At 63.5% G+C, this 57,671-nt stretch carries 50 protein-coding genes (1 of these 50 running past the window's edge); 29 read left to right on the forward strand and 21 right to left on the reverse strand.

Annotated elements, in window-relative coordinates; translation table 11 throughout:
• The coding region (locus ACSHWJ_RS14605) for a methane monooxygenase/ammonia monooxygenase subunit C (protein ID WP_333688925.1) at positions 1-161 on the reverse strand (161 nt) is incomplete at its 3' end.
• Between the two features lie 222 nt (positions 162-383).
• Here ACSHWJ_RS14605 and glgX point away from each other — a divergent pair.
• Positions 384-2,474 carry a glycogen debranching protein GlgX gene (glgX, locus tag ACSHWJ_RS14610; RefSeq protein ID WP_432539976.1) on the forward strand — a complete coding sequence of 697 codons (2,091 nt, stop codon included), beginning with the start codon at positions 384-386 and terminating at the stop codon, positions 2,472-2,474.
• Here glgX and ACSHWJ_RS14615 read toward each other — a convergent pair whose 3' ends face one another.
• Complete coding sequence (locus tag ACSHWJ_RS14615; protein WP_010959661.1) at positions 2,475-3,287, reverse strand: quinoprotein dehydrogenase-associated SoxYZ-like carrier; 813 nt, start codon at positions 3,285-3,287, stop codon at positions 2,475-2,477.
• 40 nt (positions 3,288-3,327) lie between these two features.
• Complete coding sequence (locus ACSHWJ_RS14620) at positions 3,328-4,260, reverse strand: quinoprotein relay system zinc metallohydrolase 2 (protein WP_256996375.1); 933 nt, start codon at positions 4,258-4,260, stop codon at positions 3,328-3,330.
• A gap of 366 nt (positions 4,261-4,626) precedes the next feature.
• On the opposite strand from ACSHWJ_RS14620, the gene ACSHWJ_RS14625 reads away from it, so the two are divergent.
• A complete protein-coding gene (locus tag ACSHWJ_RS14625) occupies positions 4,627-6,486 on the forward strand; it encodes a methanol/ethanol family PQQ-dependent dehydrogenase (RefSeq protein WP_010959663.1) in 1,860 nt (619 codons plus the stop codon).
• Positions 6,487-6,657: 171 nt separating this feature from the next.
• A complete protein-coding gene (locus ACSHWJ_RS14630; RefSeq protein WP_010959664.1) occupies positions 6,658-7,512 on the forward strand; it encodes a substrate-binding domain-containing protein in 855 nt (284 codons plus the stop codon).
• A 55-nt stretch (positions 7,513-7,567) separates the two neighbouring features.
• Here ACSHWJ_RS14630 and lysS read toward each other — a convergent pair whose 3' ends face one another.
• The 6 genes from lysS to ACSHWJ_RS14660 form a co-directional block, all read right to left on the reverse strand.
• On the reverse strand, positions 7,568-9,058 hold the full coding sequence (gene lysS / locus ACSHWJ_RS14635; RefSeq protein ID WP_010959665.1) for a lysine--tRNA ligase: 1,491 nt from the start codon (positions 9,056-9,058) through the stop codon (positions 7,568-7,570).
• A gap of 4 nt (positions 9,059-9,062) precedes the next feature.
• Positions 9,063-10,161 (reverse strand): peptide chain release factor 2 gene (prfB, locus tag ACSHWJ_RS14640; protein ID WP_154656702.1). Its coding sequence is split into 2 segments (ribosomal slippage): positions 9,063-10,085 and positions 10,087-10,161, totalling 1,098 coding nucleotides; the frame shifts between segments, so codons are not numbered across the junction.
• An 88-nt stretch (positions 10,162-10,249) separates the two neighbouring features.
• Entirely contained in the window at positions 10,250-10,762 is a 513-nt protein-coding gene (locus tag ACSHWJ_RS14645) for a Csu type fimbrial protein (protein ID WP_010959667.1), read from the reverse strand.
• Complete coding sequence (locus tag ACSHWJ_RS14650; protein WP_435928748.1) at positions 10,759-13,182, reverse strand: fimbria/pilus outer membrane usher protein; 2,424 nt, start codon at positions 13,180-13,182, stop codon at positions 10,759-10,761. Before ACSHWJ_RS14650 ends, ACSHWJ_RS14645 begins: the two co-directional genes overlap by 4 nt.
• Entirely contained in the window at positions 13,166-13,897 is a 732-nt protein-coding gene (locus ACSHWJ_RS14655; RefSeq protein ID WP_017365283.1) for a fimbrial biogenesis chaperone, read from the reverse strand. The genes ACSHWJ_RS14650 and ACSHWJ_RS14655 overlap by 17 nt, the downstream gene beginning before the upstream one ends.
• A 28-nt stretch (positions 13,898-13,925) precedes the next feature.
• The gene (locus ACSHWJ_RS14660; protein ID WP_017365282.1) at positions 13,926-14,471 is read right to left on the reverse strand and encodes a Csu type fimbrial protein; all 546 of its coding nucleotides are present in this window, start codon (positions 14,469-14,471) and stop codon (positions 13,926-13,928) included.
• Between the two features lie 353 nt (positions 14,472-14,824).
• Between ACSHWJ_RS14660 and ACSHWJ_RS14665 the strand changes: the two genes are divergently transcribed.
• Positions 14,825-15,097, forward strand: a complete 273-nt coding sequence (locus tag ACSHWJ_RS14665; protein ID WP_017365281.1) for a hypothetical protein — start codon at positions 14,825-14,827, stop codon at positions 15,095-15,097.
• A gap of 61 nt (positions 15,098-15,158) precedes the next feature.
• On the forward strand, positions 15,159-15,875 hold the full coding sequence (locus tag ACSHWJ_RS14670; protein ID WP_218797135.1) for a HugZ family protein: 717 nt from the start codon (positions 15,159-15,161) through the stop codon (positions 15,873-15,875).
• A 6-nt stretch (positions 15,876-15,881) separates the two neighbouring features.
• On the opposite strand, the gene ACSHWJ_RS14675 is transcribed toward ACSHWJ_RS14670, so the two are convergent.
• Both ACSHWJ_RS14675 and ACSHWJ_RS14680 read right to left on the reverse strand, forming a co-directional pair.
• A complete protein-coding gene (locus ACSHWJ_RS14675; RefSeq protein ID WP_017365279.1) occupies positions 15,882-16,589 on the reverse strand; it encodes a retropepsin-like aspartic protease family protein in 708 nt (235 codons plus the stop codon).
• A gap of 150 nt (positions 16,590-16,739) precedes the next feature.
• The gene (locus tag ACSHWJ_RS14680) at positions 16,740-17,012 is read right to left on the reverse strand and encodes a DUF3862 domain-containing protein (protein ID WP_010959673.1); all 273 of its coding nucleotides are present in this window, start codon (positions 17,010-17,012) and stop codon (positions 16,740-16,742) included.
• Positions 17,013-17,169: 157 nt separating this feature from the next.
• On the opposite strand from ACSHWJ_RS14680, the gene ACSHWJ_RS14685 reads away from it, so the two are divergent.
• From ACSHWJ_RS14685 to hflC, 3 genes are read left to right on the forward strand one after another with little or no spacing between them, the layout of a single operon-like run.
• Positions 17,170-17,868, forward strand: a complete 699-nt coding sequence (locus ACSHWJ_RS14685; RefSeq protein ID WP_218797137.1) for an SIMPL domain-containing protein — start codon at positions 17,170-17,172, stop codon at positions 17,866-17,868.
• Between the two features lie 42 nt (positions 17,869-17,910).
• Entirely contained in the window at positions 17,911-18,900 is a 990-nt protein-coding gene (hflK, locus tag ACSHWJ_RS14690; RefSeq protein WP_218797139.1) for an FtsH protease activity modulator HflK, read from the forward strand.
• The gene (gene hflC, locus ACSHWJ_RS14695) at positions 18,897-19,859 is read left to right on the forward strand and encodes a protease modulator HflC (RefSeq protein ID WP_218797141.1); all 963 of its coding nucleotides are present in this window, start codon (positions 18,897-18,899) and stop codon (positions 19,857-19,859) included. Before hflK ends, hflC begins: the two co-directional genes overlap by 4 nt.
• An 89-nt stretch (positions 19,860-19,948) precedes the next feature.
• Here the strand turns inward: hflC and ACSHWJ_RS14700 are convergent, their stop codons facing one another.
• Entirely contained in the window at positions 19,949-20,341 is a 393-nt protein-coding gene (locus ACSHWJ_RS14700; protein WP_218797143.1) for a hypothetical protein, read from the reverse strand.
• Between the two features lie 140 nt (positions 20,342-20,481).
• Here ACSHWJ_RS14700 and ACSHWJ_RS14705 point away from each other — a divergent pair, with 140 nt between their 5' ends.
• The 4 genes from ACSHWJ_RS14705 to ACSHWJ_RS14720 are packed head-to-tail and all read left to right on the forward strand — an operon-like array spanning position 20,482 to position 24,689.
• Positions 20,482-21,078, forward strand: coding sequence for a TetR/AcrR family transcriptional regulator (locus ACSHWJ_RS14705; RefSeq protein ID WP_017365274.1), 597 nt, complete (start codon positions 20,482-20,484; stop codon positions 21,076-21,078).
• 60 nt (positions 21,079-21,138) lie between these two features.
• On the forward strand, positions 21,139-22,518 hold the full coding sequence (locus ACSHWJ_RS14710; protein WP_306440740.1) for a selenium-binding protein SBP56-related protein: 1,380 nt from the start codon (positions 21,139-21,141) through the stop codon (positions 22,516-22,518).
• Positions 22,519-22,543: 25 nt separating this feature from the next.
• Positions 22,544-24,424: a cytochrome c peroxidase gene (locus ACSHWJ_RS14715; protein WP_218797145.1), complete on the forward strand. Its 1,881-nt coding sequence runs from the start codon at positions 22,544-22,546 to the stop codon at positions 24,422-24,424.
• 58 nt (positions 24,425-24,482) lie between these two features.
• Complete coding sequence (locus tag ACSHWJ_RS14720; RefSeq protein WP_218797147.1) at positions 24,483-24,689, forward strand: hypothetical protein; 207 nt, start codon at positions 24,483-24,485, stop codon at positions 24,687-24,689.
• Positions 24,690-24,812: 123 nt separating this feature from the next.
• Here ACSHWJ_RS14720 and ACSHWJ_RS14725 read toward each other — a convergent pair whose 3' ends face one another.
• Both ACSHWJ_RS14725 and ACSHWJ_RS14730 read right to left on the reverse strand, forming a co-directional pair.
• Positions 24,813-26,042, reverse strand: a complete 1,230-nt coding sequence (locus ACSHWJ_RS14725; protein ID WP_218797148.1) for an AmpG family muropeptide MFS transporter — start codon at positions 26,040-26,042, stop codon at positions 24,813-24,815.
• Entirely contained in the window at positions 26,026-26,799 is a 774-nt protein-coding gene (locus ACSHWJ_RS14730; protein ID WP_010959682.1) for an exodeoxyribonuclease III, read from the reverse strand. The genes ACSHWJ_RS14725 and ACSHWJ_RS14730 overlap by 17 nt, the downstream gene beginning before the upstream one ends.
• A gap of 114 nt (positions 26,800-26,913) precedes the next feature.
• On the opposite strand from ACSHWJ_RS14730, the gene rpmE reads away from it, so the two are divergent.
• Positions 26,914-27,117 (forward strand): 50S ribosomal protein L31, encoded by a 204-nt coding sequence (rpmE, locus tag ACSHWJ_RS14735; RefSeq protein WP_010959683.1) that lies wholly within the window; start codon positions 26,914-26,916, stop codon positions 27,115-27,117.
• Positions 27,118-27,152: 35 nt separating this feature from the next.
• Here rpmE and ACSHWJ_RS14740 read toward each other — a convergent pair whose 3' ends face one another.
• Positions 27,153-27,764, reverse strand: coding sequence for a hypothetical protein (locus tag ACSHWJ_RS14740; protein ID WP_026045942.1), 612 nt, complete (start codon positions 27,762-27,764; stop codon positions 27,153-27,155).
• Positions 27,765-27,779: 15 nt separating this feature from the next.
• A complete protein-coding gene (locus ACSHWJ_RS14745) occupies positions 27,780-30,227 on the reverse strand; it encodes a penicillin-binding protein 1A (protein WP_432539974.1) in 2,448 nt (815 codons plus the stop codon).
• Between the two features lie 321 nt (positions 30,228-30,548).
• Here ACSHWJ_RS14745 and ACSHWJ_RS14750 point away from each other — a divergent pair, with 321 nt between their 5' ends.
• The 9 genes from ACSHWJ_RS14750 to ACSHWJ_RS14790 all read left to right on the forward strand — a co-directional run bounded on the left by ACSHWJ_RS14750 (position 30,549) and on the right by ACSHWJ_RS14790 (position 38,899).
• Positions 30,549-31,610 carry a pilus assembly protein PilM gene (locus tag ACSHWJ_RS14750; protein WP_017365267.1) on the forward strand — a complete coding sequence of 354 codons (1,062 nt, stop codon included), beginning with the start codon at positions 30,549-30,551 and terminating at the stop codon, positions 31,608-31,610.
• On the forward strand, positions 31,610-32,215 hold the full coding sequence (locus ACSHWJ_RS14755; RefSeq protein WP_017365266.1) for a PilN domain-containing protein: 606 nt from the start codon (positions 31,610-31,612) through the stop codon (positions 32,213-32,215). The genes ACSHWJ_RS14750 and ACSHWJ_RS14755 overlap by 1 nt, the downstream gene beginning before the upstream one ends.
• Complete coding sequence (locus tag ACSHWJ_RS14760) at positions 32,212-32,850, forward strand: type 4a pilus biogenesis protein PilO (RefSeq protein ID WP_432539973.1); 639 nt, start codon at positions 32,212-32,214, stop codon at positions 32,848-32,850. Before ACSHWJ_RS14755 ends, ACSHWJ_RS14760 begins: the two co-directional genes overlap by 4 nt.
• Positions 32,850-33,392, forward strand: a complete 543-nt coding sequence (locus tag ACSHWJ_RS14765; protein WP_010959689.1) for a pilus assembly protein PilP — start codon at positions 32,850-32,852, stop codon at positions 33,390-33,392. The genes ACSHWJ_RS14760 and ACSHWJ_RS14765 overlap by 1 nt, the downstream gene beginning before the upstream one ends.
• 115 nt (positions 33,393-33,507) lie before the next feature.
• On the forward strand, positions 33,508-35,568 hold the full coding sequence (gene pilQ / locus ACSHWJ_RS14770) for a type IV pilus secretin PilQ (protein ID WP_249385481.1): 2,061 nt from the start codon (positions 33,508-33,510) through the stop codon (positions 35,566-35,568).
• Between the two features lie 61 nt (positions 35,569-35,629).
• Entirely contained in the window at positions 35,630-36,169 is a 540-nt protein-coding gene (gene aroK / locus ACSHWJ_RS14775; protein ID WP_010959691.1) for a shikimate kinase AroK, read from the forward strand.
• Positions 36,166-37,245 carry a 3-dehydroquinate synthase gene (gene aroB, locus ACSHWJ_RS14780; protein ID WP_017365263.1) on the forward strand — a complete coding sequence of 360 codons (1,080 nt, stop codon included), beginning with the start codon at positions 36,166-36,168 and terminating at the stop codon, positions 37,243-37,245. Before aroK ends, aroB begins: the two co-directional genes overlap by 4 nt.
• A gap of 27 nt (positions 37,246-37,272) precedes the next feature.
• Positions 37,273-38,325, forward strand: coding sequence for a uroporphyrinogen decarboxylase (gene hemE / locus ACSHWJ_RS14785; RefSeq protein WP_010959693.1), 1,053 nt, complete (start codon positions 37,273-37,275; stop codon positions 38,323-38,325).
• Positions 38,326-38,329: 4 nt separating this feature from the next.
• On the forward strand, positions 38,330-38,899 hold the full coding sequence (locus tag ACSHWJ_RS14790; RefSeq protein WP_010959694.1) for an NUDIX domain-containing protein: 570 nt from the start codon (positions 38,330-38,332) through the stop codon (positions 38,897-38,899).
• Here the strand turns inward: ACSHWJ_RS14790 and ACSHWJ_RS14795 are convergent.
• Both ACSHWJ_RS14795 and ACSHWJ_RS14800 read right to left on the reverse strand, forming a co-directional pair.
• Complete coding sequence (locus ACSHWJ_RS14795) at positions 38,875-39,240, reverse strand: DUF488 domain-containing protein (protein WP_218800845.1); 366 nt, start codon at positions 39,238-39,240, stop codon at positions 38,875-38,877. The genes ACSHWJ_RS14790 and ACSHWJ_RS14795 overlap by 25 nt on opposite strands.
• Entirely contained in the window at positions 39,237-42,932 is a 3,696-nt protein-coding gene (locus tag ACSHWJ_RS14800; RefSeq protein ID WP_432539972.1) for a pyridine nucleotide-disulfide oxidoreductase, read from the reverse strand. The genes ACSHWJ_RS14795 and ACSHWJ_RS14800 overlap by 4 nt, the downstream gene beginning before the upstream one ends.
• Before the next feature lie 183 nt (positions 42,933-43,115).
• Between ACSHWJ_RS14800 and ACSHWJ_RS14805 the strand changes: the two genes are divergently transcribed.
• Together ACSHWJ_RS14805 and ACSHWJ_RS14810 are read left to right on the forward strand one after the other, a co-directional pair.
• The gene (locus ACSHWJ_RS14805) at positions 43,116-43,451 is read left to right on the forward strand and encodes a hypothetical protein (RefSeq protein ID WP_432539971.1); all 336 of its coding nucleotides are present in this window, start codon (positions 43,116-43,118) and stop codon (positions 43,449-43,451) included.
• Positions 43,448-45,214 (forward strand): putative bifunctional diguanylate cyclase/phosphodiesterase, encoded by a 1,767-nt coding sequence (locus tag ACSHWJ_RS14810; protein ID WP_432539970.1) that lies wholly within the window; start codon positions 43,448-43,450, stop codon positions 45,212-45,214. Before ACSHWJ_RS14805 ends, ACSHWJ_RS14810 begins: the two co-directional genes overlap by 4 nt.
• A gap of 115 nt (positions 45,215-45,329) precedes the next feature.
• Here ACSHWJ_RS14810 and ACSHWJ_RS14815 read toward each other — a convergent pair whose 3' ends face one another.
• Positions 45,330-48,239 carry a PKD domain-containing protein gene (locus ACSHWJ_RS14815; RefSeq protein ID WP_432539969.1) on the reverse strand — a complete coding sequence of 970 codons (2,910 nt, stop codon included), beginning with the start codon at positions 48,237-48,239 and terminating at the stop codon, positions 45,330-45,332.
• Positions 48,240-48,480: 241 nt separating this feature from the next.
• On the opposite strand from ACSHWJ_RS14815, the gene rmuC reads away from it, so the two are divergent.
• Positions 48,481-49,893 (forward strand): DNA recombination protein RmuC, encoded by a 1,413-nt coding sequence (rmuC, locus tag ACSHWJ_RS14820; RefSeq protein ID WP_432539967.1) that lies wholly within the window; start codon positions 48,481-48,483, stop codon positions 49,891-49,893.
• Between the two features lie 4 nt (positions 49,894-49,897).
• Here the strand turns inward: rmuC and ACSHWJ_RS14825 are convergent, their stop codons facing one another.
• The gene (locus tag ACSHWJ_RS14825) at positions 49,898-51,808 is read right to left on the reverse strand and encodes a DCC1-like thiol-disulfide oxidoreductase family protein (protein WP_432539966.1); all 1,911 of its coding nucleotides are present in this window, start codon (positions 51,806-51,808) and stop codon (positions 49,898-49,900) included.
• Between the two features lie 681 nt (positions 51,809-52,489).
• Here ACSHWJ_RS14825 and ACSHWJ_RS14830 point away from each other — a divergent pair.
• On the forward strand, positions 52,490-54,100 hold the full coding sequence (locus ACSHWJ_RS14830; protein ID WP_432539965.1) for a MutS-related protein: 1,611 nt from the start codon (positions 52,490-52,492) through the stop codon (positions 54,098-54,100).
• Positions 54,100-54,870, forward strand: a complete 771-nt coding sequence (gloB, locus tag ACSHWJ_RS14835; RefSeq protein WP_218797156.1) for a hydroxyacylglutathione hydrolase — start codon at positions 54,100-54,102, stop codon at positions 54,868-54,870. Before ACSHWJ_RS14830 ends, gloB begins: the two co-directional genes overlap by 1 nt.
• On the opposite strand, the gene ACSHWJ_RS14840 is transcribed toward gloB, so the two are convergent.
• Positions 54,867-56,264, reverse strand: a complete 1,398-nt coding sequence (locus tag ACSHWJ_RS14840; RefSeq protein WP_432539964.1) for an amino acid permease — start codon at positions 56,262-56,264, stop codon at positions 54,867-54,869. The two genes, gloB and ACSHWJ_RS14840, sit on opposite strands and share 4 nt — an antisense overlap.
• A 177-nt stretch (positions 56,265-56,441) precedes the next feature.
• On the opposite strand from ACSHWJ_RS14840, the gene ACSHWJ_RS14845 reads away from it, so the two are divergent.
• Both ACSHWJ_RS14845 and ACSHWJ_RS14850 read left to right on the forward strand, forming a co-directional pair.
• Entirely contained in the window at positions 56,442-56,690 is a 249-nt protein-coding gene (locus ACSHWJ_RS14845) for a hypothetical protein (protein ID WP_017365254.1), read from the forward strand.
• A 107-nt stretch (positions 56,691-56,797) separates the two neighbouring features.
• Positions 56,798-57,671 carry the 5' portion of a cytochrome-c peroxidase gene (locus ACSHWJ_RS14850; RefSeq protein ID WP_017365253.1) on the forward strand. 158 nt of this gene lie beyond the right edge of the window, so only the first 874 of its 1,032 coding nucleotides appear in the window; the start codon lies at positions 56,798-56,800; its stop codon lies off the right edge, out of view.

Consider the following 57,671-nt stretch of genomic DNA (forward strand, 5'->3'; position numbering starts at 1 on the left):
GGCGCGAACGAGTCCAGTCCGGCGGACCAGCCATAGACACCTTCGTACCACCGCACCCACAGGTAGAACACGGTGTAGATACCGATAGCGAAAACCAGCCACTTCTTGTCCAGCAGCGGCCGGTCGATGGCGGCGATGCCGCCTGCGGTCGTTGTAGCCATCTGATTTCTCCTGAGTTGGTGTTGGATTGATGCCACGGGCTCCTGCGTCGGGTGGCCGTGGCAAAAACTAAGACCCGTGTCGCCCGAAAAAATTCCCGATTGCCGTTCTGGGGAAACGGCCCGTCGGCTGGAGCCGGCATGCGGAAGGTTGATGATACACTTCCAGCTCGCCGCGTATTCCTTGGTGTTTTGAGAATCGGTCCGGGTCGAGGTCCGGCTGCGATGACGGTGCCAGCAAAATTCGATTATTCAACGGGATTGCCCTTGCCCTTGGGTGTTCATTTCCAGGGGACGGATGCCAATTTCGCCCTGTTCAGCCGGCATGGTTCCCGGGTCCGCCTGTTATTGTTTGCCGACCCCAGCCACACCCGGCCTCACCAAGTCATCGATCTCGATCCCCATCACCACCGTACCGGTGACATCTGGCACGTGGCGGTACACGGCGCACACCGCGGGCTGGCTTACGCCTTTCAGGTCGACGGGCCGCATGAGCCGCATCTGGGACATCGTTTCGATCCCCAGGCGGTACTGCTCGACCCCTATGCCACGGCTCTGGTGACACCGGAGCATTGGGAGTTTTCGGGGGCTGCGGTCGGCGGGCCGGAGGGAGTGGTCGCAAAGGCGCTGGTCACGGCAGACCATTTCGACTGGGGGCATGACCGTCCGCTCAAGCATCACTGGTCGGAGCTGGTCATCTATGAGGCCCATGTGCGGGGGCTGAGCATTCATCCTTCGTCGGCAGTGCGGCATCCCGGCACCTACCTCGGCGTCATCGACAAGATTCCCTACTTCAAACGGCTCGGAATCACCGCCCTCGAACTGATGCCGCTGCAGGCGTTCAATCCTTACGAAGTGACCCGCTACAACCCCGTCACCGGCGAGCGGCTCCGGAACTACTGGGGCTACAACACCATCGCCTTCCAGGCGCCGCATGCCGGTTATGGAACCGGCGCCTACCCCGGCTGCCAGGTGGAAGAGTTCAAGCGCATGGTCAAGGCTCTGCACGAGGCCGACATCGAGGTTCTCCTCGATGTCGTGTTCAACCACACCGCGGAAGGCGATGAGACCGGCCCCATCCTGAACTTCCGCGGTCTGGACAACAGCATTTACTACCTGCTGGAAGAAGACCGCCGGCATTACCGCAACTATTCGGGCTGCGGTAACACCGTCAACTGCAATCACCCGGTAGTGCGCAGCTACATTCTGGACTGCCTGCGGTACTGGGTGGTCGAGATGCACGTGGATGGGTTCCGGTTCGATCTGGCCTCGATCCTGGGGCGCGACCGCAACGGCCATCTGGTGCCCAATCCACCGCTGCTGGAGCTGATCGCCGAGGATCCCATCCTGCGCGACGTCAAGCTCATCGCCGAGGCCTGGGATGCCGGCGGCGCCTATCTGGTCGGGCGTTTCCCGGGCGAGCGTTGGTGCGAATGGAACGGCGTGTACCGGGACGACGTGCGCCGCTACTGGCGCGGCGATCCGGGTATGGCGGGGGCCTTTGCCAGCCGCCTGTGCGGTAGTGCCGACATTTACGAGCATTCCGGCAAGGCGCCTGTGAACAGCATCAACTTCGTGACTTGCCACGACGGCTTCACGCTCAACGATCTGGTCAGCTATGCATGCAAACACAATTCCGCCAACGGGGAGGACAACCGCGACGGTTCGGACCACAACTTCAGCGCCAATTATGGCTGTGAGGGGCCGACCGGCGATCACGGGATCAACGCCGTCCGCCGCCGCCAGATGAAGAACTTGATGGCCTCGCTGCTGCTGTCAAGGGGAGTGCCCATGATCCTGGGCGGCGACGAGTTCTGCCGGACCCAGCGGGGGAACAATAACGCCTACTGTCAGGACAACGAGATCTCCTGGTTCGACTGGCGTTTGCTGGACGAGAACCGCTCGTTCTTCGAGTTCGTCCGCAAGATGATCGCATTCCGGGCCCGCCATCCGGTGCTGTCGCGGGAGCAGTTCTACCGGCCGGAAGATATTCTCTGGTTCAGCCCGGCCGGTGGCCAGCCGGACTGGCAGGCGGACGCTGCGCTGGGTTGCTGCATTCGGGCGGTGGGGGGCGAGGAGCAACCGCTGTGTCTGCTGTTCAATCCGACGGCGGAGGGGCTCTGCTTCCGGCTGCCGGATACGCTTCGCGGCGGGGTGTGGATCAAGGCCGTCGATACCGCCGTGGAATCGCCTTGTGACATCTGCGAACTCGAAGGGGGGAGTCCGCTGCCGGATCAGCGGCGGCTGTTCCTCCCCGACCGCAGCCTGGTGGTGCTGGTGGAAGGGGCCGCGACGGCTGCCGCGGCCCGTGCCTGATCAGTCGGTGACGGTCTGGCTGGCGGTAAAGGTTTTCCCCAGGTTGTCGCGGATTTCCGCTTTGAGTTCCCCCGCTTTGTCTGGCACGAAATAGAAACGGAAATTGGGATCGGCGCTGATGGCGATGTCTGTCCGGGCGGTCAGGACCGGCGTCCCGTCGAAGCTCACCTTGACTTCCTCGACGTAGTGCGCGGGCTTGATCAGGCGCGAGATCTGGTCCATCTGCAGCCCGGTGATGTTCGGGTGGCTGACGAGGAGCTGGACGGCGTTGGGCTGTCCCAGCACCGCCTTGTCGCCGTCCATGCGGAATTTCATCTTTCCCAGTCGCGCCATTGCGGCGTCGAGGTCGGCGCCCAGGGGGGCGGAACAGCCGCCGCTGGCCTTGACGAAAGCCTTGCTCATATAAAGCTTGCCGTCACTGGTTTCGGCGATGGCGCGGACATGGGTATAGGAGTTGACGCGGACGCGCATCGCCAGATCGGCTTTGCCGCTCGCCGGGGTCAGGTCGAAGGAAGCGGCGAAAGGCACGGGGTTGTTGTCGATGATCAGGGTGATGCGCCGGATATATTTCTCCGCTGTCTGCGGAATCTTGCCGGTGATCTGGATGGGGACCAGGGCGGGGTCCTCGGCACGGTAGGGCGCCGTCAGCTCGATGACGCCGTTGCCTTCTTCGATTGGCCGGTCGCCGAAATATTGGGCCCGCAGCGCGCCGGTCCACGCGCCTTCGTCTTGCGGGTCCGTCGCCTGCACGAGGGTGGAGAGAGCGATTCCTGTTACCAAGAGCCAAATACGCGGGAGGATGCCAGTTTGCATGTGTCTATCTCCGGGAGGGTGTGATTATTAGAGAATACTGTTAATCGTCTTCCCATTCCAGCGCGGCGAACGCCGTTGAGACGTTTCTCTTGTTGAATTCGTCGAACAGTCGCCACTCGTCCCGCATCGACGTTCCCACGGTTTCCATGGCCTGCTCCATCGTCCGGTGCTGTCGGATCGCGGCGCGGACCTCGGTTGCAAGACCGTTGAGATAGCGTTCCTCGGCGGCGGCGGCCTGGGGCCAGTCGGCGACGGCCGGGCCGTGGCCGGGAACGGCCAGGCGGGCCGGGACGGCTTTCAGACGGTCGATTTCCTTCAGCCAGCCGGTCAGGCTCCCGTCCACCACCGGCAGATGTCCCATGAACAGGAGGTCGGCCGCCCACAGTGTCGCGGTCTTGGCGTCGTAGACGCTCAGATCGTTGTCGGTATGGGCGGGGCCGTGGGCGGTGAGGCGGAGCGTCCGGTTGCCGAGGTCGAGTTCCATGCTTTCCTCGACCGGCTGGTCCGGTGGCACGAAGTCCTCGGCGGTTAGGGTGTAGCCCAGGTCCCGGGCGGCCTTGTCGATATAGTACGGCGCCCGCAAGGCCATGGCCTGGGCCAGCTTGTGATGGCCGATGAAAGAAACCCCCGGTGACTTGAAGGCGCGGTTGCCATAGATATGGTCCGGGTGGACGTGGGTGTTGATGACGTAACACACCGGCAGCGGCGTGTGGACCGCGATTGCGGCCTTGAGTGCCCGGCCCTGCTCGGGGCTCCCGCCGCTGTCGATCACGGCGACGCAGCGTTCTCCCACGATGAAGCCGATGTTGGCGATTTCCCCCCGGTTGTGCGTATCGGGCAGCTCGTGCCGGCCCTGATGAACGAAAATGCCCGGCGCGATTTCGCGCAGCTCGAGGTCTGACTGGGCGGCGGCCAGACCCCACCACAGGCCGCACAGGGCCCATCCAACGGTTCGGATGAAACGGGGGGGCACGGGGTGTCCTCGGCAGGAGTGAACGATACCTGGGAATGACGTCCGGGCATTGTCTCTTTCGGCGCCGTGATCTTCAACCGTCCCTTGTCTGGTAGGGCGTGGCGAATTGACGCGCATGACCCGGCTCGCCGGGGTTCAAACCCGCGAAAGACGCGGCTTCCAAGGCCGTTTTCCCGCCCCGTCTCGCGGTTGACTTTTATGGCGAAATCCTTCACCTTACGCGTCCAGACGGGCTGGACGGGGCATTTTCATGCCTTTCACCGGGAGAAATTCCGGCTATACCGGCCGCCGTCCTCCCTAGAGTTTTCGGAAATCTTTTCACTAACAAGATGTATTCTGCGGACGCAGATACCAGGAGGAAACAAGATGAAAAAACCCGTGAAAAGCTGGCTCATCGCAAGTTCCATAGCATCGTTGCTGGCAGTACCCGGGGTCTCTTTCGCGAACGCTGAAGTGGAAGCACTCACCAAGGATCCGAAGAACTTTGCGACTTGGGGTGGCAACTACGCGGGCACGCGTTACAGCACGCTGGACCAGATCAATTTCAAGAACGCCAAGCATCTGCAGCCGGTCTGGACGTTCTCCACGGGCATGCTGCGCGGCCATGAAGGCGGTCCGCTCGTCGTCAACGACGTGATCTACATTCATACCGGGTATCCCCACAAGGTCTACGCCCTCGATCAGGCGACTCAGTCCGTGATCTGGGAATATGTCTATGCTCCCGACAAGGGCACCGATCAGTCACAGGTCATTTCCGTGATGTGCTGCGACGTGGTCAACCGCGGTCTGGCCTACGGTGACGGCAAGATCTTCCTGGCCCAGGGCGACGCTACGCTGGTGGCCCTCGACGCCAAGACCGGCAAGATCGTCTGGAAAGTCAAGAACGGCGATCCGAAGACCGGCATGACCGCCACCAACGCCCCCCTGGTCGTCAAGGACAAGGTCCTGACCGGTATCTCCGGTGGTGAATTCGGCGTGCGCGGCTTCCTGGCTGCTTATAACATCAAGGACGGTTCGCTGGTATGGAAGAAGTACAGCATGGGTCCGGATGACGAGGTCGGCCTGGATCCCGAGCACACCATGACCTGGACCGATGGCAAAATGGCGCCGGTCGGCAAGGATTCCTCGCTGAAGACCTGGCAGGGCGACCAGTGGAAAATCGGCGGCGGTACCACCTGGGGCTGGTACAGCTACGACCCGGATCTGAATCTGGTTTACTACGGTTCGGGCAACCCCAGCACCTGGAACCCGGTGCAGCGTCCTGGCGACAACAAATGGTCGATGACCATCTGGGCTCGTGACGTCGATACCGGTGAAGCCAAGTGGGTCTACCAGATGACCCCGCATGACGAATGGGACTATGACGGCATCAACGAAATGATGCTGATCGACCAGGAAATGACCGCGAAGGACGGATCCAAGCACTCCAAGCTGCTGACCCACTTCGACCGTAACGGCTTTGGCTACACCCTGGACCGCGTCACCGGCGAGCTGCTGGTGGCCGAGAAGTTCGACAAGGCCGTCAACTGGGCGACTCACGTCGACATGAAGACGGGCCGTCCGCAGGTCAATCCGAAGTACTCCACCCAGCATGGCGGCCAGGACGTCGACACCAAGGGCATCTGCCCCTCGGCCATGGGCGCCAAGAACGAGCCCCCGGTCACTTACTCGCCGCGGACCAAGCTCATCTACATCCCGGGTAACCACACCTGCATGAACTATGAGCCGTTCGAGGTCGAATACACCGCAGGCCAGCCGTATGTCGGCGCCACGCTGAACATCTTCCCGGCCAGGGCCAACGTGAAAACCGGCGAGAAGGAATCGAGCAACCACATGGGGTCCTTCACCGCCTGGGATCCGACCACCGGTACCATCGCCTGGCAGTTCGACGAACCCTTCTCGCTGTGGAGCGGCATGGTTTCGACCGCCGGCGACATCGTGATTTACGGTACGCTGGAAGGCTACCTGAAGGTGCGCGATGCCAAGACCGGTGAGGAACTGTACCGGTTCAAGACGCCGTCGGGCATCATCGGCAACGTCAGCACCTGGACCTACAACGGCAAGCAGTACATCGGCGTGCTGTCCGGCATCGGTGGCTGGGCTGGCGTGGGCATGGCGGCCGGTCTGGAAGGTGATACCGAAGGTCTGGGTGCGGTGGGTGCCTACAAGGGTCTGAGCAGCCATACCAAGCTGGGTGGTGTGTTCACCGTGTTCGCTCTGCCGTAAGAACTGGTCGGCTTCCAGTTCCATGAGCTGAGCACCGGCGCAGGCCGGTGGATGAATGCCCCGGATCGGTCGCCCGGTCCGGGGCATTTTCGTTCGTGCCGGACGCAGGTGACATGATCGCCTGAAGGACCGTCCGGTCACGGGCGCTTATTTTCGGATCACAGCAAGAATATGATGAAGAAAACAGGTCTGATTTCGGCCGGGATCGCCTGGCTGCTCACTGCCGGCACCGCTCAGGCGGCCAGCGATGCCTTCAAGGTCTGCGCCGACCCCAACAATCCGCCGTATTCCGATCAAAAGGGCGGCGGTTTCGAGAACAAGATCGCCGAGCTGTTCGCCGGGGAGCTGGACAAGAAACTCGTCTACACCTGGTTTCCCCAGCGCATGGGCTTCATCCGCAACACCTTGAAGGCCAAGGAACCCGAATCCGAGGACTACAAGTGTGACGTGGTGATGGGTCTGCCGACGGGCTTTGATCAGGCGGCCACCACCAAGCCTTACTACCGCTCGACCTATGCCCTGGTCTACGTGAAGAAAAAGGGGTGGGACGATGTCCATTCCGCCGCGGCGCTGGACACTCTGCCGCCGGAGCGCAAGGCGAAGCTCCGGATCGCCATGTTCGACGGCTCGCCGGCGACGACCTGGATGCTGAAGCACAATCTGGTGGAACAGGGTGTTCCCTACCAGTCGATGACCGCGGACGCAGCGGTCAACACCACTCAGACGGTGGAAAAGGAACTGCTCGCCGGCAACATAGACATGGCCATCGTGTGGGGCCCGATGGCGGGTTATCTGGTCTATCACAACAAGCCGGGAACCTTCGCGTTGATCCCCATGCAGTCCGAGGAAGGGGTACGATTCGACTACGCCATGTCGATGGGCGTGCGGATTCCCGACAAGGCACGGAAAGAGCAACTGGAGGCGCTCATCGACAAAAAGGCCCCAGAGATCGAGGCTCTGCTGAGGAAATATCACGTCCCGCTGCTGGACAAGGACGGAAAGCTCTTGACGCCGGCGGAGGAGTGACGGGGCCGTTGCGGGGCTGCGTGGACCTGCAACGGCTCGGTCAATGCTCCACTGGTCAGCTTTCGGGCCGCATGTGCGGGAACAGGATGACGTCGCGGATCGAGGGAGAGTCGGTGAAGAACATCACCAGGCGGTCGATGCCGATGCCCTCGCCCGCGGTGGGCGGTAGGCCGTATTCGAGCGCGCGGATGTAGTCGGCATCGTAGTGCATGGCCTCCTCGTCGCCCGCGGCCTTGTCTTCCACCTGCTTTCTGAACCGTTCCGCCTGGTCTTCCGGGTCGTTGAGCTCGGAAAAGCCGTTCGCCAGTTCGCGCCCGCCCACGAAAAACTCGAAGCGGTCTGTGATGAAGGGGTTTTCGTCGTTGCGCCGCGCCAGCGGCGAGACTTCGGCCGGATAGGCGGTGATGAAGGTTGGTTCATCCAGCCGGTCTTCCACGGTCTTTTCGAAGATTTCGGTCTGGATCTTGCCGAGTCCGTCGCCGGCGGCAACCGGAATGCCCAGCCCGGCCGCGATGGCCGCGGCGCTTTCGCGCTCGGCCAAGTCTTCGGCCCGGATGTCCGGGTTGTAGTGGATGATCGATTCCAGCACCGTCATGCGCCGGAACGGCCGGCCCAGATCGTAATCCTTGCCCTGATGGGTGACGACGGTGCCGCCCAGCAGGTTCTGCGCGATTCCCCGCATCAGCGTTTCGGTCAGATCCATCAGGTCGCGGTAATCGGCATAGGCCTGATAGAACTCGATCATCGTGAATTCGGGATTGTGCCGAGTGGACAAGCCCTCGTTGCGGAAGCTGCGGTTGATCTCGAATACTTTTTCGAAGCCGCCCACCACCAGCCGCTTCAGGTAGAGCTCGGGAGCGATGCGCAGATACAGATCCAGCCCCAGCGCATTATGATGGGTGACGAACGGTTTGGCCCGGGCGCCGCCGGGGATCACCTGCATCATCGGCGTCTCTGCCTCGATGAAGCCACGCTCGCTCAAGAAGTCGCGGATGTAGCGCACGATGGCGCTGCGGAGCTGGAATACCCGGCGCGACTCCTCGTTCATGAGGAGGTCGAGGTAGCGCTGGCGGTAGCGGGTCTCGGCGTCGGTCAGGCCGTGGAATTTCTCGGGCAGCGGACGCAGTGATTTGGTGAGCAGGCGGATGTTCGATGCCTTCACCGACAGCTCGCCGGTCTTGGTGCGGAACACCGTGCCTTCCACGCCGATCACATCGCCGATGTCCCAACTCTTGAACTCCTCGTATACGCCTTCGGCCAGTCCATCGCGCTGCAGGAAAATCTGGATACGGCCGGACATGTCCTGGATATGGGCAAAGCTGGCTTTGCCCATGATACGCTTGCCCATCAGCCGCCCGGCCAGCTTGACCGATACGGCGGTTTCTTCCAGTGCCTCGGCCGTTTCGTCCCCGTAGCGTGCCCGTAGTTCGGCGGCGAGGGCGTCGCGGCGGAAGTCATTTGGGAAAGCGACCCCTGTTTGCCGCAGCTTGCCGAGCTTTTCGCGGCGCAGCGCGACCAGTTTGTTTTCGTCTTGCAGTTCACTCATGTCGTTACAGGCCGCTCTTCAGGCTGGCTTCGATGAACATGTCCAGGTCGCCGTCGAGCACCGCCTGGGGGTTGCCGGTTTCCACGTTGGTGCGCAGATCTTTGATGCGCGACTGGTCCAGCACATAGGAGCGGATCTGGCTGCCCCAGCCGATGTCGGATTTGGAGTCTTCCAGCTTCTGCTTCTCGGTATTGCGCTTCTGCATTTCCAATTCATAAAGTTTGGCGCGCAGCTGCTTCATACACCAGTCGCGGTTGGCATGCTGGGAACGCTGATTCTGGCATTGCACCACGATGCCGGTGGGGAGATGGGTGATTCGCACCGCCGATTCGGTTCGGTTGACGTGCTGTCCGCCGGCGCCGCTGGCCCGGTAGACGTCGGTGCGGAGGTCGGCCGGGTTGATGTCGATGTCGATGTTGTCGTCGATCTCCGGTGAGACGAACACCGAGGAAAACGAGGTATGGCGGCGGTTGCCGGAGTCGAAAGGCGACTTCCGCACCAGTCGGTGGACGCCGGTTTCGGTACGCAGCCAGCCGTAGGCGTATTCGCCTTCGAAGCGGATGGTCGCGCTCTTGATGCCGGCGACTTCGCCCGGCGACTCTTCCACCAGTTCGGTCTTGAAGCCTTTGCGTTCTCCCCAGCGCAGGTACATGCGCTCCAGCATCTGCGCCCAATCCTGGGCCTCGGTGCCGCCGGAGCCGGCCTGGATGTCCAGGAACGCATTGTTCGGGTCCATCTCACCGGAGAACATGCGACGGAACTCCATTTCGGCGATGACGCTTTCATAGTGCGCCAGATCCGCGGCGACCGATTCGACGCTGTCCTCGTCGTCTTCCTCGACCGCGAGTTGGAGCAGCTCTGCCGCGTCGTCGATGCCGGCCGCGATCTCGTTCAGCCGATTGACCACACCTTCCAGTTGGGTCCGTTCTTTGCCGAGCGCCTGGGCACGTTCCGGGTTGTCCCAGATTCTTGGGTCTTCCAGTTCGCGCAGGACTTCGGTCAGGCGTTCCTGTTTGGTGTCGAAGTCAAAGATACCCCCTAAGAGCATCCTGGCGGCTCTTCAGGTCTTTGATCTGATTGTAGAGGGGATTGAGTTCGCGCATGGCGGTAATCCGTTGAAAAACCCCATATCCTACTACAACGGTTAAAGCGTCGCAGTAGTCCGAGCGTCCGGCTTGTGCTCCCGACGTTTCAATACGTCAGTGTGATGGTGACGGTGTCGGTGTAAGTGCCGGCGTAAACGTCCTGGAGTGGCGGGATCAGACCGTAAATATTGTGGATCACCTGTTGTACCGGGGTGGTGGGGTTCAGCAGCAAAGTGCCCCGCAGAGGGAATGTGCCGCCGCTTCCATCGCCCCAGATCGTCACCCTGGCGGCGTCCAGATACAGGTTGTAGCCGAGCGATCCCCTCCCGCCGCTCATTCTACGGGGATTGTAACTGCCGCTGGAGCCGCGGCTCAGCGCTATCGTGTATTGAACCTGCTGGGTCTGTTTTGCGTTCTTGAGGTGGCAGGTGATGCCGACGGTGCCCACGCCACTGCTGTTCGGATTGGAATCGGTGGGATCGTAAACCGCATGGGGGACGCTGATGTTGCCGATGTCGCATTGGTAGGGGTCTGCGTCCGAGATTTTGGGACAGGCCAGCAGGGAGAAAGTCATGGCCGCTGCCCGCCATTGGCGGCTTGCCCGAATATCGTGTTTCATCGGTGGACTCCCGCGCAAACGAATTTTCCCAGGTCCGGCAGTATCTCTGCGGATTCCGGATAATCGGCCACGATCGTGCATCGCTTTCCGTTCCATTCGACTTTCATCTCGTTCCGGGGAGACAGCCCCGTCAGGTAGACCTCGCCGTCCATGCCGACGGGAAATACGTCCGCGACCCCCTCCACCGTGACCGTTGCCCCGGCGGGGATCGGTTGGCCGTCCTCCAGCAGGATGGTCAATGTCGCCCCGCGCGAGCGCCGGATGGGGAAGTCGACCACTACGCCACTGCGGAAATAAGGCGTCACCGGCAGGGCGAGAGTCCCGACCTGCGCATCCATCGGCAGATCTTCGCCCTCGACCTGCACGTTGTTGACGTCGTAGGCACGAAGGCGCGGCAGCACCACATACCCTTCCTCGTCGGTCTGGCCGATCAGCTGATTGTCCGCGTAGACCCTGACATCCTTATAGTCGCCTACTTTCGCGATGGCAAAGCCGTCCTGGATTTGCCGCGACAGGAACGGATGGCCTTCGATGAGGCCGATGCCGCCCGAGCCGAAGGCGCGTTCGGCGAAGTCTCCCTGGAGGTGTGCGACTTCGGCGCTGAACAGTCCGAAGGTGGTCTGGGCGGTGAGTTGCGCGGCCTGGCAGTCGTTGGTGCCGGCGTCCAGCCGATAGCCCCAGCCGGGACCCCAGCCGGGAGTATGGGTATACTGGGCATCGAATTCCAATTGGGTAGGGCCGCCTTGCGTGCGGGTCGCCCGCGCGTTGGCTGTCGCATAGGTCCGCTCGCCCAAAGGCAGGGTGAAGATCGCCGCGACCTGGGCGCCCTCGAAGTCCGATCTGGTGTAGACCGCCGCGAGGCTCAGGGTCAGTCCTCCCCAGAGGTTCTGGGTGTAGTTCGCGACATAAGTGTCGATATGGGGCCGATCGAAGTAATTGGCTGAGCCGTAGCGGAGGGAAACGCTCGATCCGCTGGTGAGGGTGAAGCCACAGAAGGCATCGCTCAGCTGCTTGGGCGCGAACTTGCCCTGCTCGATGCCGAGCTGGGTGAAGGACTGGCTGGCGAAATAGGAGCTGGCGCCGTAGCTGAGGGTCTCTCCCTGATGCAAGAAGCCCAGGCCGCCGAGTCCTCCCCAGCCCCGGCCGGCGCTGATGCCCACCGCTGCATCGACCACGCCGTAGGTGCCGATCAGGAACGAGCCGCCGGTGGCCACGGCGACCTGATCGCGGACCACCTGTCCGTGCAGTTCTCCGGTCAGCCACGAATTCAAGCCGCGCCGATAGGTGGCGCTGCCGAACGGCGCGCCATAGCTCATGCTGTCCGTGCCGTAATAACGGCGCAGGAAACCCGCTTCGTAGGAGAAATCGACCAGCCCTTCCCTCAGCATGGAGCTGCCGACGTAGAAGGGTTGTGTGATCACCTGTTCTCGCCCGAGCAGATCCCGCGCCACGACGCGGATTTCGCCGCTGCCGTTGGCGGCGGGCAGGTCGCGTATTTGAAACGGGCCGGCGGGCAGGTTCTGCTGATCCACCAGCGCGCCGTTCAGGAAAATGTCGAGGCTGGACGCCTCGGTCAGACTGCCCGTGACGGCCGGCTGCGGATACCGGTAGAAGCGGGGCTGGAGACCGAAATTGGTGGCGTACTGGATGCCTGCGAAACGGGCCTGGTAGCCGCGCTGCCAGGGACGCACGATGTTGTCGCCCAGTTGCAGGCTGGCCATGTTCGCCGGATCGTCCATGATCCACGTGGTGTAGAGGCGGGTGAACTGGGTTTCCGACCCGCCTTGGCCGCTGTTGTGGCGGGCGAGGAACGCGGAGGTGGCCAGGCCGTACCGGTTCGATATTCCCAGTTCCAGCGCGCCGCCCTGGAAATCGCCTTGGCGCGAATGCATGATGTTGAAATCGTAGTTGAGGAAGCCGGCGAAACTGGCCCGTTCGGCTTTCGGTTGAGCCAGGCGGGTGCCGGCCTCGACCACCGTACCGGCCAGCAGAGAGGGTTCGACCCGGAGCACCAGGGTCTGTCGGGTATCGTCGATGCGGGCTTCGATGATGCCGGGATTCGCCAGCGCCCGGTAATCCCGGCCGTCGTGGGCCAGCGTATTGGCAGCGGGCAACTCCATTCGCCAGCTTTCGATCGCCTCTTCGGGTACGTACAGACTTCCGTCCTGTCCGCGCAGCACCAGCGTTCCTTCCGACACCGTTTCGCCATTCAGCTCCACGGCGAGCAGATGCTCTTCCCGGTCCTCGGGAGGCTGGGCAGTCCCGGCAGGGGAGGGCGGCCGCACCACGGCGGTGACTGAAAGGCTGTCGGACGCGGCGTACTGGAGTTCCGCCTCTTCCCGCGAGCGACCCGCGATAGGCATCAGGAGGAGGAGGGCAGCGACGAGCGCCGGGTTGGAGCATTCAAGGCCCCTCCACATCCACGTCGCCCTCGATGACGCCGGCGTTGGTGGAGGCCCGGACATGGGCGGTTCCGGATTCGCTCCCCAGCACCTCCCCAGGGAATACCCAGCTCTGCCGGCCTCCGGGGAATATCGAAACCGGACCTTGTCCCTGGGGTTTGCCAGCGGTGGCGCGGATGCTCAGTTCGTCGACGGACAGCAATGCCGAGCCTTCGTTCCGCGCGGTGATTTCCAGTCCGCCGTCGGGGCGTTTGGTCCCGCTCCATGCGATCCGTGGACTGGCAGGGGTTGCCGGTTGTACGAGTAGCGGCAGGCTCAGCCGCAGGGCGATCTGGACCCCGGTGAAGCCGGCCTGGGGCGGGGGCGGCACTTCCTGGACGAACAGCCGGTAGGCCAGCTCGCGGCGGGGATCCACGGGCCGGCGTAGTCCTACGCGAAGTACCTGGGATCCGCCCGGCGGAACCGTGGTAATGGGCGGTGTGACGATCAGATCCTTGGTCGGGGCATAGCGGTCCTCTTTGCCCTCGCGGGTCCAGGCGACGATGGAATTCTGGATGACGAGCTTGTCTCCGCCCTCATTCTTCAGCGTCACGGCCGCCGTCGGCTTGGCGGCGGTCAGCTCGATGCGGGTCGGGGAAACGTCGAACTGACCCGCGCCGAGGCGGAAGGGCAACAGGAGAAGGGCGGCCAGGATCGGGAGGTGCCGGCCGGCCGCCCAAGCAAATAAACTCATAACGACTGCAAGGCATCCTTGCGGGAGCTTAGAAGTTCACGGTCACGGTGACGGTATCGGTGTAGCTGCCGGCGGGGACGTCCTGCCCGGCGGGAATCACGCCGTAGACCGTGAGGTTCTGCCATCCGTTGTTACTTGCCGTGTAGCTGTACTGGTTGGAACTGTCGCAGCCCCACACGGTGGTATAGCCGTTGTTTTGATAAAGATTGTACGTAAGCAGGTCCGCTCCATTGGCCATCTTGCGTACCGGGGTACCGCTGCAGGTCGCGCCAGAAGCAGTGCCGGCTCCCATGTAAATGGTGGACGTCGAACCTTTCGTGCACTTCACCCGAATCTGACCGCTGTTGGTCGCAGTGTCCGTCGTGCTGGTGGGATCATAGGTGGTGAAATTCACGTTGCTGGTTGACTCGATCTTGCAGGTGTTGGCGACGGTGGCGCTTATGCCGAGGGATGCCGTTTCCGTTCCTGCTGCCATTGCGGTTCCCGCGTCGGCCACGAGAACGATAGCGGCGGTCAGGCCGACAAAACCGGCGGTACGGCGGGAGATCCGGTGTTTCGAGACTAAGGTGTTCATGACTTGACTCCTTGGTTTTTCGTGGGGGGATGCAATCGGGGACTCCGACCGTTCAAGGACGCTTTCGTCCCCTCGAGCACGAATGAGCCATCTCCTTATCTGCTTTTCAGACGATGCCGAAAAAACTCACAGCTCATTGCTTTTGATAAAATTAAATAATTCTCTGACATGCGTCAACTTTAATTAAAGTTTATATATTTCAATGTCTTGTCATCCGTGCTTCCGTATTCCGTCTCCGGGGGCAGCGGGGTGAGTGCGACGGCCGAGAACCAGGCAGCCGGCGGCGCTTTGGGAAGCCGGGCCGCGGTGTTATCTTTGGAACGTTGGGCGAGACCACCGAGGGTGGAGCTGGTATGGCTGAAGTGACAGTGACTCGACGCGACGATTCGGTCTTTGAAGTGGTGGTGAAGGGCGCGACCACGACTTCGCATGCCGTGACGGTCGATCCGTCCTATGCGGCCCGGATCGCAGGGGCGGCGGTGCCCGTGGAGATGCTGGTGCGGCGGTCCTTCGATTTCCTGCTGGAACGGGAACCGAACACCGCCATCCTGCGGCGCTTCGATCTTTCCGTGATCGGGCGTTACTTCCCCGAATATGAGCGTGTGATAAAGGGTATGTTGCCGTAATGGCTGTCGGAAATTCCCTTTCCCAGGGCGGAAGGGATCAGGTCGAGGAAGGATTTGGATCATGGTGGAATCGGACGAAATCGGAACGGAAGCGCGCGCGTTGCTGAATCAGGCCTATGACGGCGTGCTTTCCACGCATTCGGCGGACGTGCCGGGCTATCCCTTCGGCTCCGTGATGCCGTACTGCCTGGACCGGGAGGGGGTGCCCGTCATCTACATCGCCAACATCGCCCAGCACACCCGGAACATCCAGGCGAACCCCAAGGTCTCGCTGATCGTGCTCGACCGCAGCGTGGGGGACGTGCAGACCAATGGCCGGCTGACCCTGCTCGCGGATGCGCAGCCCGTGTCCGAGGACGACGAGGATGCCGTCGGGCGTTACTTCTCCTTTTTTCCGGACGCCCGCCGCTTCCATCGCACCCATTCCTTCGCCTTCTACCGGCTGGTGCCGGTGCGCCTGCGTTACATCGGCGGTTTCGGCCGTATCCACTGGCTGTCACCGGAGCGCGTGCTGCGGCCGAACCCTTTCCGGACGGAGGAGGAGCGGGCGATGCTGGAGCACATGAACACCGACCACCACGAGGCGCTGCGCCGGTATTGCGAGGCGGCCGGGGTTGCCGTCGACGCCGGCTGCGAGCCGGCCATGGTCGGGATCGACAGGGAGGGATTCCAGCTCCGGGTGGGTTCCAGGATCATCCGTTTCGTTTTTCCCTCCCCTGTTTCGACCCCGGCGGAGGTGAGGGCGGCTCTGGTGGCGATGGCGCGCTTGGGCCAGTGAGGCGGGCTATTTCGCCAAGAGCACGATCTCGTTGTGTTCGTCGTCGATGGTGACGCGGAACCGGTTGAGAAAGCTCATGCCCAGCAGCATCGCGCCGTTGAGACGCTTGTCGGCGATGAAGCTGACCGGGACGTTTTCGGCGGAGGCGGGGCCGACAGTGACGGAGGGAAGCACGCCGGTCTTGGTGCGAACCCGGCCGCTCGCGGTCTGGCTGATGCCGGCGGAAAGCCTCTCGGCATCGAATCCCAGGGAGGTGATCATCGAGGTTGGCAGCACCACGGTCGACGCGCCTGTGTCGACCAGGACAGACACGGTTTGTGGAACCCCGTTCGGGCCTACCAGGAGGGCTTCCACCTGGTGATGGGCGCCGACGCGAAGGGTGGGGATGGTCGAGCTTGGCGGCGGTCTCCCTCCGCTGCGGGCGATGCCGGTGATGACCAGCCGTTCGATGTTCCCCGGTCGGCTTTCCACCAGGACGTAGTTGTAACCCTGCAATAGCGTCTGCAAGCGGTCTTTGAAGCTGCCTTCGGCGCGGCGAGCCGGTTCGTCACTCAGACGCTCGAGCCCTTCGATCGCGAATCCGCTCTCCGTTGCCAGGCCCTGGAGCTGGTCCGCCAGCCCGGCGGCTTCCGCGGCAGCGGGCCACAGCCCGACGATCATGCAGGCCAGCAGAAACGGCTTGGCGGCTTGGGGGCAAGCCGTTCCAGCGATCATGGTGACCCGCGATCCTGGACGATGCCGGATCGGCAGGAATTCCGAAAGGACGGGTCCCGGCCGTGGTGGCCGTCCGCCGGGCCATGGCCACGCTCCATCTCCGGCCTTGCTCCCCGAAGGAGAAGGGGTAATGATGCGGCGACTTTCACGTTAAAGGCCGGTGTTCGAATAGAACAGGATCTTCTCGCCCACGAATTGCACACTGATGGTTTTGGGTGTCTTGCCCCAGACGCAGCTCTTGACCGAAACCACGGACTGGCAGTTCTCCGGCTCGCCCAGCAGCTCGACGACCTTGGAGTATTCCATGCCGATGGCGAGCTTGTCGTAGTTCTCGCGGGTCACCTTGTTTTCGCAGGCAGCCAGGATCAGGCCGATTGCCGCCGGCAGCAAGGTGCGTGTCATGCCACGCAGGCGTTGCTTCATGATCGTCACTTCCGGAAGTGGGTGAGGACGGTCCGATGATCCCTTAAACCGTCCGTAGGAGGCAAGCGGTGCAATCCGGGGAGACTTGCCGCATACTGCCTTTCCCCGCTCCTGGGGGGGCGTCGTGATCGGAACCTGTTCAAGGGAGGACCTGCCCATGAATGCGCGAATCCGGATGTCGGGTTTTCTGCTGGCGGTGGCGGCTTTGTCCGCCGTGCAGGCGGGTGAGCAAACGCCATTGACTTACGATCGGATCGACCTTGCGTCCGAAGCTCGGGGCGATGTCGAGAACGACATCCTCGTCGCCGTGCTTTCCAGTGAGATGGATGGCCCCAAGGCCGCGGCTCTCGCCGCCGAGGTCAACAAGACCATCGCCAAGGCGGTCGAACGGATCAAGCAGCAGTCGGAGATCAAGGTGCAAACCGCCGGTTACCAGACTGCGCCGATCTACCAGAAGGAGCGCATCGGCGGCTGGCGGGTGAAGCAGTCGATCCGGCTGGAAAGCACCGATGCCGCCAAGCTCGGCGGCCTGCTGGGGGAGCTTCAGCAACAGCTTCATCTCGAGTCCATCGATTACGAGACATCGCCGCAGAGGCGGAAGGAAGCCGAAAACGGTCTGATCAAGGAGGCGCTGGGGGCGTTCCGCCAGCGTGCCGAGCTGTTGACCCGGGAGTTGGGCCGCAGCCGTTACCGGATCGTCGCTCTGCGGGTCGATACCGGCGGTGCGCCCGTCAGGCCGATGGCACCGGGCATCCGCGCCATGGCCGCGGAAGCCGCTGCGCCGGTACCGATCGAGGCCGGGACGCAGAGGATCGAGGTGAATGTGAGCGGCACCATCGAGCTCCAGGCGGACTGACTCGTGCCGTTTGTCCGGCTGCCCGAATAGACAGGAGCCGATATGGAAAATTCGAACTCACCCTGGGGGCGCATCGCCAAGCCACTCTCCGGATCGTTGCCGGCTTCGCCTGCCCGCATCGTCCTGATCGTCTTGGCGCTCATGGGGCTGTGGACCGCCTATTATACGATCCCGGCCGAATCCGAAGGCGTGGTGCTCCGGTTCGGCAAGTACATCCACAAGGTTCCGCCGGGTCTCCATTTCAAGCTGCCTTACGGTATCGACGGCGTCATCGCCGTGCCGACCCAGCGCCAGCTCAAGCTGGAGTTCGGATTTTTCTCGCCGGGCGCGACCAATCCGGATCAGGCCGGTCTGGAGCCCGGCAAGGAACGGTCCATGGTCACCGGCGATTTGAATGCGGCGCTGGTGGAGTGGATCGTCCAGTACCGCATCACCGAACCTCAGGACTATCTGTTCGCGGTGCGCGACCCCGGTCAGACGTTGCGCGACATTTCCGAATCCGTCATGCGCGCCGTGGTTGGCGACCGCACCGTGGACGAGATCATCACCATCGGACGGCAGGAAATCGAAGATACCTCGCTGCAACGGATGCGGGCGCTGGCCGAGCTTTACCACCTCGGCGTATTCATCAGCCAGGTGCAGCTCAAGAACGTGAATCCGCCGGAGCCGGTCCAGCCGTCTTTCAACGAAGTCAACCGTGCCCAGCAGGACCGCGAGAACGCCATCAACCTCGCCAACGGTGACTACAACAAGGCGGTGCCCCGCGCCCGCGGCGAGGCCGATCAGCAGATCCGGGCGGCGGAAGGTTACCGCTTCAAGCGGATCAACGAGGCGGAAGGCGACGTCGCCGCCTTCAGTGCCGTGCTGGAGCAGTACGTCAAGGCGCCGGAGGTGACACGCATGCGGCTCTACCTCGAAACCATGGGCGAGGTGCTGCCCCAAGCCAAGCAGTCGATCGTGGTCGACGACACGGTGCAGCAGATATTGCCGATGCTGCCCCTGCCGGTCGCGGTGCAGGAGGAAAAGCGATGATCGCCGCAAGACACCGGGTTTCCCTCGTGGCCGCGCTGGTGCTGCTGGCGCTGTATCTGTCCGCTTACACCGTCGACCAGACCGAGCAGGTCATCGTCACCCAGTTCGGCCGGCCGGTGGGCGAGCCGATCACCGAACCCGGCCTTCACTTCAAGCTGCCCTTCGTCCAGCAGGTCAACCGCTTCGACAAGCGCTACCTGGCCTGGGACGGTCCCATGGTCGAGATGTCCACCAAGGACAAGACCTACCTCCAGGTCGATACCTTCGCCCGCTGGCGCATCACCGATGCCATGCGCTACTACCTGCGGCTGCGGGACGAACGCAGCGCCCAGTCGCGGCTGGAGGACATCCTCGGCAGCGAAACCCGTACCGCCATCGCGCGGCACGAACTGATCGAAGTCGTGCGCAGCGACAAGGAGCGCCAGCCCTTGCGGGACGAAGGCCTGGCTGCTCAGTTGCCGGAAGGCGGGCTGCGCCCGATCCGGGTCGGGCGGCAGCAGATCGAGAAAGACGTGTTCGAGAGTGCGGCCCCCAAGCTGGCGGAATTCGGGATCGAGCTGCTCGACGTGCGCTTCAAGCGCCTCAACTACAATCCGGAGGTGCTGGAACGCATCCACCAGCGCATGATCAGCGAGCGCCTGCAGATCGCCCAGCGTTTCCGTTCGGAAGGGGAAGGCGAGGCCGCCCGCATCGCCGGCAACAAGGAGCGTGACATCAACGAGATCGCATCCACCGCCTACAAGCGGGTCCAGGAGATCGTCGGCGAAGCCGATGCCAGGGCCACCGAGATCTACGCCAAGGCATACACCCAGAGCCCCGAGGCCGCCGAGTTCTACCGTTTCCTCAAGAGCATGGAGACCTACCGCAGGATCATCGACCGCGACGCCACCCTCGTCCTCTCCACCCGCAGCGATCTGTTTTCTCTGCTCAAGCGTATCGAGGCGGAGCGGAAGCCTTGATGCGCAAGCGCCAGCGACGAGACTCGAATGGTCCGGAGGGCGGGTGCCGTGGAATCGGCAGCGGTGGTCGAAAGTCGCAGAACGGTCGTTCACTCCTTCCGCAGGACCCGCTTCACCGCCTCGCGCATCTCGTCCTTGGATGAAGCGAAGCGCTCGAACTGATCGGGCGTCAGGATCTGCCGCAGTTCGGCATCCTTGTTTTCCTGGATCGCCTGGGCTTTGAGCATTTTGCCGAGACCGCCGTCGGCGCCCTTGATCACGGGTTCCATCTGTTCGGCGTATTTTTGATTGATGGCGGCGATCTTGGGCATCTGGGCATCCGTGAGACCCAGATGGTTCTTCATGTACTCGGTCTGGGCAGCTGCTCGCTCGCTGGGCGTCGTGGCTTTGAGCTGGTCGAAGTCGTCCGCGCGGGCAGCGGTGCCGAAGGTTATCGCCAGGAAGAGGCCGAGTTTGAGTGTATTGGTGACGACGTTGTTCATGGGGCTCTGACTCCTGTGGTGGTGGGATTGCCGGCCGTCGCGGTGTGCAGGGGACTCCATGTTTTCAGGCAGGCGATTCGAGGCACGGGATCAGGCTCGCCTGCTTGCGGATATGAGACGACTGGTCGTATCATTCTCGCATGGCGAAGACCGCAACCAAACAACTGATCCGGGAAAGGCTGCTGAACGAAGGCGTGGCTTTGCTCATGGAACAAGGCTACCACGGCACCGGACTGCAGGACATACTGCACAGCGTGGGCGTGCCGAAGGGGTCGTTCTACAACTACTTCGCCAGCAAGGAGGAATTCGGCGCCGAGGTGATCCGGCACTATATCGAGCCGTTCATCCTGCAGCTCGACGGCCATCTCCGGAATTCCGCACTGAACGGCGCCCAAGCCCTGCAGGCGTATTTCCATACACTGATCGGAGAAGCCGCCCGCCGGCAATTCAAGGGTGGCTGCCTACTGGGCAACCTGATGGGCGAGATCGGGGACACCAGCGATACCTGTCGTGAGGCACTGCGGGAGGCGCTGCACCGTTATCGGGACAAGCTGGCGCAAGGCATCGCCCGTGCCCAGAGCGAAGGTGCGTTCCGGCGCGATCGGACTGCCGAAGACCTGGCCGATTGCCTCGTCGACGCCTGGCAGGGCGCCTTGCTGCGGATGAAGGTCGAACAGTCCGTCCGGCCGCTGGAAGAATGTTGCCGCAACCTGTTGGAGGGATATTTCCGAGCCTGAAAAATTTTTGAGCTATTTCGAGACGACCGGTCATATAACATAGAAGAAAGAGGTTATGCCATGAAGAGATTCATCGTTTCAGGACCATCCATGCATTTCGCTTTGCGGGCACTGGTTTCGGGTTTGGCCCTAGCGCTCGCGGCGCCGGCCGGCGTGAGGGCCGACGAAACTTGCGCCTCGCCCTACATGAAGAAGATCACCGGGCAGGAGGATTACATCTACGTCTGGACGCTGGGGGCCGAAGGCGTCGGTGACGAGCAGGACAAGCTGGTCACCGTGGACGCCAACCCTAAATCGCCGCAATACGGCAAGGTGGTGAACACGCTTTCGGTGGGCGGCCGCAACGAGGCGCATCATTCGGACTTCACCGACGACCGCCGGTACCTCTGGGCCGGCGGGCTCGATACCAGCAAGATCTTCGTGTTCGACGTGCACAGCGATCCTGCCAGGCCCGTCCTCTCGAAGACCATCACCGACTTCGTGGAGAAGAGCGGCGGCGTAGTCGGGCCGCACACCTTGTACGCCCTGCCGGGACGCATGCTCATCACGGGGCTTTCCAACAACAAGGACCACGGTGGCCGCACGGCGCTGGTGGAATACACCAATGCCGGCGAATACGTCGCCACCCATTGGATCCCGACCGACGGCGACCTGCGCGGGGCGATCAAGACCGGCAAGTATGCCGATGGCTACGATTACGACGTGCGTGCGCTGCCCCGCAAGAACCTGCTGGTGACCTCGTCCTTCACCGGCTGGAACAACTACATGATGGATTTCGGCAAGATGCTGGCGGACCCCGAGGCCATGAAGCATTTCGGCAACACCGTGGTGACCTGGGATCTGCACACCAAGCAGCCGAAGAAGGTCTTCGACGTGCCCGGCGCGCCGCTGGAAATCCGCTGCGCCTGGGGCGAAGCCCACAACTACTGCTTCACCAGCACGGCGCTCACCTCGCAGCTCTGGCTGATCTACGAAGACGGCGAGGGCGAGTGGCAGGCCAAGGCCGTGGCCGACATCGGCGAGCCGGCAAAGGTTCCGCTGCCGGTCGACATCTCCATCTCCAACGATGACAGCCGGTTGTGGGTGAACACCTTCATGGACGGCAAGACCCGTTTGTTCGACATCAGTGATCCGCACCATCCGAGGCAAGTCTACGAAAAGACCATCGGCGCCCAGGTCAACATGGTGTCCTCGAGCTGGGACGGCCAGCGGCTGTACTACACCTCCTCGCTCCTGGCCAACTGGGACAAGAAGGGCAAGGACGACGAGCAATTCCTCAAGCTCTACTACTGGGACGGCAAGGAGCTGAAGGAGCAGTTCGCCATCGACTTCTACGCCGAGAAGCTGGGGCGTCCGCACCAGATGCGGTTCGGGGCGCGGGCGCTTTATGCGGGGCCGGCGGGCGACGGAAACCGCGTGGTGCAGGCCAGGGCGGAATGAGTCTTCGTCACCGGAAGTTTCCGGCGTGAATCTTGTTCCCCTTTCGTGCCGGCTCCTGGCCTGCCTGCTTCCGGCGCTGCTGTCGGCGGCGCCGGTTCTCGCCGGCGGACTGGCGCCCGGCTACCGCAACCTGCCGTTCTCCGCGCCGGAACCGGGCAGCTACGAGCTCCCGGTTCTGGGCACGGCGGCGGACGGTGTCGTGCTGGATTCCGACGGACGGCCGCTCCGGCTCCATGCCTTGTACGACGGCCGTATCGTCCTGTTCGGCTTCATCTATTCCACCTGCGACGACGTCAACGGCTGTCCCTTGGCGACGGTGGTGTTCCAGAAGCTCAGGAATGCGTTGAAGTCGGAGCCGGAGCCGGCCGGCCGGCTCCGCCTTCTCACCCTGAGTTTCGATCCGGAGCACGACACGCCCGAGGCCATGCGTCGCTACGGCGAGGGCTTCCGCGACGGAGGGGTGGACTGGCATTTCCTCACCACGCGCTCCGAGGCCGAACTTCAGCCGATTCTGGAAGCCTACGGCCAGTCGGTGCAGAAGGAATACGACGCGGCTGGACGCTCGACCGGCAAGTATTCCCATCTGCTGCGGGTGTTTCTGATCGATGGGCAAAAACGGATTCGCAACGTCTATACGGTTTCGGTGCTGCATCCGGATTTGGTGCTGGCGGATGTGAAGACGCTGCTGCAGGAAGTCCCGGTGCCTGTAGGCGGACAGGCGGCATCCCCGCCGCTTCGGGCCGGCGATGACAAGACCGGCTATGCCAGCCCGGCTTATGAGACCCATGCCTTGGCCTTGGACGCGCGCCGTGGCCGGCCGGCCGATCTGTTCCAGCGGGCGCAACGGCCGGTGCTGGGACTGCCGAAACTGCCCGTGCCGGCCGACGACCCGCTGACTCCCGCCAAGATCGCCCTGGGGCGCAAGCTGTTCTACGACCGCCGCCTCTCGCTCAACCAGACCTTCTCCTGCGCCATGTGCCATATCCCCGAGCAGGGATTCACCAGCCAGGAGCAGGCCACGGCGACCGGCATCGAGGGGCGCACGGTCCGGCGCAATGCGCCGACGCTCTACAACGTCGCCTATCTGACGAAACTGTTCCACGACGGCCGCGAATCATCGCTGGAAAACCAGGTCTGGGGGCCTTTCCTGGCGGCCAACGAGATGGGCAACCCTTCCGTCGGCTTCGTGTTGGATCGGATCGAGTCGCTGCCGGATTACCGCGGCCTGTTCGAACAGGCCTTCGGCCGCGGACCGGGCATGGAGACCGTCGGCCAGGCCTTGGCCTGCTACGAGCGCGTCCTGGTATCGGGCGATTCGCCGTTCGACCGCTGGCGTTATGGACACGAAAGCGGGGCGCTGTCGGAAGCCGCGCGCAAGGGATTCGAACTGTTCACCGGCAAGGCAGGCTGCGCGGCCTGCCACACGGTTGGGGACCGCCATGCCCTGTTCACCGACGACGCGCTGCACAACACCGGCGTCGGCTACCGCGCCAGCATGGACAAGACGCCTGCCGCCCGGCGCGTCCAGGTGGCGCCGGGCGTGTCCTTCGAGGTCGACGCGAAAACCTTTGCCCAGGTCGCCGGGCCCGTCCCCGGCGATCTCGGGCGCTACGAAATCACCCAGAACCCGGCCGACCGGTGGAAATACCGCACGCCCACCCTGCGCAACGTCGCCCTCACCGCGCCGTACATGCACAACGGCGTCTTCGCCAGCCTGAGGGAGGTCGTCGAGTTCTACAACCGGGGCGGCGAGCCCAACGAAAACCTCGACCCGCTGATCCGCCCGCTGGGGCTGTCGGCGCAGGAAGTGGATGCCTTGGTCGAGTTTCTCTCCAGCCTCACCGGCGGGGACAATCAGACCCTGGTGTCGGATGCGTTCGCGGCGCCGGTGGGGAATGGACGCTGAGAAGCGAGCGCCTTTTGCCGGCTTTGCCCGGACTCGATTGGCTGATGGACTTCGAGCCATGGGTAAGCATCTGAAAAATCTTCTCGACGGCGCGTGGCAGGTGCTGGTCATGTGGCCGGAGCGCGATTACGTGCGGCCGAGCCGCGGGGATTTCGGCAAAGATAGCGACAACTTGCGTGCGAATGCGCGACGCATCGCCCGCGGTTTGCGCGATAACGTGAAGAAGAAAAAGCCTGGGAAGGCATACGACGGCGCATGTGCGTGAGCGCGGATCAATGCGCTGGCGGACCGCGCCCCGCCTTTGGCCGTCATCGAGGGGCCCGAGGCCCGGTTGCCGCAATGGGGACGCATGGCCGGTCTGGAGCGGTTCCGGCCGGGGTAGGCGTTATCAGTCGGCCAGCCAGGTCCGGAACCGGGGCAGCACCAGCAGTCCGGGGATGGCGAACAGGGCGCAGAGGATGAAGAAGTTCTGCCAGCCTACGGTCGTGGCCAGCCAGCCGGAGGGGGCGGCGGCGATCACGCGTGGCACGCCCATCAGGCTGGACAGCAGCGCATATTGGGTGGCGGTGAAGCGGCGGTCGGTCTGGTTGGCCATGAAGGCGACGAAGGAGGCCGTGCCCATGCCCGCGGACAGATTCTCGAAGCTGATCACCGCGGTCAGCGCCGGCAATTGCGGGCCGGTGTGCACCAGCACGGCGAAGGCGGCGGTGGAAAGGAGCTGCAGCAGGCCGAACTGCCACAGTGTGCGGTAGATGCCGTAGCGCAGGATCAGCGCGCCGCCGGCCAGGCCGCCGAGCACCGTGGCCCAGAAGCCGAACAGCTTGACCACCGCGCCGATCTCGGTCTTGCTGAAGCCCATTTCCAGATAGAACGGCGTGGTCATCTGCCCGGCCACGGTGTCGCCCAGCTTGTACAGAAGGATGAACAGCAGGATCCAAACGGCTTCGCTGCGCCGGAAAAATTCGACGAAAGGCAGCACCACCGCGTCCTTCAGGCTGTTCGGATGCGCTTCTCCGGCAGCGGCCTCCGGCAGCAGCAGGGTGACGAGCATCCCCGTTGCCATCAGCGCCGCCATCAGGCCATACATGTCGGAAAAACCGATCCAGTCGGCAAGGATCAGGCCGCCGCCCGAAGCCAGCAGCATTCCCAGGCGATAGCCGTTGACATAGAGCGAGGCGCCCAGGCCCTGTTCACGGTCGTGCAGGCTTTCCCGCCGGTAGGCATCGATCAGCGTATCCTGCGAGGCGGAAAAGAAGGCGACGGCCAGCGCCAGTCCCGCCAGCACGAGGGCGGAAGCGCCGGGGCCGTAAACGGCGAGACTGCCGATCGACACCGCCAGCAGGAGCTGCGTCAGCAGCAGCCAGCCGCGCCGCCGCCCCAGCCGGGGCCAGTGGAAGCGGTCGAACACCGGCGCCCAAAGGAATTTCAGGGTATACGGCAGACCCACCAGGGCGAACAGGCCGATGGTGGTCAGATCGATACCGCGCTCCTCCATCCAGGCCAGCAATACCGATCCCGTCAGCAGCAGGGGCGCGCCACCATAGAAGCCCATGGCGAAGGCGGCCAGCATGCGGCCGCTCAGGATTCGGCGCGCGATCGGTTCAGAGGGTGAGGTCATAGTCGATGATGAGCGGGGCGTGATCGGAGAAGCGCTCTTCCTTGTAGATCGCCGCGGAGCGGATCAGCTCGCGCAGTCCCGGACTGACGACCTGGTAGTCGATGCGCCATCCCACGTTCTTGGCCCAGGCCTGCCCGCGGTTGGACCACCAGGTGTACTGCTCCGGTTCCGGATTGACCGCGCGGAAGGCATCGACCCAGCCCGCTTCCTCGAACACCCGGTCCAGCCAGGCGCGTTCCTCCGGCAGGAAACCGGAGTTTTTCTGATTCGAACGCCAGTTCTTCAGGTCGATGGGCTTGTGCGCGATGTTCCAGTCGCCGCAGAAAATGTATTGCCGGCCGGAGCGGGCGCAATCGTCCAGGAAGGGGAGGAAACGGTCGAGGAAACCGAATTTGACGGCCTGGCGCTGTTCACTGGATGAGCCGGACGGAATGTACAGCGACACCACACTCAACTCGCCGAAGCGGGCCTCCAGGTAACGAGCCTCCGTGTCCATGTCGTCCCAGCCCAGGCCCTGGATCACATCGTCGGGCTCCTTGCGAGCGTAGAGGGCCACGCCGCTGTAGCCTTTTTTCTCGGCTTCCAGGTAATAACAGGCATAGCTTTCCGGCCAGAACAGTTCGTCGTTGAGCTGGGTGGTCTGGGCTTTGATTTCCTGCAGACAGACGATGTCGGCGTTCTGCTTCGGCAGCCAGTCGAAGAAGCCCTTGCGCGCGGCCGAGCGGATGCCGTTCACGTTCAGCGTGATGATTCTCATGGGGAGACAGGGAATGGAGGGCGAGGGTTTCCGGGGTCGCGGCTTGCTGCGGTGGTCCGATTACAGTACCATGCCAGATTTCGTCCGTTCGAGCCCCTTGGAGTACCTCGTACCATGAAGCCAGACATTCATCCCGACTATACGACGGTGACCGTAAGCTGCAGTTGCGGAAACACCTTTGAAACCCGATCTACGATCGGCAAGGATTTCCACGTCGAAGTCTGCTCGGCCTGTCACCCATTCTATACGGGTAAGCAGAAGATCGTCGATACCGCGGGCCGCGTCGACAAATTCCGCCGCAAATACGGCCGCGGCTGACGAAGCGGGGGCGGCCGCCGCTGCTCGGGCGGGGCTCAGTCCGTCTCCCCGTTTTCCGTGCCGGCCGCTCTCCCGAGCAGGGTGCGCAGCTCCCGGATCGATGCCCCGCCCTCCCTGTTTCCCGCAGCGGCGGCCCGCCCGGCCGCCGTCGCCGGGAATATGCACAGCTCCATCGGCGTTTCGTCCACGTAGAACGAGAGGGCGGGGAGCGTCGCGTTCTCACCCCGGAGCCGGCATCGGCACGAGGTTTCGCGGAACGGCACATGGGCGTCGAGCAGTTTGCGCATGACTTCTTCCGGCGCATCGGCAAACACCTGCAGCGTGATCGAGCTGTGGCGGCCGGCGGTTCCGTCCAGTGCTGCGCCCGTGAGGCGCGGATCGAACTCCGCGAGGAACTCCATGGCCTCCAGAGCCAGAACGCGCTGTCGGTCCAGTTCGGCGCTCTGCATGGCCGGCCGGAACAGCCGGTTATACTCGATCAGGGCTGCGTCGACCTCATCCGGTTCCGGCAACTGACGTCGGTCGGTCTGGCCTAGCCGGGCGGCAGCCTTGTTCAGTGCCTGCTGGGGGTCGTCGATGCCTTGCTCGGCCATCAGCCGGGCAGCCGCCCAGGCCAGGTGAGAGCGTGTTTTCTGGCGGGTTCTCACTTTCCGTTCCCACCGTCAAAACAAGGATTCCGTCGGCTTTGGCGTCTCCGCGGGCTGCGCCGGTGGAGCCTCCCCGATTTCTTCCTCTTCGGGGGGGATGGATTCGGGGGCGCGCGCGCCCGAGGCATCGGACTGGGATGCCGGGGCGGCGACTTCGGGCTCCTCGGCGGCGGCATCGAAGCCGGGTTGGGGCGTCGGCCGCGGCACCAGTTCCACGATCCCGCCGGGGACGCTGGCGGGCAGCCGGTTTCCCGTCGCGGGGTCGATCCGTGCGGTCATGATCCCGGCAGGCTGGGGAAATTTGCGCTCGGGCACGTCGCGCAGCATCTCCTTCATGAACTCCATCCAGATGGGCAATGCAGTCTGTCCGCCGGTTTCCTTGTCGCCGAGCGTCTGGTACGAGTCGAATCCCACCCACGCCACCGTCACGAGACCGGGCACATAGCCATTGAACCAGGCGTCGCGGTACTGATTGGTGGTGCCGGTCTTGCCTGCCAGGTCTGATCGTCCGAGCTCCAATGCCTTGGTGGCGGTGCCCCGGCGAACCACATCCTGCAGCATGGAGTGCATCATGTAATGGACTTCTTCCGAGATGACCCGTTTCGCCCGGTTCGCCGTGGATTTGCCATCGGCGCAGTCCAGGCAGGCGATGGCCGGCGTGGCCTGATACAGCAGCCGACCGTTCTGGGTTTCGATGCGGCTGATGAGGTAGGGGTCGACCCGGTAGCCCCCGTTGGCGAACACGGCATAGACCTGGGCCATCCGGAGCGGGGAGGCGGTACCGGAACCCAGCGCCAGCGTGTACGAGCGGGGCAGTTCGTCCGGCGTGAAGCCGAATTTTTCTGCCAGCTCGATTACTTTGGGCAGACCGACGGCGCGCAAGAGTCGGATGGACACCATGTTGCGCGATTTGGCCAGGGCTTCCCGCAAAGGGGTGGGCCCTGCGTATTTCATCGAATAGTTGTGCGGCCGCCAGATCCCGCCAGGCGAGGCGGGGTCTGGGAAGGATACCGGTGAATCGTTGACCACGCTCGCCGGGGTGAACCCCGAATCCAGGGCGGCGGAATACACCACAGGTTTGAATCCCGACCCGGGCTGGCGTTGGCCCTGGCTGGCGCGGTTGAACTTGCTGAGCCGGTAGTCGAAGCCGCCGGCGACGGCGATGATGGCGCCGCTGTCGGCATCCAGCTCGACCAGCGCGCCCTGGACCTTGGGAATCTGGGTCAGCACCCAACGGCCGTCGGCGTTCTTGCGGATCCGGATCACGTCACCGGGCTTGAGTACCTCCTTGACCGAGCGGGGCGGCACCCCATGGGCATCCACGCTGATGAACGGTCTGGCCCAGCGGACGGCGTCGTAGGAGAGTTCGGGTTCGCCGTGATTTACGGTATAGAGACCCGCGGTCGTGTCGGTGGCGGTGAGTACCAACGCTGGCACGGTGTCGCCCGCGGGGCCTTGGTCTTCCAGTATCTGGTTCCACGCCGACTTGGCCTTCAGCTGTTTGAGATCGATGTGAACCTTGGCTTTGCGGTAGCCGTGCCTTTCGTCGTAGGCTCGCAAACCCGACTGCAGGGCCGACTCCGCCGTTCGTTGGGCATGGCTGTCGATGGTGGTGTAGACCGCGTAGCCACTCTCGTAGGCATCATCGCCGTATTGCTGATACATCTCGGCGCGTACCATCTCGGCGACATAGGGGGCGTCCAGCTCGATGAGCCGGGTGTGGATGCGAGCGGTGATCGGCTCGTTCAGGGCTCTCTGGTAGACCTCGTCGGTGATGAAGCGTAGCTTGCGCATGCGCCGCAGTACGTAGTTGCGACGGGTCTGGGCCCGCTCGGGGTTGGCGACCGGGTTGAAGGCGGACGGTGCCTTGGGGAGCCCGGCGATCATCGCCATCTCACCGAGGGTCAGTTCACCCACGTGTTTGCCGTAGTACACCTGGGCCGCGGCCTCGATGCCGTAGGCGTGCTGGCCGAAATAGATCTTGTTCAGGTAGAGCTCGAGAATCTGGTCTTTGGAGAGTTCCGAATCGATCCGGATCGCCAGCATGATTTCCTTGATCTTGCGGAGAAAGGTCTTCTCGCTGCTCAGGAAGAAGTTGCGCGCGACCTGCATGGTGATCGTACTGCCGCCCTGACGTTTTTCGCCGGTCCGGGCGAAGGTGAGCACGGCGCGCAGGATGCCTTGGTAATCCACTCCGACGTGGTCATAGAAGCGGTCGTCTTCGGCCGCAATGAACGCATGGATCAGGTCCTGGGGGACGCTGCCGATGGCGACGGGGCTGCGCTTCTTCTCGCCGAACTGCGCGATCAGCTTGCCGTCGCGGCTGTAGACCGACATGGGGATCTGATAGCGCACTTCTTTCAGTATCGCGATGTCCGGCAATTGCGGTTCGAGATGGCGGTACAGTCCGAACAGCCCCAGCGCGATGACCAGGATGGCGACCAGCAGGACTTCGAGTGTCATCAGCCAGTAACGGGGTCTTCTGGTCTTTCGGGAAAAAATTGCCACGACGTTGGTTTCGGCGATGGCGGTGACATCCGCGGCTGCCCGAGGGGTGTTCACCGGAGAGGATTTTGTAGGGGGAGCGTTTTTATATTAAGGTTTGCATGATACCCCAGTTGTCCGAAGGGAGCGAACCGCCACCGCGGGCTGCTTCGGCCGATCATTCCGTGTCTCCTCCGTGGGTCCCGTTTCGGGGTATCTTTGAATTATCAAAGATGTCGTTTTCCAGTAGCATGTTGCGGCTTTCCGAGCTCCGTTCCATTTTCCGGTGACATGTCAGCCATGTGGGGCCTAGGAAGGAAGAAACCGCTCCTGCTGGGGATCGACATCAGCGCGGCGGCGGTCAAGCTGCTCGAGCTGAGCAGAAAGAACGGCGGCTACCAGGTGGAAAGCTATGGCGTTGTGCCTTTGCCCCGCAACACGGTGGTCGACAACACCCTTGCCGAGCCGGACAACGTGTCGGCGGCGGTCCGGGCCGTGGTCAAACAGTCGGGGACCGCGCTCAGGCACGCGGTGGTCGCGGTGCCCGGCTCGGTGGTCATCACCAAGCGCATCGCCCTACCCGCCAACCTGGAGGGCGACGAACTCGAGGCGCAGATCGAACTGGAGGCGGACCAGTACATTCCTCACGCCAGGGAGGAAGTCAGCCTGGATTTCGAGGTACTGGGGAAGAATCCGAAGAATCCCGATCTGCTGGATGTGCTGCTGGTGGCGACCCGCCGGGAGAACGTGGAAGACCGGGTCTCGGTACTGGAAAATGCCGGACTCGGCGTCGAGATCGTCGATGTCGAGTCCTATGCCATCGAACGCGCCTTCGAACTTGTCCGGGATCAGCTTCCACCGCTCCTCCGCGACCGGGCGGTTGCCGTAGCCGATGTGGGCGCCATGGCCACGACGCTCAACGTCATCCATGGCGGTTCCATCATCTACACGCGGGAACAGGGTTTCGGCGGCATGCAGCTCACCGACGAGATCCAGCGGCGCTACGGTTTGACCTACGAGGAAGCGGGGCTGGCGAAGAAGGAGGGGAGCCTTCCCGGCAACTATGCCGAAGAGGTGCTGGAGCCGTTCAAGCATGCCTTGGTTCAGCAGATCAGCCGATCGTTCCAGTTCTATCTGTCGTCCACTGCGCAGCGTGGTTTCGATGCGGTGGTGCTGGCCGGCGGCTGCGCCATGATTCCGGGGATAGACCGTTACGTCGAGGCGGCGTTGCAGGTTCCCACCGTGATTGCCAATCCCTTCCGTCACATGAGTTTTTCGGGAAGGGTGCGGCAGGAGCGCCTGAGTTACGATTCATCCGCCCTGATGCTGGCATGCGGCCTGGCACTGCGGAGTTTCGACTGATGGCGCGCATCAACCTCCTGCCCTGGCGCGCTGCGCTCAGGCGCGAACGGCAGAAGGAATTCGCCCTCTGGACCGGGCTCGGTCTTGCCCTGACCGCGGCGATGATGCTGCTGATACGGACCCAGATCAGTGCCGCCATGGATACCCAGAATCGGCGGAATCAGTATCTCGAGGGCGAGATAGGGGCGCTGGAGCGCCAGATCGCGGAAATCAGGGACCTGGAAGCCAAGAAGAGCCGGCTGGTGGCCAAGATGGAAATCATCCAGCAACTGCAGTTGAGCCGGCCGGAAGAAGTGCATCTGTTCGACGAAATCGCGCGGACGGTGCCGGAAGGTGTCAGCCTGCGGGACTTGACCCAGGAGGAGCGCGCCATCACGGTCAACGGCTTCGCCCAGTCCAATGCCCGGGTTTCCGCCTACATGCGCAATCTGGAAGGATCGGAGTGGTTGTACGATCCGGTCCTGGAGGTCATCGAAAACAAGCAGGATGCACAGGGAAGGGGCAAGGAACGGGAGAAGGGTAGCCGGTTCACCCTGCGAATGAAACAGGGTCCCAGGGGCCGGACCGGCGAAGAGTCGCTGCCAGGGGGCAAGGCGGCGCCGTGAACCTCGCGAAAATCAACTGGGACCTTGAGTATGCCGGGTCCTGGCCGACGCCGGTCAAACTCGCCGTCATCGCCGTGCTGAGTACCGTGCTTGCCGGTGTCTGGTATTACCTCGACACCCGTACCCAGTTGGCCGCACTGGAGGATCAGCAGCGCCGGGAGCAGGAGCTCAAGGAAACCTTCGAGATCAAACAGAAAAAGGCGGTCAACCTCGAAGAATACAAGCTGCAACTTGCGGACATCGAGAAGACCTTCGGTGACCTGCTGCGGCAGCTTCCCGACCGCACCCAGGTGCCCGATCTGCTGGTGGACGTTTCCCAGACCGGTCTGGCAAGCGGCCTCGAGTTCGAGCTGTTCAAGCCGGGCGGGGAGGTTTCCAAGGAATTCTATGCCGAACTGCCGATCGAGATCCGGGTGGTCGGAACCTACATGGAGTTCGGAGCCTTCGTAAGCGGCCTGGCGTCGCTTCCCCGGATCGTGACCGTCCACAACGTGAAGATCGTTTCGCGTTCCGCCGATGGCGCAGGACCCAAGCCCGGCGAGGCCGAACTGGTCATGACGGCGCTGGTGAAGACTTATCGCTACCTCGACGACGGCGCCGTACCGTCCTCCCCGGCTGACCGCGGGCGACGCTGATGATGGTTCGTGCGAAGTACGCATGGGCGCCGGCGGTGCTGGTTTGCTTGTCCGGTTGCGCCGAGGACGAATTGGCCGACCTCAGGAGCTATGTGGCCGACGTCAAGGCGCGCCAGAAAATCACTATCGAGCCGCTGCCGGAAATCAGAACGGTATCGCCATTCCTGTTCAACCCGGCCGGTTTGCATGATCCTTTCAAATCCATCGAAAAGCCCGACGATGCCGGGACAGCGGCGGCCGACAACGGGATTCGCCCGGACTTGTCCCGCCAGAAGGAGCAGCTCGAGAGTTACGAGTTGGATACCTTGAGAATGGTCGGGACGGTCCGGATGTCCGGAATCATGTGGGCGCTGGTGCGGGCCGCCGACGGCACGATACACCGGGTCCGGACCGGTAACCACATGGGCAGGAATTTCGGCAGGATCACCCGCATCAGCGAAAACGGGGTGGAGCTGGTCGAAATCGTTCCGGATGCACAGGGCGGATGGCTCGAGCGCATCACCACGATGACGCTGATCGAAGCCGGTGGTGACAAAAAATGAAGAGGGCCGAGTGAGACGGTTTGTTATTCGATATGTTGGGAGCGGCAGAGTCCCGCCTTGCTGGATTGCGGGCATCTTCGCCCTATGCTGGGGTGGGGTGGCTCTGGCGGGCGGAGTGGCGTTGCAGTCCGTCGATTTCACGGCCCTGCCCAGCGAGAATTTCCAGCTTCGCCTGGGTTTCGACGGACCCGTGCCGGAACCCCGGTCTTTCACCACGGAACATCCCGCACGGATCGCGTTGGATCTGGCCGGTGTCCGAAGCGATCTGGACAAGAAGCCGATCCCGGTGCACCAGGCCGGCGTCGAAACGGTCCAGGCCATCGCGGCCGGCGGCAGGACACGGGTGATCCTGAATCTGGCCACTGCGGTCCCTTATACCACCCGCGTTGCCGGGCGCTTCCTGTATGTGACCCTGCAGAGTGGGAAGGCCGGGAGCCGGGCCGACGATTCGGCTTCGGCGCCGGTCGTCGTGACCGAACGGCCCGTGGTCGGGGGACCACAGGTCGAGAGCATCGATTTCCGGCGCGGCGAGAAGGGCGAGGGGAGGTTGCTGGTCACGCTGAGTGATCCGAATTCCCTCATCAATCTCCGCGAAGAAGGGCGCAGCGTCGTCGCCGACCTCCCCGGCACCAGCCTGCCGGGCCGGTTGGCGCGCAGGTTGGAAGTGATCGATTTCGCCACCCCGGTGAAATGGGTCGAGGCGATGCCCGTCGGCCGGGGTACGAGACTGCTGATTACGCCGGTGTCGGACGAATACGATTACTCTTCCTATCAGTCCGGCAAACTGCTCACCGTCGAACTGCGCCCCCTGAGCCGTGCGGAAAAAGAGGAGGCCAAGAAGCGGCGGCTCGTGTTCACCGGGGAGCGTCTTTCCCTGAACTTTCAGGACATCCCGGTGCGGAACGTCCTGCAGATTCTGGCGGACTTCACCAATCTGAACATCGTGGCCTCGGACTCCGTGCAGGGCAGCGTCACCTTGAGACTCAACGAGGTTCCCTGGGACGAGGCCCTGGACCTGGTGCTCAAGGCCAAAGGGCTGGGCAAGCGGCAAGAGGCGAACAGCAACGTCATCCGTGTGGCTCCGCTGGATGAGATCAACCGGAGCGAGCGCGACGAACTGGAGGCGTTGAAAGTCGTCGAGGACCTGGAGCCGCTGCGCACCGAGATCATCCAGATCAACTACACCAAGGCCGACGACATCAAGAAGGTCATCATGGGCACGACCGAAAAGGCGGAAAAAGCCATCACCCGGCCGGAAGCCCTGACCGGTGGACCGGGTGTGACGTCGACGGAGGCCTACGACGTCACCCAGTCGATCCTTTCGAGTCGCGGCAACGTGACCACCGATCCGCGCACCAACCAACTCATCGTCCAGGATACCCCGAGGAACCTCGAACGTATCCGCGACCTGGTGCGGCAGCTCGACAAGCCGGTGCGGCAGGTGATGATCGAGTCACGGGTGGTCATCGCCAACGTGGATTTCCTGCGCGAGCTGGGGGCAAAGCTGGATTTCCGGCCTAAAAACCTGACCGCCGCCGAGCGCCTGAATCCCACCGGAAGCATGGCGGACTTGGGGGTCGATCTGGCCAAGCTCACCACGCTTTCGCCCTACGGCACGGCGCAATACGTGGTTTCCATGGGCGATTACCTGCTGGATCTCGAACTGTCGGCAGCCCAAAAGGAGGGCCGTGGCGAAATCGTCGCCAATCCCCGGGTACTCACCGCCGACCAGTCCAAGGCCAAGATCATGCAGGGCGTGGAGCTGCCTTACCAGATTACCCAGCAGGGTACCGGTGGCGGCATTCCTGTGCAGAACGTGGCGTTCAAGCCCGCCGTGCTGGAACTCGATGTGACACCGCACATCACGCCGGACGACCATATCCTGATGGATCTCATGGTCAAGAAGGATGACAAGGGCGAACTCGCGCCCAATGGCAATTTCGCCATCGAAAAACGTGAAATCGACACCGTGGCGCAGGTGGCCAACGGCGAAACGGTTGTGCTCGGCGGCGTATACGAAGGCACGCGCCGCAACAACACCGACAAGGTGCCGTTTTTCGGCGATCTTCCCGGCATCGGTTTCATGTTCCGGCGCAACGCGGTCGAGGACAGGAAGAAGGAACTCCTCATCTTCATCACGCCGAAGATCGTCAAGCAGACGAGCATGACTCCCTGAGACCGCCGGGATGGGGGGCGGCGCGTGTTATCATTCTCCGCTTCAGTTGGGGCGGGAAACGATGCGAAACCGTCGAAACATCTTCCTGATCGGCCCGATGGGAGCGGGCAAGACCACCGTGGGACGTCTGCTCGCCCGTGCCCTGGGGATGGAGTTCTGGGACAGCGACAAGGAAATCGAACGCCGGACCGGCGTCACGGTGCCGATGATTTTCGAATACGAGGGCGAGGCCGGATTCCGGCGCCGCGAATCGGAAGTCATCGCCGATCTCACGGGCAAGGAAAGGATCGTGCTGGCCACCGGCGGCGGTTCGGTGCTGGCAGCGGAGAACCGGGAGCATCTGGCGGCACGGGGGCTGGTAATTTACCTGCAGTGTTCGGTCCAGAAGCAGTTGGAGAGGACGCACAAGGACATGAACCGGCCCTTGTTGCAGACGGAGAATCCCAGGCAAAGGCTGGAAGAACTGCTGCGGGTGAGGGATCCCATCTACCGCGAGCTTGCCGACTACGTCGTCGATACCGGCCAGCATTCGAGCCGCAGTGCCGTGCGCCGGATCATCAACGCCTACGAGAAATCCGGAACCAGACTGCGGACGGAATGAAAACCTTACACGTCGAGCTGGGGGAGCGCAGCTACCCCATTTATATAGGACGGGGCCTGCTGGGCCATCCCGACCTGATACAGGCCCATCTGCCGGGCGGGCAGGTCCTGGTGGTGACCAACGAAGTGGTGGCGCCGCTGTACCTCGACCGCATGCTTGCATCCCTGGCCGGCAAGGACACGGGCAGTGTCGTGCTTCCCGACGGCGAGGCCCACAAGACCCTGGACTCGGCGATGGCCGTGTTCGATGCCTTGCTGGCCCGGCGTTTCGGCCGCAACGCCGCCATCGTGGCGCTCGGCGGCGGGGTGATCGGCGATCTGGCCGGTTTCGCGGCAGCCTGCTATCAGCGCGGCGTGCCTTTCATCCAGGTGCCCACCACCCTGTTGTCTCAGGTCGACTCCTCGGTGGGAGGCAAGACCGCGGTCAACCATCCGCGCGGCAAGAACATGATCGGCGCCTTCTACCAGCCGCGCTGCGTTCTGGCCGACACCGACACTCTGGATACGTTGCCCGACCGCGAACTGAGCGCGGGTCTGGCCGAGGTCATCAAGTACGGCTTCATCCGTGACCCGGAATTCCTGGCCTGGCTCGAAGCGAACGTCGAGCGCTTGCTGCAGCGCGATCCCGAAGCGCTCGCCTATGCCATCGAGCGGTCCTGCATCAACAAGGCGGAAATCGTGGCGGAAGACGAGACCGAAACCGGGGTGCGGGCGACGCTGAACCTGGGGCACACTTTCGGCCACGCCATCGAAACCGGCATGGGCTATGGTGTATGTCTGCACGGCGAAGCGGTGGCGATCGGTATGTGCCAGGCGGCCGATCTGTCCCGTCGCCTGGGCTGGATCGGTGACGACGAGGTGGCGAGGGTGATCCGCCTGCTGGAGCGGGCGCGGCTGCCGGTCGTCCCGCCGCGCGAGTTGGATGCGGACGCCTTTCTCGAACACATGGCGGTCGACAAGAAGAACGTCGACGGCGGTCTGCGACTGGTTCTGCTCAAATCCCTGGGTGAGGCGACCCTGCCGGTGGCCGTGGACGCCGGACTGTTACGGGCCACATTGGAATGCTACGGCCGCTGAGGCCATCGAACCGACGAAGGACATGCCATGACTCATTGTTTCATTCGCGCCCTGCTGCGCCAGCCGGTCGAACGGACGCCGGTCTGGATGATGCGCCAGGCGGGCCGTTACCTGCCGGAATACCGCGAGGTCCGGGAGCGGGCCGGCAGCTTCATGAATCTCTGCACCTCCCCCGAACTCGCCTGCGAAGTGACTTTGCAGCCGCTGGAGCGCTACCGGCTGGATGCGGCGATCCTGTTCTCCGACATTCTGACCGTACCTGACGCCATGGGGCTGGGTCTGGAATTCGTCGAGGGCGAGGGACCGAGGTTCCGCAACCCGATCCGGGGGGCTGCGGACATCCACCGGCTGGGTGTGCCGGATCCGGAAGCGGAGCTGGCCTACGTGCCGGCCGCGGTGCGGCTGATCAAGCAGCGCCTGGGTGATCGGGCCCCGTTGATCGGGTTCTCGGGCAGTCCCTGGACCCTGGCGACCTATATGGTGGAAGGGGGCAGCAGCCGGGAGTTCCGCAAGGTCAAATGCCTCATGTACGAGGAGCCGGCGCTGATGCACGAACTGCTGGAAAAGCTTGCTGATGCGGTCGCCTTGTATCTGAACGCCCAGATCGCGGCGGGCGTCGATGCCGTGATGGTGTTCGACACCTGGGGCGGCAATCTGGATACGGAGCACTATCTGGCATTTTCGCTGCGCTACGCCGAGCGCGTGCGCCAGCAGCTCCGGCTGACCGGGCGGGGCCGCATCCCCGCGATCTTCTTCACCAAGGGCGGCGGGCAATGGCTGGAGGCGATGGCGGACGCCGGTTATGACGCGCTCGGTCTGGACTGGACCACGGACATCGGTTCGGCGAGACAGAGGGTCGGCGACAGGGTGGCTTTGCAGGGCAACCTCGATCCGGTGGCGCTCTATGCCAGACCCGAAATCATTCGCGGGGAAGTCCGGAAGATCCTGGAGCGTTACGGTAGGGGCAGCGGCCATGTGTTCAACCTCGGCCATGGGGTCACGCCCGACATCAAGCCCGAGCATGTGGGCGCGATGATCGAGGCGGTGCACGAATTCAGCCCGGCGTTCCACCGGACTTGATCCTGTGGCGGAGCCGAATCCCTGGCGCCTGCTGAGCCGGCGGGAGATCTACGACAACCCCTGGATCCACGTGGATGAGGACAGGGTCGTCAACCCCGGCGGCGGCATCAGCCTGTACGGTCGCATCCACTTCAAGAACCGGGCGATCGGTATCATCCCCCTCGACGGCCGGGGCAATACCTGGCTGATCGGCCAGTATCGTTATGTACCCGATGCCTGGTCTTGGGAGATCCCGATGGGTGGTTCGCCCGAAGGTGAACCCATCCTGGAGTCGGCCCGGCGCGAGCTGAAGGAGGAAACCGGTCTCAGCGCCGCCTCCTGGACGCTCCTCATGCGACTCCACACCTCGAATTCCGTCACCGACGAGGAAGGCTTCGTGTTCGTCGCGGAAGACCTGGAGGAAGGCGAGCCGGAATTCGAGGAAACCGAAGACCTGCGTATCTGGAAGCTTCCGCTGGCCGATGCTGTCGCCATGGTGATCTCCGGGGAGATCACCGATGCCATCAGCGTCGCCGGTCTGTTGCGCCTGGCTTTGGAGCGCGCCTCGAATCAGGTCGGATCCGGATTCAAGTGACGTTCCAGGTAGTCTCGCAGGGCGACGGCGCTGCTGCATTCGCCATTGCGGGCACTGTAGAGCAGCGTCACGGTACCGCGGCTGCAGGCTTCCAGCAGGAGGGTCAGCGCTGCCGGCGCGCGGTCCAGTTCGGCAAGGTAGCGCTGCCTGAATTCCCCCCATTTGCGGGGATCGTGGCCGTACCAGCGTCGTAGTTCATTGCTGGGCGCGATGTCTTTCAGCCAGCCGTCCAGCGCCAACGCCTGCCGAGAGATGCCGCGCGGCCAGAGCCGTTCCACCAGGAAACGCTCGCCGTCTTCCGGGGAACTCGGTTCGTAGACCCTTTTCAGCCGGATGGTCACGGCCGCGTCAACAGCCAGTCCAGCCAGAGCGCCGACAGCTTCTCCTGCACCGAATTCTGCCGCAGCCGGGCCTGGAGATTCGGGAAATCGACGCGATCCAGTTCCTGGTCCTGGTTGTAGCAGGAATACACGAAATACTCGCGTCCCGTTTCCGGATCCACGTGTTTGCACAGGCACTGGGCGCACACCCCTTTCATCATGCACTGCATCGGTGAGTTGATCGAGCCGATGGCGGCATGGTGCGGTTTGAGGTAAGGCGCCAGCAGGCCGTGGCGGGCATGCTTCACCGCTTCCATCATGCGGTCCGAGCCGATCACGATCATGTGGTCCACGTCGTCGAGATGGATGGGGGTGGGGCCCAGTTCGCCCTTGGCATAGGCCAGCATGGCCTCGACGATGTTGCCCATGAAGGACTTGTCGTCGGGGCGGGTGATCGGAATGGGGGTGTTGCCCTCACGTTTGTCCACCGTCCAGACCAGCAGATCCGATGCCGCTTCGAGTTCTTCGGCCTTGAAGACGTCCGCGCTGTTGCGGTAGCCGGCGAAGTAGATCACCTGGTTGCCGGCGCTACGCAACGCCTTGCCGATCGAAAACAGCACCGCGTTGCCCAGGCCTCCGCCGACGAGGGCAACGGTCTGGCCCGAGGGGATTTCGGTCGGTGCGCCGGTGACGCCCATCACCACCAGCGGATCACCGGGTTTCCACTGCGCACACAGCCTGGAAGAGCTGCCCATTTCCAGCGCGATCAGCGAGATCAGGCCGTTGTCCTTGTCCACCCAGGCGCCGGTGAGCGCGATGCCCTCGGTGGCGAGTACCGTGCCTTCCACCACCGGGGCCAGCGCCTCGTAGTTCTGCACCCGGTAGAACTGGCCGGGCTGGAAGTGTTTGGCGGCGGCCGGAGCACGGACGACCACTTCGATGATGGTCGGCGTCAGCCGGTTCACCGCTACGATGCGAGCGGTCAAGGCGTCATCGATGACCGCCTGGAAGGCCTGCAGGTTCCGGTCGCGGTGGGACTGTTCGGCAGGATCGAGCCGCTTCAGCTCCTGTTCGAACAGGCGGACGATGTAGGGGTACCCGTCTTTGGCGCTGGCCATGGCTTTGACCACGTTGCCGGCATAGACCGGATGGTTGTCGCCGTAGAAAGTGATGAACTTGCCGCCTCGGTGATAGGAGGTGAAGGGGGCCGGCTTGCCGATCTTGGGCCATGGTTCGTCCCGTACCGGCACCAGACCGGGCGTCTCACCCACCCATTCGGGCTCGTGACGCCTGTAGAACTTGTGATCCATCTCGAAGGTTTCCGGATGCTCGGATTCGTAGATGGTGTTGGGCGAGGTGCCGGCGGCGATGAAGAGGCTCCGCAGCGGGATCTCGATTTCTCCGGCGGGTTGCCAGCGGCCTTCCCGTTCTTCCAGCTTTTCGAAGCGCACCGCCTTGAGATGGCCGTGCTCGTCTTCCAGCGCGACCAACGGATTCAAGCCTTCCGCCAGCACGATGCCTTCGTCCATGGCTTCCCTGATTTCCTCGTGGTTCTGGCGGTAAGCCGGCGAGTCCTCGATGCCCTTGCGGTAGAACAAGGTGGCTCCCCCCCATTGGTTCAGCAGCGGCAGGAAATCTGGCGTCTCGCCTGCGGCTTCGGCGCGCCGTCGCTCGGCCTGGATGGCCCGGCCGTGCGCCAGGAATTCGTCGAGTATCCCGAGTTCCTCGGTGTCGTAGCGGGCCCGTATGGCCGACTCGCCATGGGCCGCGCAGAGCTTTTCGTAGCGGTGCAGGATCTTCTCGACCTGGACCGGATAGTAGGCCAGCAATTCGGTGGCGGTGTCGATGGCGGTGAGTCCGCCACCGATGACACCGGCCGGCAGTCGGATCTGCAGGTTCGCCAGCGAGGATTCCTTGGCCGCGCCGGTGAGCTGCAGTGCCATGAGGAAATCGGAGGCCTTGCGGATGCCCCGGATCAGGTTGTTTTTCAGCTCGATCAGGGTGGGCTTCCCGGCACCCGAGGCGATGGCGATGTGGTCGAAGCCCAAGTCCCAGGCCTCGTTGATCGTGATCGCCCCGCCGAAGCGCACGCCGCCGTAGCAGCGGAAGGTCTTGCGCCGAAGCAAGTTCAGGTAGATGACCTTGAGGAAGTTCTTGTCCCAGCGCACCGTGATGCCGTATTCGGCCACACCGCCGAAGCCGAGCATGATGCGCCGGTCCAGTCTTTCATAGAGAGCGCCGAAGTCGCGGATCGGCTGGGGCGGATGGTGTTCGTCGCCGACCAGCTCGGCCGGCAGCGGCTCGATCTTGAGTCCATCGATGCCCACCACGCCGAAGCCTTCGTTCAACAGATAATGCGAGAGGGTGTAGCCGGCCGGTCCCATACCGGCCACCAGCACGTTCTTGCCATTGTAGGGCAGGGCGTAGGGGCGCTTGACATTGAGCGGATTCCAGCGCGTCAGCAGGCTGTAGATCTCGAAGCCATAGGGCATGAACAATACGTCGGTGAGGACGTTGGTCTCGATCTGCGGAATGTTGACCGGCTCGGTCTTCTGGTAGATACAGCCTTTCATGCAGTCGTTGCAGATGCGGTGGCCGGTGCCCGGACAGAGCGGGTTGTCCACCGTGATCAGCGCGAGGGCTGCGATGTTGTCGCCCTGGCGTTTGAGCCAGTGCATCTCGGAAATCTTTTCCTCCAGGGGGCAACCGGTGATGGGTACGCCCAGTGGGTTGGCCTTGAAGCCGCCGTCCTTCTTGTTGCGCATGCCCTTGGAGCAGGAGTCGGCGTCGCGGTCGTGGCAGTAGATGCAGTGATCGACCTCGTACAGGACCCGGCGCTCCGGGAAGCGCGGATCGGTCAGGGCGAAACCGTCGCGGCGGCGGTGGTGGCCGGGTTCGGCGGCCCAGACGTGGTAGCCGTCGCGGTGTTCCACGACGTGGTGGACCAGGTGCCGGAAGTCGGTTTTGGCCGGAACCTTGAAGCTCACCCAATCCTTGACCTGAGATCCGAGCCGGTCATCGCAGCTGGCGGCGAAGCACCAGCGCTCGAACTCCGCGAACAGACCGGCGGCGAAATCGGCATCACCCAGTGATGTCGCATCCTTCCACAAGGCGGCCCGCGGATGGGCGCCGAGCTGGGCACGAAGTTTGGCGGTGCGGGTTTCAGGGTCGGAGAGCGGGCCGCCGCCCGGCTGTTTCGCCTCCTCCTCGTAGTGCCTGTGCAGATTCTGCAATGCCAGGCCGACCCTGGCCACCGCCGCCTCGCGGTCCGTGGTCGCGTATTCCGGCGCGAAGGCTTCGACGAGAACGTCGATCTTCGCCGCCAGTGCCGCCACATCCCAGTCTTCGACGGAGACCTTCTTGAAGCGGCTCGGCAGCTTCGCCACGATTTCCGAGCGGAAGGTGAAGATCGTGGCGAAGCTGTCCCGAATCTCGGCCATCTGCCGTTCGCGCTCCGCCTCCACGCCGAACAGGCGGGCGACGAACTCACCCACGAGCGGAGCCATCTTGACCAGAAGCTCCGAGACGGCTTCGGGCGCCATGTTCGTGCCGTTCGAGGCGCGGTAGTCCCGGAATGTCGCGAACAGGTCGGGGTCGTGTTGCAGGGTCCAGTCGTCGAACGTCTGGAGCAGAAGCCGAAGCTTTTCGGGTTCGTGGAGATCGGGGTAGCGGAGACCGGCTATGCCGAGGCCGTGCATGGCGTCGTCGTTCATCGAGAGTGTCCCTGGAGAAAAATGTCAATACAATAACGTGTTGGAGGCCGTACCGCCTAGGGGCCGCGGATCGGAAGCCTTCGGCCAGCCCTTCGCCGTGGATTTCTTTATAGAGAGATGTTCCTCTACCGCTGCGGAGAATTTCAATGCGTCCGATTCGTTCTTTTCAAAGGAGATGAATCGATGAGCTCTGACCGTAATTTCAAACACTTGCTCCGGGTCAAGGAATTCAACATACCCCCGATTTCCGACGGCGTGGTGCTCGGCCGCGAGGCGCCGATCGGTTGCGCGGCCTTCCGGAAGGCCCTGGAACTTTTGGTGGTAGCGCCCTTCGAACATATCCAGCTGGACGACGATGTGATCAGCGACATTCTAGTCCGGCGCGCTTTCTTGCGCCGTGTTCCCCGGGAATATCTGGTCCAGTTCGTGCTCCAGCGGATCAAGCCCCTGATGGGATCGGAGGAGATCATGCAACTGGATCTCAACGCTGAAATTCTGATCGAGGATGAAGCCCTGTGACTCTCGTCCGTGCCCGCGATGCTTTGTGCGACAGCAGGATCGTCGTGCGCGTCGAGGCCGACGCCCGTCCGCCGCGAGACCGCCGGAGTCCGGCGATTTACGCGGTTTTCCACACGGATGAACCGGACGGTAGCCGATTTCTGGGGCTCGTCACCGAACACCAGATCGCACGCTTTCCCCAGCGGATTTTCGCCGACCTGATCGATCCGCGGGTGCCGCCGCCGGTCGCGTCTGATACGCCGCTCGAGCAGTTGATCCACGCCGTGGGCGAACGGGGCCAGACCCTGGGCATGCCGCTGGCGGTGCTCGAGCGTGACGGTTCGTTCCTCGGCGTGCTGACGCCCCACAGCATCGTCGAAGTGCTGCTCGAGCGTGAGCGGCGGTTGCTGGAGGATGCCAGGAAAATCAATGCGGAAATCCGGCGGGAAGCCGATAAGGCGATCGAACAGCTCGATATCAAGGCGCATTATGACACCGTGACCGGTCTGCCCAACCGGCAGTTGTTCTGCGACCGCCTGCTGCAGGCGTTGGCTGCGCATGAACGGGATGGCAATCCGGTCGTCCTCCTGTTCCTGGATGTCGACAATTTCAAGTCCATCAACGACAGCCTCGGCCATCTCGTCGGAGACAGGCTGCTGAGGGCGACGGCGGAAAGAATCAGGACCGCGGTTCGCGACGGCGATACCGTGGCGCGGATCGGGGGTGACGAATTCACCATCCTCCTGAACGGAGCGAAAGACACGCTCAACGGCGCCCTCGTGGCGCAAAAGATTCTCGATGGGCTGGCGCAACCTTTCGTATTCGGCGCGCAGCAGATCGTCATCAGCGTCAGCATCGGTATCGCCGTGTCCCCGGCCGATGGCGAGACGATGGAGCAGCTGTTGCGTAATGCCGATACCGCCATGTATCACGCCAAGTCGCGGGGTAAGAACAATTACCAGTTCTTCTCGCCGGAACTGAACGTCCAGGCCTACCGGCGGCAGGAAATCGAAAGGAACCTCCGCTGCGCCCTGCTCCAGGGCGAACTCGGCCTGAGCTATGCGCCCCGGGTGGATTTGCGCAGCGGCAGGATCGTCGCCCTGGAGGTGTGTCCCTTCTGGCTCAGTTCCGAGCTGGGAAACGTGCCGCCGGACGACTTCGTTCCCGTGGCGGAGGAAACCGGTCTCATCGTGCAGATCGGTATCTGGGCTTTTCGCACCGCCTGCGCTCATGCGGCGGTGTGGCGGACGCAAGGACTCGACGACCGCTGTCTCTCTTTCCGGTTGTCGCAGCGGGAACTGGATGATCCCCAGTTCGGCGATAGGATCATGAGTTTGCTGGATGGCTGTGGTCTGGAACCGGAGAACCTGCAGTTCGAACTCTCCGAGCGCATGCTGATGACGCATGCCGCACACACCCTCGCCGTGCTGCAGGAACTCAGCAACCGGGGCATCCGCTTCTCGGTGGGGGACTTCGGCACGGGCAATGCGTCCTTGCGGCGGCTGCGGCGGTTTCCGATCGATGAACTCAAGATCGATCTGTCATCCGTCCGGGACATCGAGCCGGATTCGGACGATGCCGCCGTCATCACCGCGATGATTGCCATGGCCAAGAGTCTGCGGATGGACGTCGTCGCCGTCGGCGTGGAAACCCCGGAGCACGTGGCATTCCTGCTTGAGCGCGGGTGTCGTCACGGGCAGGGCCGTCTGATCGGGGCGCCGCTGCCACCGGAGAGGATCGCCGCCCTGCTGGCAGGGGATGCGGTCGACCTATTCGTCGCCTGAAAAAATAGGGCGTTTTTCGCTCGGGAGACGAAAAATGCCCGGCGGATACCGTCCGGGTCTTTCCGCTCGCGGCCGCCACCTGGGCGGGCCGCGAGCGGTGCCGGCTCCTGGATTTCTACCGCTCGAAGCTCTTGCTCAGGCTGTGGCAGAGATTGCACGCCACCGGCTGACCCGCTTTGATGCTGACGGTTTTGCCTTCCACCGAAAACCTGCGGTCGGCGGCGGCGCGCGAGAGGACGGTTCCGAGATGATCGCTGCCATGGCAGGCACCGCAGGTGCCGCCACCGGGCTGCCGGTTCTGGTTTTCCGCCAGATCCCCGTGGGCATCGCCGTAGAAGCGGCTGTCATTGACCAGGTGCATGCCGTGAGGCCCCCCTTGGGTGCTGCTTGGGAGGCTGCCGGCAGTGTGACAGGTGTTGCACTCGGCGATCGTGCCGGTGTGGCCCTGCAACTGCAGGGCGGCCAGGTTGTCGTTGGCATTGGCCGTGGCATTCGGCCACTCGGCGTGGGTCGCGCCGTGGCAGCCTTCGCACATCACCCCGCCGTGGCCAGTGCTGACCCGATACAGCTTGGGATTACCCGCGCCTGGGTTGTTGAAGCCATTGAACTGGGCGGGAATGGCCGGCTCGGCGAAGCGCTTGTTGCTGGGTACGATGGGCGTGGCCTTGGCATCGCCCGTGCGGAAGGCCTGGCGCAGGCGGATGCCGTCCTTGTTGCCCTTGCTGTCGACCTTGTTGACGATCACGTTGGCCGAGCCCGTCAGGTTGCCATTGGCGTCGCCCGTGTGACAGGAGCCGCAGCCGGGTTCGTTGGCCCAGGGTACCCGGGGCTGGCTGCTGGCCGGATCGTAGAAGTTGCCCTGGTTCAACACGAAGGCTCCAGGGTTGGCGGGGGAGACGCCGGTGGAGAAGTCGGCGCCGATCTGCTTCATGTCGCCGTGGCAGTCGCTGCACAGCATGCCGCCGTTGAACATGGCGCCGCGCAGGCATTTGGTTTCCTTGCCCGGATGGCACTGGTAGCAGTTCTGTTCCAGCGCCGTCAATCGTTCGGCCTGATTCCGGATGGCGCCGGTCGCAGGATCCTGGTCGGGTGCCGGAATGGCCGTGAACAGGTTGGTGAAGGCGCCGTGGTGGTTGTGCATCACCCGTGAATTGCTCTGGTGTGCCAGCTGGTTGCGGCCGTTGGCGGGGCTGCCGATGGCGCCGGCCTGGGGGCCGACCTGTGCCAGGTCCAGGGCTGGGGTGTAATGGCAGCTCTGGCATACCACCGGCTTGTTCTGCACCACCGCCTTGTAGGTCAGGCAGTTGGCATCACCGTTGGAACTGGCAGGGAGGCCCGCCTTGATATCGCAGGGCGTTTTCGCGCCGGTGGGATCGACGTAGTTCGCGCCCTGGCGGAGGTCATGCAGGCGCAGGATGTTGATGTCGGCGGCGTATTCCACGCTGACCTTGGGGGGGTTGTTGGTGTCTGGGTCCTGGACCCTGGTGGCGACTTCCAGGCCGGCGCCCCGCAATGCGTCGGTCGGCCAGCTGGACCGGCTGTTCGCGACGTCCGCGGGGTCGGAATGACAGTTGGTGCAGCTCGCTTCGCTCGATACCGGGAGCACCGTATCCACGGTGGCAAGCACGGTAGTGCCGCTCTTCGCCTGCACTCTCACCAGCGGGAAAGGGTTCTGCCGGCCGAAATCATCGAACGGCGCCAACGGGATGCCTGCTGCCTCGAACCAGTTGACGCCGTTCGCGACGTAGCCGAAGGGGAAATTCACGAACATCGGCTTGTGGGTGTAACGCTCTTCGACGCGCTGCGGAGCGTTGGCGGCATACGGACTGGAGAATCCCGGCATCGCATGCTGGGCGACGGCGAGCCGTTCGTCGCCGCTGTTGACCCTGCCGTCGCTGCCGATATAGAGCTTTTCCGCGTTGGGCACCGGCAACCCTTTGTCGACGGGCACCAGATCGGCCAGTCTCGTGCCGGCGGGAAGATTCAGCGGCGGCTGGTCCAGGGGCGGATAGAAGGCATCATAGGCGCCATTGACGACGCTGTCCCAGAAATTGGTTTTGAAGGTCGTGCCGTCCGCGGCAATGCCGTTGAACAGATCGTTCCGGGACAGGATGGGGTCTTTGGGGTTCGATACCGCCGAATAATAGAGCTCGACCCCCTGTGGGTTGATGACCGGTTTCGCGCCTTTCTGGATGACCTGGCCGAGCATCACCTGGAAGGGCGGCAGGATGTTGACGATGCGGGTGTCGAGATCGACACAGTGCATGCCCAGGTCATTGACCGCCAGCACGCTGTAGTTGCCGCTGGTGACCTTGGACGGCTCGGGCACCGGGGTGGTGACCTTGGCCAGCGAGGCGGCACTGGTGGAATTGATCGAACCGGCGGAGGAGGCGGGCGGCGCGGCGACGGTGACCTGGACCGTATCGGCGGCGCTGGTCGCCCCCTTGTCGTCGGTGACGGTGAGCGTGAAGACATATGTGCCCGCGGTCAGGATGACGCCGGGGCTGACCGTGTCGGCGGGATCGGGATTGCCGGTCCATTGGTAGGATGCGATGCTGCCGTCCGGATCGGAAGAGCCGCTGCCGTTGAGGGTGACGGCGATGCTGCTCTGGCCCTGGGCGAGGGTGACGGCCTGGTCGGGGCCCGCGTTGGCAACCGGCGGCTGGTTGGGGGCGCTGCCGGAGCAATCGGCGGGAGCATTGGCCACGTCGCGCTCGGTCGCCGAGTCCTTGGAGGTCGCCCGAACGCGGCAGGGCACGGCCGCGGGTTTCGAGAGCGTATTGCTCCAGGCGCCGCTCTTGCTGGCCGTCACAGAGGCGAGTTTCGCGTTGGTTCGGGCATTGTACAGGGTGACCACGGCCCGGTTTTCGCTGGTCCCGGCCAGGCTCAGGCTTTTGGTCTTCGCATTCCAGGATGCCGAGGTGATGGTCAGGTCCTTGGCCTGGACCATGCCGGCGAAAGCGGCAATGGAGACGGCGAGCGCGCTCGCGATCCCCTGTTTGAAACGGTGGTTTGTCGTATACATTAGTGTACTCCCCTTCTTTCGTTCGGGCGCCGCCGCAAAGAACGGGCGGAACCCCTTGTTTTGCTGTCGATGCGCCGACAGGATGTCCCCTAATCCAATGTTCCGGCATTGATGCCGGTCAAAGATTTATTCGGAATTTCTGATGCGCCAGAACGCACCGACGCTTGGAAACGGTTTGGCAGCGATACGCCATGGCCTTGGAAAGATTAGACAATATTTATATTAATGAAAGGTGATTGGGTTGACTGGAGCACTTGCCCCGTATCTCGCCGTTGCAGTTCTCGCAGGGATCGTCCTGCCGTTGTGGATTTGCCTGTTTCTTTGTCTGCGCCAAGGGCGGCGGCTGGCGTCGCTCACGTCCGAGCGTGAACACCTGGAGCGCCTGCTGCGCGAGGAGCTGAGCCAGCTCAGGGCAGAGATCGGCCGTGCATCCCGCGACAGCCGCGAGGAGATCGGCGGGGCGATCGGCCGGTTCCAGATGGCGCAGCAGGATCAGGCCGAAAGGATGCGGCTGCTGATGGACGAAAAGCTCGTGCGGGTCCAGGCCGATGCCCGGGATGGACGGGAGGAGATGAGCCTGGGACTGAAGCGCTTCGGCGAAGTGCAGAAGGAACAGCTCGACAGCGTCGGCCTGCTGCTGAAAAACCAGCTCGAAACCCTCGCCGGGACGAACGAGAAGAGCATCGAACGCCTGCGCCTCACCATCGAGGAAAGGCTGCAGGCGCTGCAGCACGACAACGGCGAGAAGCTGGAGCAGATGCGCCAGACCGTCGACGAGAAGCTCCACAACACCCTGGAGCAGCGGCTGGGCGAGTCCTTCAAGCTGGTCAGCGAGCGCCTGGAGCAGGTGCACAAGGGCTTGGGGGAGATGCAGTCCCTCGCCTCGGGGGTGGGGGATCTGAAGCGGGTACTCACCAATGTCAAGACCCGCGGTACTTGGGGCGAGGTGCAGCTCGACGCCCTGCTGGAACAGATATTGACTCCGGAGCAGTACGGCAAGAACGTGCCGACCCGACCCAACGGGGCGGAACGGGTCGAGTTCGCGATCCGGCTGCCTGGACGGGATTCGGGCGATGCGCCGGTGTGGCTGCCGATCGACGCCAAATTCCCCATCGAGGATTACCAGAAGTTGCTGGATGCGCAGGACGGCGCGGATCACGCCGGCATCGAGGCGAGCGGCAAGGCGCTGGAACAACGCCTGAAGAACGAGGCCCGGACCATCCGCGACAAATACGTGGAGCCGCCGCACACCACCGACTTCGCCATCCTCTACCTGCCGATCGAGGGGCTGTACGCCGAGGCACTGCGCCGGCCCGGGCTGGCCGAAACCCTGCAGCGCGACTACCGGGTGACCCTGGCCGGCCCGACCACCCTGGCCGCCATGCTGAACAGCCTGCAGATGGGTTTCCGGACCCTGGCGATCGAGCGGCGCTCGTCGGAGGTATGGACCCTCCTCGGAGCGGTCAAGACCGAATTCACCAAATTCGGCGATGCCCTGGCCTATACCCGCAAGAAGCTGGAGGAGGCCACCAGCTCCATCGACAAGGCTGAAACCCGCACCCGCGTGCTGACCCGCAAGCTCAAGGAGGTCGAGGCCATCCCGGCGCAGGAGGCGGGGTGGTTGCTGCCCTCGACGGCGGAGGCGGACGACTGAAGACTCAGTCGGCGCTCAGCGCCTCCAGGTCGCGGTCCAGCTCCAGCCGCATCTCGCCGTCGCGCCACACCGCCCGGCCGACGTCCTCCCAGGGTTGGGCGAGGTTGTACCGGCGCAGGCCCGGCTCCCAGTCCATCGGTGCTTTGACCGTTTTGAGCTTGAGCACGAACGTGGTCCGGTTCAGATCCAGCCCGAGGCGGGTGCCCCAGAACGCCGTCACCTTGCGCACGAATTTGTCCAGTCGGCGTGGGTCCATGTGTCGGGTCACCGCGACGTTGGCCCACATGGAATGCACCCGGCCCCAGTTCGGCGACACGATCCGGCCCTCCTCGTCCACGAACGGCAGCCAGCGTTCCTTGCCGTCGGAGTCGAGATGGACGATCCCCAGTATGTGCTCGTAGCCCTGGAAATGGTCGTGCAGGTAGAGTGGATGCGGGGTGATGCCCAAGAACGTGTGGGAGGCCGAAATCAGCGCATTGCTGAGCATCGTCAGCACCTGTCCGGCTTCGTTGGCCTTGGTGTCCACGCCCAGTCGATAGAGGATGGCGTAGTGCAGGGTGCAGTTGAGTTGCAGGATCAGCACGACGACCAGCATCCGGCTGATGCGGTTGGCCCGCTGCTGCAGGCTGCCGCCGACCCATCGGCCGATGCGCTGGGCCAGGTCGGGCTCCGTCCGGCCCGGCGCCGGCGCGCAGGACGCGTCGCAGCCCAGCCGGACGCGGTTGTCGGCGATACGCCGGTAGACCCGGTCGGCGATCGTAGCGAGGCCCGGCAGCCGCATCGCCAGTCCCGCCAGCGCTGGATAGCGCATGGCGACCAGGATGCGGGCGTAGGTCGCCACCCCCGAATAGCGTCGCCCTTCGCGGTCGACGGCGTAGAGATCGCCCAGCAGGTCCCGTTCGGGAATGTCCTCGAGAGCGGGTGCCGTCGCGGCGTGGGTCTGCAGTCCGCGGAATTCCACGGCGCGGAACACGTCGAAATGCTCGATGGCGAGGACGGTCTTGAGGCACAGCGGGCAGCGCTCGTCGTAGAACACCTGCAACGCCGGCTCCGCCGGGCGCAGGGTTCGCCCGAGGGTCCGCCACCAACGGAACGGCACCATCAGGAAATAATGCACCAGCATGCCGAAGCCGAACGGGTAGATGTTCAGCGACACGATGATGCCCGCGTGCAGCGATAGGCCGACCAGCATCAGGGGCACGCGGAAGCGGCGGAAATACAGCAGGAACAGGAAGGCGAACTGGAACGCGATGATGGTGTAGCCGATCGCCCGCTGCAGCGGCTCGATCTCCAGCAGCCAGCCCATGTCCAGCGGCGACATGTAATAAGGCAGCGAGGAGGGAAGCCAGGGCCCCAAGCCGTTGCGCCAGAACTCGGCGAATAGCTTGTGGATCACCGAATCGAAATAGATGAAGCCGAGCGACACCGCCAGCGGCAGGAAATAACACAGCACCGGCACCGTCCGCGGCAGGGCGTAGCACCGATCCACCGTCGAATGGCGCCAGGCGAGGCGCAGCCGGTCCAGCGACCAGGCGCGTTCCGAGGGCAGGAAGATCAAGAGCAGGCTCGATCCCAGCATGAGCTGGTCGAAGCCGCCGTCGAAGTCCTTCCACATCGGCGTGAACACCGTGAACACCAGCCAGAACAGGTAGTTGGCGATGGCGGCGAGCCGGGTGTACAGTCCCAGCGCCAGGCACAGCGCGGCGATCGCCCACAGCACCAGGAACAGATGGACCGAGGGCGAAGCGATGTCCAGGTAGGGCACCGGATCGAAGATCAGCTGGCGGAAGTAATACAGGAAACAGATTTCCTGGAACGCGACCAGTCCGAACGCCAGCCGGAACAGGCCGAGGCCGGTGGCCGGCACCTGCTTTTCCAGGCCGCGCAGGACGAGATTGAACAGGGCTTTTTGCATAGGGGCTCTTCAAGGGTTCGCCGGATTTTCCGACGCCGGATGCGGGAATTCGGGCGGCTAATGGTATGCGCAGGCGGGGGGCGCCTCAAGTTCGGATCGGCGGGAGTCCAGGGATCAATGCTTTCTTCTCTCGGGTTCGCAAGCGCCCGGTCGATCTCGGTCTCAACGAGGAACGGGCGGAGCGTGCCCGCCGGTCGACCGATGACCTGTCCGGGGTTGTCGAGCCCTGCTTGCCGAATTCGTCGAACGCGAGTTGCAATGCCGGCCCGAACAACCTCGACGCGTCGAAGCGACCGTTGTCTCGTGGAATGACTTCGAGGAAAAACACGGTTCTTTTGCCGACGAGCATTCGACGTTCCGATGGCCCAGTTCGATGTCCGCCGAAATACCGGCCGCCCGCACGGGGACGCCGTCCCGTCTTCGCTCTTCGACGATTGTCGGCGCAGGGTCGTGGTGCCGCTGGTGCATCGGTGGCGGTAGCCCGATTGGGGGAGCGGGCAGGATCGTCATCGGCTATCGGAGACCAGATCATCGGGGCCACGGACCCGATGCCGAGCCGGGCTTGGCGGTAAGCCGTATCTGGAAAACGGCTGCCGAGAGGATGGCCGAGCCTGTGGCTTTTGCCTTCCTTTGCCCAACCGGTTCAAAATTGCACTTTGTCAGTCGAGCGAGGGCGGTACAGTGGAATCCATCGATATCCGGGGCTACCCGACGATTTTGAAATCCGACGGCAGGGAACCGCCCAAGATCCCTTCGGTCGCGCCGGGGCGGACCGGCGCGGCGGTGCTGGACGAACAGGCATTCCGGGTCATCGAGGTGGACAAGCTGTTCGAGGCCGCCGATCATGCCACCACGGCCATCGGGCGGGCCGTGCTGTACCGCTCCCTCGCGCAGCCGCCGGTCGACGCCGGGCTGATCCGCGCCAAGCAGGAGGCGGTGCGGGAACTGGAGCGGAACGCTGAGCTGCGGGCGGGACTCGAAGTCCTGCTGGCCGAAGCCGCCAAGCTGGAAGGGGAGTTCTACAATCTCCTCTACGCCCAGTTCCTGGGGCTGATCGGTTCACCTGCGCATCCCCTGGAAATCGACGGCTACGGCTACGCCACCTATATCAAGGGCACGCGCTTCATGCTCGAGCTGGTCGAGCGCGCCAACCGTTTGCCCGAACCGGACAGCGCCTATCTCAAGGCACTGGTGCGGGAAGTCCGCGATTTCGCCCGCTCACGCGCCTACGCCCTGATGAAGGGGCCGGTGTACCGGACCGAGAGGCGGGTCTGCACCCGGGCCGAAAAGGGGTGGTTCACACCGGGTATCCGGTTTCGGCCGTCGCTGTTCAAGCCGGTCGGCCTTACCGTCACGGTGCTGCTGTTTCTGGCCGCGATCGAGTTTTTGCCGTTCGCGCTGGACATTGCGGCGTCGATCGCGCCGGTGTTCTGGCTGTTCCTGCTGCCGCTCGGCTTCGTCTACGTGCCCATCGTCGGCGGGATGGACCGCGATGGCATCATCTATCCTCTGCGCGAGGTTTACCGCCGCTCCGAGGAGGTGCAAGCCACGCTGGATACGCTGGGCCAGCTCGACGAACTGATGAGCTTCATCCGGTTCCGCGAGTCCTTCGGGCATTTCATGACGCTGCCGGCCATCCTGGACGGGGAGCGGCACCGGATGTCGCTGCGCGGGGTGCGCAATCCGGTGTTGGCCAAGAACGATCCGCTCTATGTGCCCAATGACATCGACCTGACCGAGCAGCGGCTGACTTTCATCACCGGTCCCAACAGCGGCGGCAAGACCGCGTTCTGCAAGACCCTGGCGCAGGTCCAGATCCTGGCGCAGGCCGGCTGTTACGTGCCGGCGGAGCGGGCCGAGCTGACCGTCGCCGACCGGGTGTTCTACCAGGTGCCCGAGATCAGCCATCTGACGGATGGTGAAGGCCGCTTCGGTACCGAACTCAAGCGGACCAAGGACATCTTCCTGGCGTCGACGCCGCGCAGCCTGGTCATCATGGATGAGCTGTCGGAAGGGACGACCAACGAGGAAAAGATGGACATCTCCGTCGCGATCCTCGACGGCTTCCGGGAAAAGGGCAACACCACGGTTCTCATCACCCACAACCATGAACTGGTGGACGTCTACCAGGGGAGGCGGATCGGGCAGGCGCGGCAGGTGGAATTCCGCAATGAACAGCCGACCTACCGCCTGATCGAAGGGGTGTCTCGGGTCAGCCATGCCGACCGCATCGCCCGGAAGATCGGTTTTTCCAGGGAGGATATCGCCAGATACCTGCAAGGCAAGCCCTGATGCTCGAAATCCTTCAAATCCCCGTGCTCGAAGACAACTATGTCTATCTCCTCCATGAGCCCGGCAGCGGCGCCACCGCGGCGGTGGATCCGGCCGTCGCCGGGCCGGTGCTGGAGGCGCTCGATGCCAGGGGCTGGCGGCTCGGCCATGTACTCAATACCCATCACCACGGTGACCACGTCGGCGGCAATCTGGAGCTCAAGGCGGCGACCGGCTGCGCCATCGTCGGTGCGGCAGGAGATCGCCATCGCATCCCGGGAATCGATGTCGCGTTGAAAGACGGCGAGGAATTCCGGCTCGGTTCAGCGTCGGCCCGGATGCTGGATGTCCCGGGGCATACTTCCGGCCACGTCGCTTTCTGGTTCGAGGACGACGCCGCGCTGTTCTGTGGCGACACGTTGTTCGCGTTGGGCTGCGGCCGTTTGTTCGAGGGCAGTGCGGAGCAGATGTGGCGTTCCCTGGAGCGGCTGCGCGCGCTGCCGGCGGAGACGAAGGTTTTCTGTGCCCATGAATACACCCAGGCCAATGCCCGATTCGCCGTGACGATCGAGCCCGGCAACGTCGCCTTGCGCGAACGCGTGGAGCGGGTCGAGGCCTTGCGGCGTGAGGGGGCGGCCACCGTACCCTCCATCCTGAGTGAAGAGCTGGCGACCAATCCCTTCCTGCGGCCGGAAAGCCCCGAAATCAGAGCGAGGCTGGGTTTGCCCGATGTGCCGGAGGTGGAGGTGTTCGCAGAAATCCGGCGCAGGAAGGACGTTTTCCGAGGTTAGTCCGCCAGCCTGCTGTGGCGGTAGGAGTAGGCGAAATAGATCCCGATCCCCAGCAGCAGCCAGACCACGAAACGCAGCCAAGTCAGGGCCGGCAGGAAGGCCATCAGGGCGCCGCAGGAGAGGGCGCCCAGGATCGGAAACCAGGGCACGACGGGTGTCTTGAAGGGCCGGTGGAGCTCCGGCCGGGTGACGCGGAGCACGATCACACCCAGGCACACCAGGACGAAGGCGAAGAGGGTGCCGATGTTGACGAGTTCGGCCAGTTCGCCCAGCGGCACGAAGCCGGCGACCAGGGAGATGAACAGGCCGCACAGGACGATCACCCGTACCGGGGTCTGGGTGCGGGTGTTGACGGCGGAAAACCAGGGCGACAGCAACCCGTCGCGGGACATGGCGAAGATGATCCGGGTCAGCGCGTAATAGAGCACCAGCATGACCGTGGTGAGCCCCGCGATCACTCCCGTGGCGACCAGCCCGGAAGCCCAGCGGATGCCCAGCAGCTGCAGCGCATGCGCGACCGGCGAGGAAACGTTGAGTTCGGTGTAGGGCACGACGCCGGTGAGGAGTCCCGCCACCACGATGTAGATCAGGGTGCAGAACACCAGCGAACCGATGATGCCGATCGGCACGTCGCGCATCGGGTTGCGCGCTTCCTCCGCGGCGGTGGAGACCGCATCGAATCCCACGTAGGCGAAGAACACGATCGAAGCTCCGGCCAGCACGCCGGTCGGTCTGCCTTCGGCATCGTGGCCGAACCAGCCGAACGGCAGGAACGGATCCCAATGGGCGGGATCGACATGGGCGCTGGCGACGGCGACGAACACCGCGATGGCCAGTACTTTGACCGACACCATGACGGTGTTGAGGCGGGCGCTCTCCTTCACTCCGACGATGAGCAGAGCCATCAGCAGGATGATGATCGCCGAGGCCGGCAGGTTGATGACCCCTCCCTTCTCGGGCGCCTTGGTCAGGTAGTCCGGCAATTCCAGACCGACGGCGGTCAGCGCGTTGGCGAAATAGCCCGACCAACCGTTGGCGACCGCGGCCACCGAGATTGCGTACTCCAGAATCAAGTCCCAGCCGATTATCCAGGCGATCAGCTCGCCGAAAGCCGCGTAACTGTATCCATAGGCGCTGCCGCAGCCGCCGACGCAGGCCGCCAGTTCGGCGTAGGCCAGGGCGGCGAAGGCGCAGGCCAGTCCGGCGAAGACGAAGGACAGAACCACGGCGGGGCCGGCCTGGGTGGCGGCGGCGATGCCGGTCAGCACGAAGATGCCGGTGCCGATGATCGCGCCGATCCCGAGCAGGGTCAGGTCGAGCGCGCCCAGACAGCGTTTGAGGCTGCCGCCTGAGCAGTCGTCTGTGGAAACTGCCTTGGTTCGAAAGATTCGCATGTCGCCTCTCCGTATCTTTTTTTGGAAGTTTGGGGCGATTATGCCTGAACCAGCACATCCGCCGAACGGTGCTCGCGGTTCGTCAAGGTGAAATGTTGCAAGACGTTGAAATCCTTCATCGGGACACCATGTCAGAGCCATGAGACGCCCACGGTTTGCGGGCGAGGAGAATTTCCGATGACTATCGAAATCACGATGTATCTGCTGTTCCTGGCGGTGGGCTTCGGGCTGGGGGTGGTGGTGAGCCTGAATCTTTCCGCCCAGCGGCTGGAGAAGCGCATACAGCGGTTGACCGAGCCGGCGCCGCCGCGTGTCGAGATCAACGTCAGTGAAGAACTGGTGGCACGCTATCTCGATTCCTTCGATCTGGTCGCGATACCGAAGGACTTGGTGGTACGGGTGGGGCAGGCGCCGACCCGGCACTGACCTGGCGGCGTGGCGGTTGCAAACTGGCGCGTAATTCCCTATAAGAACGCGCTGGACCCGGCGATACCGCCGTTTGAAAACAACACCACACCGAGGAGGAAGTCACCATGTTCACTCTACGTTTGCTGACCGGCGCCCTGGCCCTGGCCGGAGCGTCGGCGGCGGTTGCCGACTGGCAGGCACTGCCCGCCAAGGCTCCCGAACCTGCGGCCAATCCGAGCACCCCGGCCAAGGTGGAACTGGGCAAGATGCTTTACCTGGACCCGCGCCTGTCCTCCACCGGCACGGTGTCGTGCAATTCCTGCCACAACGTGATGCTCGGCGGCGAAGACAACCGCGGTGGTTCGGTCGGCGTCCACGGCCAGGTCGGCGGCCGCAGCGCGCCGACGGTCTGGAACGCCGCCTTCAATTCCGTGCAGTTCTGGGACGGCCGCGCGCCCAGCCTGGAAGCGCAGGCCAAGGGACCCGTAACCAACCCCATCGAGATGGGCATGAAGAGCTGGGACGACGTCGTGGCCCGGCTCAAGGCCATTCCGGGTTATCCCGAAGCCTTCGCCGCTGCCTTCGGCAGCGGTGATGCGGTGACGGCGGACAATGCCGCCAAGGCCATCGCCGCCTATGAGCGCACTTTGATCACGCCGAACAGCCCCTACGACAGGTACGTCGGCGGCGACAAGACCGCCCTGACCGAACAGCAGGTGCGGGGCATGAACACCTTCGCCGAGACCGGCTGTTCGAACTGCCACAGCGGCCCGGCGTTCAATGGTCCCACCCTGCCGGAGGGAACGCCGTTCTTCATGAAGTTCCCGACTTTCGAGAACGGCATGTTCGAGGCGAAATACGGATTCTCCCGGGACAAGGGCCGGGCCGAGGTCACCAAGAAGACCGAGGACGAACATTTGTTCAAGGTGCCGACCCTGCGCAACGTCGCCCTGACTGCGCCGTACTTCCACAACGGGAAGGTCAAGACGCTGGACGAGG

This window comes from Methylococcus sp. S1M (assembly GCF_051295855.1).
Taxonomy (GTDB): Bacteria; Pseudomonadota; Gammaproteobacteria; order Methylococcales; family Methylococcaceae; genus Methylococcus; species Methylococcus capsulatus.

Coding starts and splice junctions, on each gene's coding strand:
- ACSHWJ_RS14630 (WP_010959664.1), top strand. CDS start 6,658: ATGATGAAGAAAACAGGTCTGATTTCGGCCGGGATCGCCTGGCTGCTC.
- ACSHWJ_RS14705 (WP_017365274.1), top strand. CDS start 20,482: ATGGCGAAGACCGCAACCAAACAACTGATCCGGGAAAGGCTGCTGAAC.
- ACSHWJ_RS14625 (WP_010959663.1), top strand. CDS start 4,627: ATGAAAAAACCCGTGAAAAGCTGGCTCATCGCAAGTTCCATAGCATCG.
- ACSHWJ_RS14685 (WP_218797137.1), top strand. CDS start 17,170: ATGAATGCGCGAATCCGGATGTCGGGTTTTCTGCTGGCGGTGGCGGCT.
- ACSHWJ_RS14700 (WP_218797143.1), bottom strand. CDS start 20,341: ATGAACAACGTCGTCACCAATACACTCAAACTCGGCCTCTTCCTGGCG.
- ACSHWJ_RS14720 (WP_218797147.1), top strand. CDS start 24,483: ATGGGTAAGCATCTGAAAAATCTTCTCGACGGCGCGTGGCAGGTGCTG.
- ACSHWJ_RS14845 (WP_017365254.1), top strand. CDS start 56,442: ATGACTATCGAAATCACGATGTATCTGCTGTTCCTGGCGGTGGGCTTC.
- ACSHWJ_RS14675 (WP_017365279.1), bottom strand. CDS start 16,589: ATGATCGCTGGAACGGCTTGCCCCCAAGCCGCCAAGCCGTTTCTGCTG.
- hflK (WP_218797139.1), top strand. CDS start 17,911: ATGGAAAATTCGAACTCACCCTGGGGGCGCATCGCCAAGCCACTCTCC.
- ACSHWJ_RS14750 (WP_017365267.1), top strand. CDS start 30,549: ATGTGGGGCCTAGGAAGGAAGAAACCGCTCCTGCTGGGGATCGACATC.
- ACSHWJ_RS14745 (WP_432539974.1), bottom strand. CDS start 30,227: ATGACACTCGAAGTCCTGCTGGTCGCCATCCTGGTCATCGCGCTGGGG.
- ACSHWJ_RS14805 (WP_432539971.1), top strand. CDS start 43,116: ATGAGCTCTGACCGTAATTTCAAACACTTGCTCCGGGTCAAGGAATTC.
- aroB (WP_017365263.1), top strand. CDS start 36,166: ATGAAAACCTTACACGTCGAGCTGGGGGAGCGCAGCTACCCCATTTAT.
- hemE (WP_010959693.1), top strand. CDS start 37,273: ATGACTCATTGTTTCATTCGCGCCCTGCTGCGCCAGCCGGTCGAACGG.
- ACSHWJ_RS14710 (WP_306440740.1), top strand. CDS start 21,139: ATGAAGAGATTCATCGTTTCAGGACCATCCATGCATTTCGCTTTGCGG.
- ACSHWJ_RS14650 (WP_435928748.1), bottom strand. CDS start 13,182: ATGTGGAGGGGCCTTGAATGCTCCAACCCGGCGCTCGTCGCTGCCCTC.
- ACSHWJ_RS14655 (WP_017365283.1), bottom strand. CDS start 13,897: ATGAGTTTATTTGCTTGGGCGGCCGGCCGGCACCTCCCGATCCTGGCC.
- hflC (WP_218797141.1), top strand. CDS start 18,897: ATGATCGCCGCAAGACACCGGGTTTCCCTCGTGGCCGCGCTGGTGCTG.
- glgX (WP_432539976.1), top strand. CDS start 384: ATGACGGTGCCAGCAAAATTCGATTATTCAACGGGATTGCCCTTGCCC.
- lysS (WP_010959665.1), bottom strand. CDS start 9,058: ATGAGTGAACTGCAAGACGAAAACAAACTGGTCGCGCTGCGCCGCGAA.
- ACSHWJ_RS14645 (WP_010959667.1), bottom strand. CDS start 10,762: ATGAAACACGATATTCGGGCAAGCCGCCAATGGCGGGCAGCGGCCATG.
- ACSHWJ_RS14765 (WP_010959689.1), top strand. CDS start 32,850: ATGATGGTTCGTGCGAAGTACGCATGGGCGCCGGCGGTGCTGGTTTGC.
- ACSHWJ_RS14755 (WP_017365266.1), top strand. CDS start 31,610: ATGGCGCGCATCAACCTCCTGCCCTGGCGCGCTGCGCTCAGGCGCGAA.
- ACSHWJ_RS14815 (WP_432539969.1), bottom strand. CDS start 48,239: ATGTATACGACAAACCACCGTTTCAAACAGGGGATCGCGAGCGCGCTC.
- ACSHWJ_RS14660 (WP_017365282.1), bottom strand. CDS start 14,471: ATGAACACCTTAGTCTCGAAACACCGGATCTCCCGCCGTACCGCCGGT.
- ACSHWJ_RS14615 (WP_010959661.1), bottom strand. CDS start 3,287: ATGCAAACTGGCATCCTCCCGCGTATTTGGCTCTTGGTAACAGGAATC.
- gloB (WP_218797156.1), top strand. CDS start 54,100: ATGCTCGAAATCCTTCAAATCCCCGTGCTCGAAGACAACTATGTCTAT.
- rpmE (WP_010959683.1), top strand. CDS start 26,914: ATGAAGCCAGACATTCATCCCGACTATACGACGGTGACCGTAAGCTGC.
- ACSHWJ_RS14725 (WP_218797148.1), bottom strand. CDS start 26,042: ATGACCTCACCCTCTGAACCGATCGCGCGCCGAATCCTGAGCGGCCGC.
- aroK (WP_010959691.1), top strand. CDS start 35,630: ATGCGAAACCGTCGAAACATCTTCCTGATCGGCCCGATGGGAGCGGGC.
- ACSHWJ_RS14825 (WP_432539966.1), bottom strand. CDS start 51,808: ATGCAAAAAGCCCTGTTCAATCTCGTCCTGCGCGGCCTGGAAAAGCAG.
- ACSHWJ_RS14800 (WP_432539972.1), bottom strand. CDS start 42,932: ATGAACGACGACGCCATGCACGGCCTCGGCATAGCCGGTCTCCGCTAC.
- ACSHWJ_RS14680 (WP_010959673.1), bottom strand. CDS start 17,012: ATGAAGCAACGCCTGCGTGGCATGACACGCACCTTGCTGCCGGCGGCA.
- ACSHWJ_RS14670 (WP_218797135.1), top strand. CDS start 15,159: ATGGTGGAATCGGACGAAATCGGAACGGAAGCGCGCGCGTTGCTGAAT.
- ACSHWJ_RS14730 (WP_010959682.1), bottom strand. CDS start 26,799: ATGAGAATCATCACGCTGAACGTGAACGGCATCCGCTCGGCCGCGCGC.
- ACSHWJ_RS14665 (WP_017365281.1), top strand. CDS start 14,825: ATGGCTGAAGTGACAGTGACTCGACGCGACGATTCGGTCTTTGAAGTG.
- ACSHWJ_RS14840 (WP_432539964.1), bottom strand. CDS start 56,264: ATGCGAATCTTTCGAACCAAGGCAGTTTCCACAGACGACTGCTCAGGC.